Source organism: Streptomyces sp. NPDC055400 (assembly GCF_053644375.1).
Map to the genome: position 1 here is coordinate 508109 of NZ_JBSHLM010000002.1, position 57671 is coordinate 565779.

A 57671-nucleotide genomic window follows, 5' to 3' on the forward strand; every position below is an offset into this window, starting at 1 on the left:
CCGTCAGGCCACCGGGCCAGGCGAAGAGCGCGGTCTCTTTGGTGCGGAAGTAGTTGAAGAAGGTCCGCGGGGAGACGCCGGCCTCCTTGCTGATCATCTCGACCGTGACGTGCTCGAGGCCGTGTTCACGGGCCAGGCGGACCGTGGCGGCGTGCAGTTCGGCCCGGGTCTGGCGCCGTCGCCGCGCGCGCAGCCCCTCGGCCGGCGCCTGCTCGCGGACCGCCGACGTCGCGGTGCCTGATGTCGTCACGCCAAAGATTCTTGCACACACTGCAATCTTTGCGCGCAGTGCACCTAGGGCCGGTGAATCCCCCGGCACCCGTGGCCACCCCAGCGGCGCAGACACCGGCTCGGACACCGGCTCGGACACCGGCTCAGGCGCTGCCGCGGGCACTGACGTGGGCAGAGGCATTCATCCGAGATAGGCTCCTTAAGCATTGTTTCGGGTGAAATGTGAAAGCCACTGTTCGCCGGGAGACCAGACTGATGCCCACTCGCACTGTTCTTGCCGCCGCCGCGCTGCTCGTGTCCGCGACCGCCGTGTCAGCCACCGGCGCCTCCGCCTCCGCCGTGCCGGCCGACCCCCGCCCCGCTCACCCCGCCGCCGCACCGGCCGCCGCCCTCAAGCAGTGCGCGGAGAACGCGCTGACGGTGCGGGCGACCGCATCGGGCGAGGACCACGTCCTGCGCCTGAGCGTCAAGAACCACTCCTCGCACGCCTGCCTCGTGGGCCACGTCCCGCTGGTCACTTACGGCGATCTGGACGGGGCCGCCGTCCCGTTCCCGCTCTCCGGGAGCGCCACGTACAAGCTGGACGCGGGGAAGACGGCCCACGCCGCCGTGCGCTCCCTGTCCGCGAGCGGTGACAGCGATGCCCGGTCGGTCGGCTACATCGTGGTGGCGGCGAATCCGGCACACGATGGGCAGAAGTTCACCGCCGCCGCGCTCGCCGAGCCGGGCGGGCTGCGCGTCTGGTCGCCGGTGACGACGCTGTGGCAGCCGACGCGGGACCAGGCGGACGAGGTACTCGCCGAGTCTGTCGGCGCCGGGGTCCTGAAGGTCTGATCCCGCCCGCCTCGGACACGCGCCTAGGCCGCGGCCCGGACCGCGAGGAGTGAGGCGTCGTCCTGGAGCCGGCCCTCCGCGTGGCGGAGCAGGTCGGAGGCGAGGGTGTCGGTGAAGTCCTCGAGGGCCGCGCTCTCCAGGGCCGCGGCTCGCTCCGCCAGCGGGTAGAACGCCCCGCGCGCGTCCCTGGCCTCGCTCACCCCGTCCGTGTAGAGCAGCATGCACTCCCAGGCGGTGGCGGGCACCGGTCGGGCGGCGCACCAGCCGGAGTGCAGGTCGAGCAGGCCGAGCGGCGGCGCGGGCGCGGGGACCACCGCGTGGACGGCGGCGCCGTCGCGCAGCAGGACGGGCGGCGGGTGTCCGCAGCAGACCAGTTGGGCGGATCCGTCGGGTTCGACGCCGACCAGGGTGGCCGTGACGAAGCGGTCGGGTTCGTCCGAGCGCGCGACCAGCGAGTGCAGCCGTACGGCGATTCCTTCCAACCGCGCCTCGCAGACGGCGAGATCGCGCCAGGCACGTAAGACATTGTCCGCGGTACGGGCGAGCGCGCGGCCTTTGCCCATGACATCACCCATCAACAGGCGTGTGCCGTAAGGGGATTCAACGGCTCCGTACACATCGCCGCCCGCCCCCGCGGGGCCGCTCTCCACCGGTGCGACGGTGGCGTTCGCCAGGTGCCGGGCGCTGACGCGCAGCGTGCCGACCCGCTCGGGCAGAGGAGAGACCGGCTGGGAACGGGCAGTCATACAGGGACCTTCCGGGGTGCGGCCGGACGTGCTGCCCGACGTGACGCGCCGCGCGATTGTAGCCAGTCGGGCGCGCCCGGTAACCGATTGTCACCGAATCCGACCAACCGGATTCCGCCGCCCCGGAGTCGTCAACTTCGAGCTCGCACAAGCCAGTTCACGTATCCGCGCCGCGGGCCGCCGGCCTCGCCACGCCCACGCCGCGCCGGCATCCGCGCGCGGACGGCGCGCCTCAGTCGGTGACGTCCGTGAGATCGGCCCGCAGCGTCAGCAGGTTCGTGCCGAGGGCGCGCACGGCGGCGCTGTTGTACCGGGGGAGGCGCTTCAGTCGCGCGCGGGCGTCGTCGTCCGGCAGAAGGTGTGCCGTGCCCGTGTGCCAGCGTCCCTTGATCCGTACGCGGATCTTCGGGTCGGCCTGGATGTTGCGCACGTACTGCGACTTGTCACCGTACTCGGACACCCACCAGAACTCGCGGCCGACCAGGCGGCCGCCGACCGGGGTGCGCCGGGGCAGCCCGGACGTGCGGCCGGTGGTCTCCAGCAGGATCTGCCCGGGGAGCCGGGAGAGCAGCGGGTTGCCGAGGCGCCGCTGGAACCACGTCACGGACCTGAACTTGAACTCGCGATACCGCGACATGCGCGTCCCTCCGCCGTCCTGTGACTACCCGCACTGTGGCTACCCGCCGCACTCTAGGCGACCCGGCGGGACCGGTCAGGCACGCGCCTCCCCCGGGACCGCGGCGGCGGCTGCCGGGCGGGGCAGCGCGAGGGCCGCCGCCACCGCGAGCGCCCCGACGACCGCGGCGGTCAGCCAGCCGTGACGGAACACCGTGAGGGCCGCTTCCGCCGTACGGGGCTCGCCGATGAGGCCGACCATCACGGCCACTCCGACGACGGATCCCGTCTGGCGGGCCATCGTCGTGACCGCGGACCCGGTGGCGAACCGGCTGGGCGGCAGCGCCGTGGCGGCCGCTCCCACGAGGGTCGGCAGGGCGAACCCGACGCCGACGCCGGTGATGAGCATGCCGGGCAGGAATGCGGCGGCGTAGTGCGGCGCCGTGTCCAGGGCGAGGGCCCACCACACGAGGCCGCCTGCGAAGAGGAGGCAGCCGGCCGCGGCCGTGCGGCCGGCACCGAGGCGTCGCACGACGGGTCCTGACGCGACGGCGAGGACGGGGACGACCAGCGGGCCCGGCGCGATGGCCAGTCCGGTACGGATCGCCGAGTAGCTCCACACCTGCTGGCACCACAGGACGGAGGTGAGCAGCATCGCGGCGAACGCCACGGTGAACAGGAGTGCGGCGAGCGTCGCGAACGCGAAGGCCGGGATGCGCAGGAGCGGCAGTTCGACGACGGGGACCGGGTGCCGGGCCGAGCGCAGCCAGAACGCCGCCGCGAGGATCACCGCGGCGGCCAGCGACCCGAGCACGCGCCCTGAACTCCAGCCCCATGCCTCGGCCTTGACCAGACCGAGTGCAAGGGAGCCGATGGCGAGTGTGAGAAGGACGGCGCCCGCCAGGTCCGGCAGCGGGCCGCTGCGCTCGGGACGGTCGGCGGGCAGCAGCCGCATACCGGCCACGAGGCCGGCTGTCCCGACCGGCACATTGACGAGGAAGACCCAGCGCCAGTCGGCCTCCACGAGCAGCCCGCCCGCCACGGGGCCGAGGCCGGCGGCGATGCCCCCGATGGCCGCCCAGCTGCAAATGGCGCGCGGGCGGCGCTCCGCCGGGGTGGCGACGAGGAGCAGCGCGAGTGATGTCGGCATCAGGGCGGCGGCGCCCGCGGCCTGGAGCGCACGCGCCGCGACCAGCCAGCCGACGCCGGGTGCCACGGCGCACAGCGCGGAGGCGACGGTGAACACCGCGAGGCCGAGCAGGAATCCGAGGCGGTGTCCGTACCGGTCGGCGAGGCGTCCGGCGGCCACGAGCAGGGCCGCGAACACGATCGCGTAGGCATTGAGGACCCAGGAAAGGGAGGTGAGCGAGGCGTCGTCGAAGGAGGTGGCGAGGGCGGGTACGGCGACATTGACGATGAACAGGTCGAGGTTCACGACGAAGACGCCCGCGGAGACGATCCACGCGGTGGCGGACCCGGTCCTGCCGGAAGCCGGCCCGACTGCGCCCGAACCCGCCGCCGCCTTCGATGCCGAAGTGCCGGATTGCGCGTCCGAACTCGCCGTCGACGCGTCCGCCGCACCCATTGGGTTTGCTTTTCCAACCGTCATGCCCGGCAACCTAGCGTGAGCGAGTTTGATATGACAACCCTGCAGTTGGGCAGGGCAGGTGGATGCTCGTTCCCCTCCCCCCGATGCGCCGTGTCGTCGCCGCTCGCCACCGCACACCCCGCCATAACGTCCCTCTCGCCCACCCCGGAGACCCCCGAGCCCACCCCCGAGCGAAGGACCACACCTCCATGCGCACACCCCTCCGCGTCCGACTCGCCACCCTCGCCGTCGTGGCGCCGGCCGGCCTCGCAGGACCCGCCGCCACCCCGGCGCAGGCCACCGACAACGCGCCGTGCCGCAACCCCGCGAAGCGGGACCTGGTCGACCCGTCGTCCGGGCACACCTGGCCCGGGACCGCCGTCATGTACTGCAACCTCACGCGCGGTCACGTCCCGGTCCACGCGAGCCGCTCCCCCGGCTCCCCCGTGGTCGGCCATCTGGAACAGGGCGGCGCGGCCAACTGGTTCGTCACCGAGATGAAGGGCGAGACGTACCGGGACGGCGCCGCGGAGAACGACTGGTGGGCCAGCACCCAGGCGGACAACGGCCGTTGGGGCTGGCCGCCGGAGGTGTACTTCGCGGGCGGCGGCAACTACGAGGACGACGCGGGCCTTTTGACACCGGGCTCCTACACCTGCGCCAACACCTGTGCCCCCGTGCCCTTCTGGGCCCGCTGACCCTGCGACGCATCCGGGGCCGGACCCGGTCACGACCCCCGACGACCACCCCGGTCACCCACCCCGGTTCGACAACCCCGGTTCGACAACCCCGCCCATGATCATCAAGACTGCGGATCATGCGATTCGGCGTGAACCTTCTCAATTTCGGCTCCGGCACCACCCCGCGAACCCTCGAGCGCCAGGCGACGGACGCCCGCGCGCTGGGCTTCACATTCGCGATGATCTCCGACCACATAGCCGTCACCCCCGACGTGCACGAGGTGTATCCCGCCCCGTTCTACGACCAGTTCGTCCTGGCCGCACATCTCGCGGGCCGGGTCCCGGGGCTTCAGCTCGGCACGACCATCACCGTCATCCCGTACCGGCACCCGCTCCAGACGGCGCGGCTCGCGGCCAACATCGACCAGCTCAACGACGCCGGGTTCATCCTCGGCGCGGGCGTCGGCTGGTCGGCCGCCGAGTACCGCGCGCTGGGTGTCCCGTTCGAGGAGCGCGGCGCCATCACCGACGAGTACCTGGCCGCGATCCGCGCCGCCTGGGCACAGGACCCGTGCACCTTCGAGGGGCACTACGTCTCGTACGAGGGCATCCGTACGGCCCCCGCCCCCGCTGCCGCGCAGCTGCCGGTCTGGGTCGGCGGCGACTCGCCCGCCGCGCTGCGCAGGGCCGCGCGGCTCGGTGAGGGGTGGCACCCCTTCATGCCGACGCTCGAGGCCCTGCGCGCGAAGCTGCCGGCCGTGACCGCCGAGGCCGAGAAGGCCGGGCGGCCCGTACCGGCGCTTGTGCCGCGGCTGCAGATCGTGCTCGGGGAGCGGCCCGACACCGAGGACCGTCCGCTCGGCCAGGGCAGTGTCGACCAGGTCCGCGGGGACCTGCACGCGCTGGCCGGACTCGGCGCCACGCACGTGCTGTTCGACACCTACCCGGGCGGCCCTGCCGCTCGCGCCACGGCCGACGAGGACCGCCGGGTCCTGGAGGTCCTCGTGGAGAAGGTCGTCGACCCGGCCACGGGCGACGTGCGCTGACGCCACCGCCCTCTGAACGGATACGTTCCCTGCCCAGGGCACCTGGCAGCACCTCGCAGAACCCGCTGACCTCGCCCTGGGCGACCGTTCATCGAACTTACGCAAGCAGATTGCAATTCTTGCGCTAATCTTGCGTTCCATGACACGGAGACTTGCTCAGGTGGCACAGAAGGTCGGCGTCAGCGAGGCGACGGTCAGCCGGGTGCTCAACAACAAGCCCGGCGTCTCGGAGGCCACCCGGCAGGCCGTGCTGACGGCCCTGGACGTCCTGGGCTACGAGCGCCCGACCCAACTGCGCGGCGAGCGCGCCCGCCTGGTCGGGCTCGTCCTGCCGGAGCTGCAGAACCCGATCTTTCCCGCGTTCGCGGACGTGATCGGCGGCGCGCTCGCCCAGCAGGGCCTCACCCCCGTCCTGTGCACCCAGACCAACGGCGGCGTCTCCGAGGCGGACTACGTGGAACTGCTGCTCCAGCAGCAGGTGTCCGGCGTGGTGTTCGCGGGCGGCCAGTTCGCCCAGGCGGACGCCCGCCACGAGCACTACCGGCTGCTCTCGGAACGCAAGGTCCCCGTCGTCCTCGTGAACGCGGCGATCGAGGACCTCGGTTTCCCCTGTGTCGCGTGTGACGACGCCGTCGCGGTCGAGCAGGCCTGGCGGCATCTGTCCTCGCTCGGCCATGAACGCATCGGACTCGTGCTCGGCCCGGACGACCACGTGCCGTCGATGCGCAAGCTCGCCGCCGCACGGGGCGTGGTGCGGGCAGCCGGCGGGACGCTGCCCGAGGACGCCGTCGAGCGGGCCATGTTCTCGCTGGAGGGCGGCCACGCGGCGGCGGCTCGCCTCATGCGGCGCGGCATCACGGGCGTCATCTGCGCGAGCGACCCGCTCGCGCTCGGCGCGGTGCGGGCCGCGCGGCGTGAGGGCCTGCGCGTGCCCGACGAGATCTCGGTGGTCGGCTACGACGATTCGGCGTTCATGAATTGCACGGAACCGCCCCTCACCACCGTGCGCCAGCCGATCGAGGCGATGGGCCGGGCCGCCGTCGAGCTGCTCGTCACGCAGATCCAGGGCGGCTCGGTGACGCCCGGTGAGCTGCTGTTCGAGCCCGAACTGGTGGTGCGCGGCTCTACGGCACAGGCTCCGTCCCGCACAACCGGGGCATAGTCAATTTTTTGCGGAGTCTGCACAACATCTTGCGGACACCTGTTCGCGGTGGTTGAGTGTGCCGCGCCCGGCTGCTCGACAGCCGTAGGCCGTCCTGCGGTTGTCGTCAGCCGTGGGCCCTCCATGCTCAGGCCCGAAGGGGACCACCGATGAGAAGCTCCTGGTTCCGCCCTACCCGCCGTAGCTCCGCGGCCGCGGTCGCCGCCGTGCTCACCCTCACCTCCCTCGCCGCCTGCGGCACCAGCAGCAGCGACGACGACAGCGGGGCGGGCGGCGGCTCGAAGGCCGACATATCGGCTCCCCTGGATCCGAAGACCAAGGTCACGCTCACCATCGACTGCATGCCGCCGGCGGCGAAGGCGGCCGAGCTCAGGGAGTGGAAAGAGGACGTCAAGGAGTTCAACAAGAAGTACCCGAACGTCACGATCAGCGGGAAGTCGACGCCGGGCCAGTGCGAGGAGCCCACCCGCTTCACCGCCCAGCTCAAGGCGAAGTCCCAACCGGACGTCTTCTACACGTACTTCACCGATCTCCAGCAGGTGCTCGACAACAACGGCGCCGAGGACATCTCGGCCTACGTGACACCCAAGACCGTGCCTGCCCTGAACTCCATCGATCCGGACGTCCTCGGCGTCCTGAAGAAGGACGGCAAGCTCTACGGGCTGCCCACCAGCAACTACACGATGGGCCTGCTGATCAACCGCAAGCTCTTCGAGCGGGCCGGGCTCGACCCGGACAAGCCGCCGACGACCTGGGAAGAGGTCCGCACCGCGGCCAAGAAGATCGCCGGCCTCGGCAACGGCATCTCGGGCTACGGCGAGTACAGCGCGGAGAACACCGGCGGCTGGCACTTCACCGCCGCGATGTACGGCCTCGGAGCCGACGTCGTCACCGCCGACGGCAAGAAGGCCGCGTTCAACGACGCCACCGGCAAGCAGGTCGTCCAGCAGCTGCACGACATGCGCTGGAAGGACGACAGCATGGGCAGGACGCAGCTGCTGAAGTGGGGCGACCTCCAGAAGCAGATCGCCTCCGACAAGCTCGGCATGTTCCTCGCCGCGCCCGACGACATCACGTACATGGTCCAGCAACTGGGCGCCGACTACGAGAACTTCGGCATGGGACCGATCCCCGGCGGCAAGACCACGCTCTTCGGCGGCAACGACTACATGATCAAGAAGGGCTCGTCGCCCGACAAGATCAAGGCGGCCGTCGCCTGGCTCAACTTCAAGAACCTCACCCCGGGCAAGGGCCAGTTCCAGTGGGACCGCACCAAGGCCGACAAGCTGCCCGTGGGCCTGCCGCAGCCGAACTTCTTCACCGGTGACACCAAGGCCGAGGACCTCGCGTCCCGCACGGAGAACGCGACGATGCCCGTCGAGAACTTCAAGCCGTTCCTGGATAACCCGGTGCCCGGCAAGGCGGAGCCGCCGAAGGCGCAGGAAGTCTACAAGGTCCTCGACAACGTGATGTCGGGCGTCCTCACCAACCGCAACGCCGACATCGACAAGCTGCTCGCCACCGCGGAGCAGCAGGTCAACCAGGTGCTGGCCAACCAATAGCCCACGGCACCTGCACCCCGAGGAGCGACCATGTCGGCCCCCACGCTGTCCAAGAGCTCGCCGGCGCCCGCTCGAGCGTCGCATCAACTCCCCGAACCACACGGCTCGTTGGTGCGAGCGGTGAGGCGCAATCTCGCCGCCCACGGCTTCCTGATCGGCGCGGTGCTCTGCTTCTCCTTCTTCTCCTGGTATCCGATGGTCAGGGAGTTCTTCCTGGCCTTCCAGAAGAACAAGGACGGCAGGACCACCTGGGCCGGCTGGTCCAACCTCTCCTACGTCTTCAACGACCCGGCCTTCTGGCAGGCCTGGCGCAACACCCTCCTGTTCACGGGGCTCGCGCTCGTGCTGGGGTTCGCGGTGCCGTTCCTCGTGGCGGTCCTGCTCAATGAATTCCGGCACGGCCAGGGCTACTTGAGGATGCTCGTCTACCTGCCGGTGATGCTTCCGCCGGTCGCCTCGGTCCTGCTCTTCAAGTACTTCTACGACCCCGGCTACGGCCTGTTCAACCGGATCCTCGGCATCTTCGGGATACCCGGCCAGCAGTGGCTGCAGTCCACCGGTACTGCGATGATCTCCGTCGTCATCGCGGCGACCTGGATGAACATGGGAGGCGCGACCCTGATCTATCTCGCCGCACTCCAGGGCATCCCCGGCGAGCTGTACGAGGCGGCGGAGCTGGACGGCGCCGGACTCTGGCGCAAGATCTGGCATGTGACGATCCCTCAGACGAGGCTGATCCTCTCGCTGATGTTCCTCATGCAGATCATCGCCACGATGCAGGTCTTCACCGAGCCGTTCCTGCTCACCAACGGCGCGGGGCCCGAGGGCTCCACCATGACCGTCGTCTACCTCATCTACCAGTACGCCTTCAACTTCAACAACTACGGCGGCGCGGCGGCGCTCGGCCTGGTCCTGCTCGTCCTGCTCGCGGGGTTCTCCGCGGTGTACGTACGCCTCAGCCGCACCCAAGAAGACTGATCGGCACGGGAGTTCACATGGCTACCGACACGATGCGCCCCCGGACCCTGATCTCGCCCGCCCAGCTCGGCAGGCGGCGCGGCAAGGTCGTCTACTGGGTCGTCTTCGCCCTGGTGACGGTTCTCTTCACGCTGGTCTTCCTCGGGCCGATGTACTGGATGGTCAGCGGCGGCCTCAAGACCACGCAGGAGTTCGTCAAGTCCCCGCCGACGCTCGTACCCACCAGCGTGCACCCCGGCAACTACGGGGACGCGTGGCGGGTGATGGATCTGGCGAAGCTGCTCGGCAACACGCTGTACTACGCGTTCGGCGCGCTCGCCTTCCAGCTCGTCCTCGACGTCGCGGCGGCCTACTCGCTGTCCAAGCTGCGGCCTCTGTTCGGCAACGTCGTCCTCGGCATGATGCTGGCGACGCTGATGATCCCGGCGACGGTCCTGGTCGTGCCGCAGTACCTGACCGTCCTCGACGTGCCGGTTTTCGAGCGCAATCTGCTCAACAGCCCCTGGGTGATCTGGCTGCCGTCCGTCACCAACGCCTTCAACATCTTCCTGCTCAAGCGGTTCTTCGACTCGATCCCGCAGGAGCTGCTGGACGCGGCGTCCATCGACGGGGCGTCCGCGCTGCGGACCCTGCGGTCCGTGGTGCTGCCCATCTCGCGGCCCGTCCTCGGCGTCGTCTCCATCTTCGCGGTCGTCGGCGTGTGGAAGGACTTCCTCTGGCCGATGCTGACGCTGCCCGACCCCGGCAAGCAGACCCTGAACGTCGGCATCTACTCGCTGGCCAGCGGCGTTCCCGAGAACTGGCTGATCGCCGCCCTCACCATCGCCTCCCTGCCGACCCTGATCCTCTTCCTGCTGTTCCAGCGCAACATCATGAGCGGTCTCACGGCGGGCGGCCTCAAGGGCTGACGCCCGCCGCCCCTCCCCGTACGCCGCCTCCGTGACGGCGCGCCCCGGCACGCCCTCCTGCCCGAAAGGACCACTACGTGGCAGCCCCCCATACCCCGGACACCGGCGACTGGTGGCGTTCCGCCGCCATCTACCAGGTGTACGTACGCAGCTTCGCCGACGGCGACGGAGACGGGACGGGCGATCTCGCCGGGGTCAGAGCCCGGCTGGGCCACCTGGCGCGCCTGGGGATCGACGCGATCTGGTTCACCCCCTGGTACCGCTCCCCGATGGCGGACGGCGGTTACGACGTGGCCGACTACCGGGCGATCGACCCGTCGTTCGGCACGCTCGCCGAGGCGGAGAAGCTCATCGAGGAGGCACGTGACCTCGGCATCCGCGTCATCGTCGACGTCGTGCCCAACCATGTCTCCGACCGGCACGCCTGGTTCGAGGCCGCGCTCGCGGCGGGCCCGGGCAGCCCCGAGCGCGAGCTGTTCCACTTCCGGCCCGGCCGGGGCGCGCACGGCGAACTGCCGCCCAACAACTGGCCGTCCCAGTTCGCCGGCGGGACCTGGACCCGCGTCCCCGACGGCGAGTGGTACCTGCATCTGTTCACGCCCGAGCAGCCGGACCTCAACTGGGCGCACCCCACGGTGCGTCACGAGCACGAGGAGGTGCTGCGGTTCTGGTTCCAGCGGGGCGCCTCGGGCGTACGCGTCGACTCGGCGGCGCTCCTCGCCAAGGACCCGGCGCTCGCCGACGCCGCCGCGGACGACACGAGCGGCTATGTCGACCGGGACGAGCTGCACACCATCTACCGCTCCTGGCGGGCCGTCGCCGACGAGTACGACGGCGTGCTCATCGGCGAGCTGTGGGTCCCCGACCCCGAGCGCTTCTCCCGGTATCTACGCCCCGACGAGCTGCACACGGCCTTCAACTTCGACTTCCTGTCCCGCCCTTGGGACGCGTCGGAACTGCGTGAGTCCATCGACATGACGCTCGCCCACCACGCGCCGGTGGGGGCTCCCGCGACCTGGGTCCTGTGCAACCACGACGTGACGCGGACGGTGACCCGCTACGGCCGGTCGGACACCACGTTCGCCTTCGCGTCGAAGCGCTTCGGCACGCCCACGGACCTGGCGCTCGGCACCCGCAGGGCGCGCGCGGCGGCGCTGCTGTCGCTGGCCCTGCCGGGGGCCGTCTACCTCTACCAGGGAGAGGAACTGGGCCTGCCCGAGGCGGAGGTGCCGCCCGGCCGCATCGAGGACCCTATGCACTTCCGCTCCGGCGGCACCGACCCGGGCCGCGACGGCTGCCGCGTGCCCCTGCCCTGGACGCAGGACGGACCCTCGTACGGCTTCGGGTCAGCCGGGGAGCCCTGGCTGCCGCAGCCGGCGGGCTGGGGGACGTACGCGGCCCGCCGGCAGGACGCCGATCCGGGCTCGATGCTGTCGCTCTACCGCGAGGCGCTGCGCCTGCGCCGCACGGAGCCGGGCTTCGGCGACGGGCCGATGCGCTGGCTCCCAAGTGCCCCTGGTGTACTGGCTCTTGCCCGGGGCGAGGGCCTGGTCTGCGTCGTCAACTTCGCCGATCCGGCCGCACCGCTCCCGGCGCATTCACGTGTTCTGCTGGCCAGTGGCCCCTTGGACGACGAGGGGCGGCTCCCACGGGACACGGCGGTGTGGCTCCGCGTCTGAACCGGACGCCCGGAAGGACTCAGGTATATGCCAGAAGCATCACCGCACCGGGTGTTGCCAAACCCCTTACGGGGCCTGTCCGGCTGTGCGACAGTCATTAACGGTCCTTCCGTCAGTCTTGGTCGTGCCGCGCCTGTATCGGAGTACGTCATGCCTCCCCATGTCTTCGCGGACCGCCCCGCCGCCCAGCCGCCGGAGCACGGTTCGGTCGACGCGCTGATCACGCAGACGCGTCGGCTGCTCGGTGATGTCGACGCCGTGCGCCGCGAGGCCGTTTCGGACGACGGTGACCCCGAGCGACGCTGGCAGCGCGCCCTCTACGAGCTCGCCGTGCACCAACTCAGCGATCTCGACAAGCACTTGGCGCAGCTGCGCGACGGATCACCGCGCCCGAACGTGGATTCCCTGATCCCCGAGGCCCCCGGCTGCGCGCCGGCCGAGCCGCCGAGCGGTTCCCTGCTCAGCCGCGTGGGCAGCGCCGAGTGGAATCTCCTCACCGACGAGGCGAGCTGGTCCGGAGAGCTGTTCCAGATCCTCGGCCGCAGCCCCGACGCACCCCCGCTGACCCTCGACGAACTCCCGTCCGTCGTGCACACCGATGACCAGGCCATGCTCACCAGGATGGTGACGGACTGCCTCATCGAGGGAAAGCCGATCGACGGCGAGTTCCGCATCCTGCGCACCAACGGCACCGCCCGCACGGTGCACATGATGGGCGAGCCCGTGCTCGACGCCGACGGCTCCACCGCCTCGATGTGGGCGGTCCTGCGCGACGTCAGCGAGCTGCGCCGCACCCAGCGGACCGTACGCGAGACCCATGACTCGCTCCAGCGCCGGCGGCACATCGAGCAGACGGAACGCCGGCTCGCGGTCGAGCTCCAGGAGGCCGTACTGCCGCCGTGGCGTGGCTCCCTGCGGTTCTCCCAGGGGGCCCCGCACGACCTCGACCTCGCGGCCCGCCATCTGCCGTCGTCGACGGGCGAGCTCGTCGGCGGCGACTGGTACGACGCGCTCGAACTGCCGGACGGACAGACCCTGTTGAGTGTGGGCGGCCTGACCGGACACGGCGTGGCCGTGACCTCCGGCATGGCGATGCTCCTCGGCGCCCTGCGCGGCATGGCCGTCACGGGGACCCGCCCCGACGAGCTGATGGGCTGGCTCAACCAGCTGACCGACACGTCGGTTCAGCCGTCACTGGGCAGCGCGCTCTGCTGCCGCTACGATCCCCGGTCACGCACGCTGACCTGGGCGCAGGCGGGACACCCCGCCCCGCTGCTCTTCCGCGACGGGGTGGGGCGTGCGCTGACGCCGCCGGAGGGCGTGCTGCTCGGAGCGACACCTGGTGCCACGTACGGGCTGGCCGAGGAGCCGCTCCGCGCAGGCGATCTGCTGCTGCTGCACACCGATGGCCTGGTCCCCCACCGCAGCGGCGCCGCGGCGGCGAACAGGCTCCTCGATCTCGCGCCACGACTCGCCGAGACCGCCACCGCGCAGGACTGTGTGCGGACGGTCTTCGAGGAGTTCGCCGCGCACGAGCGCGCGGACGAGGCCTGTGTGCTGGTCGCCAGGATCGGCTCCTGACGCGGACAGCTGGTTGCAGACAGCTACTTGTCGAATTCGGGTACTTGTTGGATTCGGGCCACGTGCCCCCGAGGGTCACGCCTGGGCGCGCTTGCCTCCCGTGGGCTTTCCGGGGGTCTTCGGCAGCGCGAGCTTGATCTCCTCACGCAGGTCCACGATCTTCGGGTAGCCCGCGTACTGCCCGGTGAGCCGGTACATCTCGCGGAGCCGGTCCCAGGTGCGATGCGAGGAGTTGGCCCCCATCGACACCAGCGCCAGGCGCGCGTACCGGTCGGCCTGCTCCGGGTCGTCGGCGATGAACAGGGCCGACGCGAGCGAGATGTAGTCGAAGATCTGCGAACGCTGCCGCCCGTTCGCCCGCAGTTCGATGGCTTCCTTGGCGTGGCGCTGCGCCGTGCTCGCCGCGGCCGGCTCGTGGTCGGCGAGGGTGCGGTACGCCAGGGCCTGCATCCCGTGCAGGTCCGCCTCGTCGAACATCTGCATCCAGCTGGGCGGCGGGACGTCGCCCTTGTCGGAGACGAAGAGGTCCTCCGCCTGGCCGAGGGTGCGCCGCATGGCCTGGCCCTTGCCCATCGACGCCTGTGCCCAGGCCTCGATGGTGTAGAGCATCGCCCGGGTACGCGGCAGGGTCTGGTCGCCGGATCCGGACTTGGCGAGCTTCATGAGGTCGAGTGCGTCGTCGGGCCGGCCGAGGTGCACCATCTGACGGGCCGCCCTGGACAGGGCCTCCCCGGCGCGCGGCCGGTCGCCGCCCTCCCGCGCCGCGTGGGCGGCGATGACGAAGTACTTCTGGGCCGTGGGTTCGAGGCCGACGTCGTGCGACATCCAGCCCGCGAGGACGGCCAGGTTGGCGGCGACGCCCCACAGGCGCCGCTGGAGATGGTCGGGGTGCCGGTAGCTGAGCATGCCGCCCACTTCATTGAGCTGGCCCACCACCGCCTTGCGTTGCAGGCCGCCACCGCGGGCCGCGTCCCAGGCCCGGAACACCTCGACGGAGCGCTCCAGTTCCTCGATCTCCTGCGACCCGATGGGGGCGGCCTCATAGCGGTCGAACCCAGCGGGGTCGGCGTGCAGGGGGTCTTCGAAACGTGGGGCGTCGGCCGCGAGGGCCGGATCGGTGTGCAGCCAGTCATGCATGGCGCCGCTGAGTACAGATCCTGTGGCGAGCGCGGCACCCGCGCCCACCAAGCCGCGTCGGTTGAGCATGAGGTCCATTCCCGTGAATTCGGTGAGGACCGCAGCAGTCCGCTCGGGCGCCCATGGCATTCCGTCGGGGTGTTGCACAGCCCCGTCGTCCTGCCGTTTCCCGGTGCGCCCGTGCCGGACCAGACCGAGGTCCTCGATGGTCACGACACGGCCGAGCCGCTCGGTGAACAGCGCCGCCAGCACCCGTGGCACCGGATCGCGCGGGATCTCTCCCATGTCGATCCAACGCCGCACCCGTGAGGTGTCGGTCGCCAGCTGGGGGTGGCCCATGGCCGCCGCCTGCCGGTTGACCAGCCTCGCGAGCTCCCCCTTGGACCAGCCGGCGAGGCCGAACAGGTCGTTCAGGCGGGTGTTGGGTTGTCCGTTCACGTCAAGCCCCCAGGTTCTCGGCTGAGTTGACAGTAACCCTCTGTCAGTTGCAGAGCGACTATTCGCCAGGGTTCGCCAGGGTGCGCCAGATGGTGTGCCAGTGGGCACCGGGTGTCAGGTAGGAATGCGCCACCCCGACCCGGTTGCCGCGGCTCACTCCCCAGGGTGCACCACGGTTGCCCGGGGCGGGTGGCGCAGGCAACTCGCAGGCACACGAAGGGATCTGTTCGCCCATGTACGCAGCATCGTCCTCCGTGTCCGCCCCGCCCCGGCCGCTCTACGCCCGGCCCCCGGCCCGCGGCAACGGCCGCGCAGGTGAGGCCCCACCGGCGGGCAGCGGCCCGTATCTCGACCCCGCGCGACCTGCGGCCGCAGCGCTCGGCTCCGGTCGGACAAGGCGCGTCCCGGGGGTCGGCACCCAACCGCTCAGCGGGAGACTCGACTTGTCCGGTCCCCAGGGCGCTCAGCTGCGCACGGCGATCGCCTCGGTGCACCGGATCTGCCCGGAGTTCAATCCGGTGCAGGTGCTGCGCCGCAGTGGACGGTCCGTGCTGCTCGTCGGCACCACAGGGCGCAGCACCGCCGTCGCCAAGTGTTTAGTGGACCAGTCCCCTGTCTGGGCCGAGCGGATCCGCCATGAGATAGCGGCATACCGCTCGTTCGTCCGGCACCGGCCACCGGTCCGGGTGCCGCGGCTCATCGCCGCGGACCCCGACAACTGCACGCTGGTGATCGAGCGGATGCCCGGCCGGGTCGCCGCCCTGCAGCGGCACCCGGCCGAGGCACCGCCCCGGGCGGACGTGCGGGCCGCGCTCAGCGCGATCTGCCGGCTCAACCTCTGGCGTCCGCCGGCCGGCACGTTCAACGCGCCGCTCGACTACGCGGACCGGATCTCCCGCTACCACGATCTCGGGCTGCTCACCGACCGGGACATGGGCGATCTGCAGAAGCTGCTGCACGGCATCGCGCACTCGTCGGGCCGCCAGGGCATGGGCCAGTTCTGTCACGGTGACGCACTGCTGTCGAACATCCTGCTGTCCCCGGCGGGCCCCGTGCTCGTGGACTGGGAGCACGCGGGGTGGTACCTGCCGGGGTACGACCTGGCGACGCTGTGGTCGGTGCTCGGTGACGCGCCGGTGGCGCGCCGCCAGATCAGCCAGCTCGCGCAGTCCGGCGGGCCCGCGGCGCGGGACGCGTTCCTGGTGAACCTGATGCTCGTACTGACGCGGGAGATCCGGACGTACGAGACGGCCGTGCAGCGTTCGATGCACGACTCGACCCCGGCGGCATCGGGTACGGCCCCGCACGGTGCTGCGCCGTCCGGCGAGGAACAGCGGCTGCTGCTGAGGCGGCTGCACGACGACTGCCAGCTGGCCCGCAGGGCCGTGCGTGCGGCGGTCGGCACTCGCTGAGGGGACAGGAATCCGCGGTGCGCCAGGACAGCGGCGCACCGCGGATTCTCGTGTGCCCCTGTCCCCAGGGGCTACGGGTTACTGAACTGCACGGCGTCCACGTCGAACGAGTTGTTCTGCGGGGACTTGAACACGAGGTACAGCTTGTGCGTTCCGGTCAGCGCGTCGACCGGGACGGCGGGTGTGGCCTCGTAGTTGTCCCAGCCGCCGGTGTTCGGGACGGGTGTGGTGGCCAGGAGCTTGCCGTCGGGGGCGTCCGCACGCAGCTCGATGGAGCCGACGCCGTACGGCGATGACAGTTTGTAGCTCACCTGTCCGACGCCTTCGACGCTCATCGGGTCGAAGGCGACCCAGTCGCCGTCGCTGACGTCGCCGATGCGCTTGCCGTTCTCGGCGCCCTCCTGTGCGACGACGCGCGTGCCGGACTGGCCGTCGTAGTACTCCGCCTGCTTGTGCCTGGGCTGGAGCACGGACCGCCCGTAGCCGGTCAGGGCACTGACGCCGTCGCCTCCCTTGTCGGTGTACTTGGCGTTGAGTACGTAGGTGAGGTCCGCGCCCTCGGGGTGGCCGCCCAGGTCACCGGTGTCGACGGTGCCTTCGCAGCCGGGTATGTCGGTGGTGGGGTGCTCGTGGTCGTCGTGGCCGAGGGCCGGGTTGACGGTCACCTTGGAGCAGTCGACCGTGCCGTCCTCCGGGTCGGTGACGGTCACCTTGTACGGGATCTTGTCGCCGAAGTCGATGAGCTTGCCGTCGACGGGGAACTCGATCTTCACCTTGGGCGCGGTGTTGCCCGCGGTGACGGGGACGTTGGCGTAGCCGGACTTGCCGGTGGAGTCGGTGACCTTCAGCTGGGCGTTGAAATCACCCTTCGCCGTGTAGGTGTGGCTCGGGCTCGCCTCGGTGGAGTCGTAGGTGCCGTCGCCGTCGAAGTCCCAGGCGTAGGTGAGCGGGTCGCCGTCGGGGTCCTTGCTTCCCTCGCTGGAGAAGGAGACTTCGAGCGGAGTGGGGCCGTTGGTGACGGAGGCCTTCGCCTCGGCGACCGGTACGCGCTGTCCCTGCGCGTAGTCGATCCGGTAGAGCCCGGAGTCGTTGTTGCCGCCGCCGAACTGGCTGCCCCATTCGAGGACGTAGAGCGAGCCGTCGGGACCGAAGGTCATGTCCATCGGCTTGGCGAACTTCGCGGTCTTCAGGAAGTCGTTGATCTTGAGGAGCTTGCCTTCCTGGTCGAAGCGGATCTCCTTGACCTGGTCACGGGCCCACTCGTAGAAGAAGCTCGCGCCCTCGAAGTAGGCCGGGAACTTGGTCTTCGACGGGTTCTTCGCGTCGTAGTGGTAGACGGGCCCGCTCATGGGCGCGGAGCCGCCCTCACCCATCTCCGGGAACTCTTTCGACTTGCCGTAGCCGTACCAGATCACCGGCTGCTGGACGGGCGGCAGGTCCGTGAGGCCCGTGTTGTTCGGCGAGGGGTTGACCGGCTTGTCGCAGTCGAACTTGGCGCCGGCCTCCTTGGTGTCCGGGTTGTAGGGGGCGTACGGCTGGTTGTTGCCGTGGCAGAAGGGCCAGCCGTAGTTGCCGGGCTTCTTGATGACGTTGTACTCGACGAGGCCCTCGGGGCCGCGGTCGGTCGTCGGGCCGCCGCGGTCGGGGCCGTAGTCGGAGACGTGGACGGCGCCGTTCTTGGGGTCGACGTTGAAGCGGAACGGGTTGCGGAAGCCCATCGCGTAGATCTCGGGACGGGTCTTCGCGGTGCCCTTCGCGAAGAGGTTGCCCTTGGGGATGGTGTAGCCGCCCGCGTCGGTGGGCTTGATGCGCAGGATCTTGCCGCGCAGGTCGTTGGTGTTGCCGGCGGTGCGGGCGGCGTCCAGCATCTGCTTGCCGGGACGCCAGTCGATCGGCGCGTAGCCCTGCCAGTCGGGGTCGAGGTTGGGCGGGGTGTCGTCGCCGACACCGAGGTAGAGGGTGCGGTCCGGGCCGAACTCGACGGCGCCACCCGTGTGTCCGGGCTCGGGGAAGCTGCGGTCGCGGTAGGCGGGGACGTCGAGGAGCTTCTTCTCACTGCCCAGGTCAAGGGTGTTGTCGGCCTTGACCGTGAAGCGGGAGAGCCGGTTGACGTCGTCCTCGGCGTCCTTCGGCGCGTAGTACAGATAGATCCAGTGGTTGTCCTTGAACGACGGGTCGAGCTCCATGCCGACGAGGCCGTCCTCGCCGCCGGTGTAGACGTCGAGCTTGCCCGCGGTCGCGGTGGCGTGGGTGGCGGGGTCGTAGACCTTCACCTCGCCACTGCGCTGGATGTAGAAGACCTTGCCGTCCTTGGCGACGTCGAGTTCCATCGGGTCGGCGGTGTTGTCGTCGAGTGCGGTCTTCTCGTAGCCGGACCAGACGGTGCCGCCGCAGTCGCCGGGCTTGTTGCCGGCGGCCCACTGGATGCCGCCGAGCACATGGGCGCGGAAGGCGGGTTCACCGTAGGAGGCGCTGTCGTGGCCCATGGCGGTCGCCCAGACCTTGCCGCCCTCGGCGTTGCGGCACCAGGAGATGGGGTGGTCGGCGCCCATCGCGGAGCCGCCCGGGTTGTACGTGGTCTCGTCGGCGGTGACGAGGACGTGCACGTCGCCGCGGGGGTTCTTGTCGAAGTTGTACCACTCCTCGGGGCGCTCCCAGCGCTCGGGAAGTCCCTTGGTGGAGGGGTGCACGCGGTCGGCGACCTTGGCCGTGCCCTGGAGCACGCCGGGTGAGTGGGCGGGCATGTGGGCGCCGCCGTTGATGGTCTCGTCCCACCAGGGGAACTGCTCCTCGACGCCCATGTCGAGGGTGTTGTGGATGGCGACGACGCCCTTGCCGCCGCGGACGTACTTCTGCAGGGCCTCGCGCTGGCCGTCGGTGTCCCAGACCATGCCGGAGTTCTGCAGCATGATGATGACGTCGAAGTCCTTGAGCTTCGCGTCGTCGAAGACGGTGGAGTCGGCGGTCTGGACGACCTCGAAGTTGTTCGCCGCGGCCTCCTCCTCGACCATCTTGATGCCGTCCGGGATGGAGCCGTGGACGTAGCCGACGGCCTTGGTGAAGAGCAGCGCGCGGAAGGCGGGGGCCTTGCCCGCGGCCGTGGCGCCGGTGGGGAGGAAGCCGACGGCGAGCAGCAGTGCGGTCAGTAACGCGAGGGCAGCTCTTCGCATGCCTCCGATGTCACGAGCATGACATCCCATGAGAGGGTCCTTTCCGTGGAAACAGTGGACGGACTTGCGGGGTGCCGGAATTCGGAGAAACTCAGAGGTTCAGCGGGTTCGGCCGGTCGCGGCGCGCAGGAAGCGCAGACCGTCCGTGGCCAGGGCGTCCTGGCTGTCGGCGAGCGGGCGCCACACGGAGGCGGCGACGGCGATCGCGTCGTTGTGCGCGGTGAACGACTCGATGCACAGCGGACCTCGGTAGCCGCTCTCGCGCAGCGCGTCGAGGAAGCCGGTCCAGTCGAGGTGGTCGGCCCCGGGTGTGCCGCGGTCGTTCGCGCAGACCTGAACGTGCGCGATACGGTCCCCGGCCGCGCGGACGGCGGCGGGGAGCGAGTGTTCCTCGATGTTCTGGTGGTAGGTGTCGAGCGCGACGCCGATCCCGTCGTGCGGCAGCCCTTCGAGGGCGTCCAGGGTCTGGGCGACGGTGTTGAGCAGGCTGGTCTCGTAGCGGTTGAGGGGTTCCACCGCGAGGCGCACCCCGGCTGCGCGGGCGTGCGCGACGAGGGGGGTGAGGTGCGTGCGCAGTTCGTCGTACGCGGCCTCGCGTGCGGCGCGGTCCAGGCGCCAGGTCCGGCCGACGGAGGCGTACAGGGGTCCTGCGACGACGGGCGCCCCGATCGCGTGGGCGGCGTCCAGGCAGTGGCGCACGTAGTCCTGGGTGGTGCGCACCGTGGCGGCGTCCGTGTCGACCAGGTCGCGGCCGTGCGGCATGACGGCGATCACGGCTGCGGGGGCGAGACCGGTCGCGTCGAGGAGCTTCGCCGCATCGACCGGGTCCCAGTCGCCCACGCTCTCCATGGGGAGTTCCACGCAGTCGAACCCCCAGGCGGCGAGGCGGGGCAGCGTGTCGGCGAGGGCGCTGCCGGTGACCGGCGAGTGCCAGATCCAGGGGTTGGCGCCCAACTCCCAGGCGGGCGCGGTCACTTCTTGCCTCCCCAGTCCTTCGGGTAGCCGGGCAGGTCCTGGCAGCCGCACATGGCGTAGTGCAGAGGCGGCATGCCCTCCTGGAGGTACTCGTCGAGGTTGTCCTGGGTGACGGTGGGCTGTGGCAGCTTCCACTCCTTGGGGACCTGCTTGCCGTCGAGCACGCGCAGGGCGGCGATGACCGGCGTACGCCACTGGAAGGTGGGATACGTGGGCGCGATCGCGGTGAGCTTCTTGTCCTTCCAGGCCTGGAGGAAGTCCTGCTGGTCCTCGCCGGTGATGGGCGGGACGTCCACCCCGGCGTCCTCGAACGCCTCGACGGCGGCCACGGAGGTGGCGCCCGAGTCCATCCAGACGCCGTCGACCGAGCCGTGCCGGGAGATCGCGTCCGCCACGATCGACTTCGTCTTGGCGGGATCGCCATCGGTGAACTTGACGTCCACCACGTCGAGTTGACTCTTATCGAAGGCGAGCTTCGCGGCGGACCAGCGGGTCTCCAGGACGTCGACTCCGGGTGAGATGCGCAGGGCGAGGATCTTGCCCTTGGGCTTGACCTTGCCGACGAGGAAGTCCGCGGCGACGGCTCCGTAGCCGTAGCCGCCGATGGGGTTGATGAAGGTGACGGCGCAGTCCGTCTCGACACCCCGGTCGAAGACGATGACGGGCAGCTTGCCGCAGGCCTCCTTCACGGCCGGGGTGAGCGTCGCGGTGGTGTTCGGGGACACGATCAGGGCGTCGCAGCTCTTGTTCCCGGCGAGTTCCTGGATGTCTGAGATCTGCTTGTCGTCCTTGCCCTGGGCGTCGAGGACGGTGAAGGCGGTGATCTCCTTGTGGAGTTTCACCTCGGCCTTCATGTCCTTGAGGCCGACCTGGCGCCAGGGGTTGAAGACGCCGGCGTTGGAGAAGCAGAGGTGGGTGCCGCCGGAGCCCTTCTTCTTGTACTGGGCCGTCTCCGTCATCTCGGGTTCGAGCATCTGCTCCCAGGGCTTGTCGGCGGGCCCCTCGGGCGTGACTGCAGCGAGCGCCAACTGCCTTTCGTACTCGGCCTGTTGGAAGAACTTCGACGGCTTGTCGGCGCCCCCCTTCGCGGCACTTTCCGACGCCGTGCCCGCCGCGGAGTCGGCCGGCATGTCGCTGGAGCACGAGGTGAGCAGGGCGGCAGCGGCCGCAAGTGCGGCGGCGACGGCGAGTGGACGTCTGCGGGTCATGAGGGGGTCCCTCCCGAGGGGTGAGTACGACGGCGGCGCAGGCGGGAGAAGTCGGCGGCTCCGAGACCTACGGCGGCGATGACGATGATGCCTTGGACCGTGGATTCGAGGGCGCCCGAGACGCCCTGCAGATTGAGCAGCGTGAACAGGGCCTGGAGCGAGAAGGCCCCGGCCATCGCGGCGACGACGCTGCCGCGGCCCCCGCCGAGTGCGACACCGCCGAGCACGACGGCCGTGATGGCCTCGAACTCGTAGCCGCGGCCCGCTTGCGCGGACACTCCGGAGAATCCGCCGACGAGGACGGCGGCGAGCGCGGCCGCGACGCCCGACAGGACGAACGCGATGATGCGGACCCGGTGCACGCGGACGCCCGCGAGGGCGGCGGTGCGCTCGCTGTCGCCGGTCGCGATCAGCGTGCGGCCGAAGTCCGAGCGCATGAGGAGCACTGCGGCGGCGCCCGCGACGAGGCAGGCGAGGACCGCCCAGGGCAGCCAGCCGCCCGCCGTGCCGCGGCCGAGCCGGCGGAACTCCTCCGGGAGCGATCCGTGCGGGGAGCCCCCGGTCCAGAAGAAGACGGCGCCTTCGAGGATCAGCATCATGCCGAGCGTGGTGATGAACGACGGCACGCGCAGTTTCGTCGTGATCAGCCCGCTGACGAGACCGGTCAGCGCTCCGGCGAGCAGCAGCCCGCCCGTCACCACGATCCAGGAGGCGCCCGGGTACGAGCCGTAGAGCTCCGCCGCGACGACGACACCGGCGGTGACGACGGCCCCCACGGAGAGGTCGAACTCCCCGCAGACGATGACCAGATACTGGCCCGCCGCCAGGATGACCAGCGGCGCCGCGCGTTTGACGAAGGCGAGGAAGCGGTCGGGTTCGTAGAAGCCGGGGTCGGTGGCGGCCAGGGCCACGAGGAGCACGGCGAGGAGGACGTAGACGGGGGCGCCGGCGCCCAGGGAGCGGACAACTCGTTTGTAGGGGCCGGCCGTCGGGTTCGCGGTGGTCATGCGGGCCTCCGTGTGCCGCGCCGGGCGTAGAGGGCGACGGCGGCGATGATCACGACGCCGCGTACGACGTTCTTGAAGAACGGGTCGACGCCCAGCTGGTTGAAGACGGAGTCGAGCACGGCGAGGACCAGGACGCCGCCGAGCGTGCCCGCCACTCCCCCGCGGCCGCCCGCGAGCGCGGTGCCGCCGAGGACGACGGCGGCGATCGACTCGAGGTCGTAGCGGGCCTCGGTGCCGGCCCAAGGGGCGCCCGCGCCGAGCCGCGCGGCGAGGAAGAGCGCGGCGGCTCCCACGCACAGCGAGCACAGGACGTGGGCGGCGACGACGGTGCGCCGGGTGCGGACGCCGGAGAGACGGGCCGCGTGCTCGTCGCCGCCGGTCGCGTACAGGTGGTGGCCGAATCGGGTGCGACGGGTGACGAGCCACAGGGCGGCGGCGACCGCGGCGAGCAGGAACAGGGAGACGGGGACAGGCCCCATGCGGTCATAGCCGAGGTGCTGGAAGGACGCGGGGACCTTGCCGGCAGGGCCCGTGTAGTTGTCCTCGATCCAGCCGCGCAGGATGAAAGCCGTGCCCAGCGTCGCGATGAACGCGTTGACCTTGAGGCCGGTGACGACGAGGCCGTTGGCGAGGCCGACGGCCGCGGAGAGCGCGAGCACGGCGACGACGGCCGTGACGACGCTGCCGTCCTCCATCGTGGTGGCGGCGACGAGCGTGCCGAGGCTGATGAGGTACGCCACGGACAGGTCGAGGGAGCCGGTGAGGATCACGGCGGTCTGCCCGACGGCGACGAGTCCGAGTGCCACGCAGTTCTGGAGGATGCCGACGACGTTGGCGAGGGTGAGGAAGTCCCCGCCGCGCGCGGCCACCACGATCCACCCGGCGGCGGTGACGGCCACGGCGGCCAGCCAGACGCCGACGGCGGGGTCGGCGAGGCGGATTCCGCGCGGCGCGGCGGACTTCGCGACGGTCGGCGGGGCGACGGCGGTCCCGGTCATGCGCTTCCTTCCGGTGAGGCGGGGGCGGGCGGGCGCACTGCCAGGCCGCCGCGTGTGGCCAGGCGCATGACGTCCTCCTCGCTTGCGCCGGCGGGGAGTTCACCGGCCAGGCGCCCCTCCGCCATGACGAGGACGCGGTCGCTCATGCCGATGAGCTCGGGGAGTTCGGAGGAGACGATCAGGACGGCGATGCCCTCGCGGGCGAGGTCGCGGGCAAGGGTGTGAATGGCGGCCTTGGCGCCGACGTCGACGCCCCGGGTCGGCTCGTCGAAGAGCAGGATCTGCGGGCGGGCCGCGAGCCACTTCGCGATGACGACCTTCTGCTGGTTGCCGCCGGAGAGGAACTGGGCCTGCTGGTCCTCGCCGCGCGCGTGCAGCCGGACCCGCTCCAGAAGGGCGGTGAGGTCGCGGGCCGCGGGTGGCCGGCCGCGCGCGGGGACGGCCCGGGTGACGAGGAGCGCGTTGTCGCGCACGGACTGACGCAGGGCGAGGCCCTCGGCCTTGCGGTCCTCGGTGACCAGGGCGATCCCCGCGCGGATGGCCTGACGCGGGCTCGTGGGGCGCAGGTCGCGCCCGCCGACGGTCATGGCGCCGGTGGTGAAGGGCGCGGCCCCGAACAGGGCACGGGCCAGGGACGTACGTCCTGATCCCTGGAGGCCCGCGATGCCGGTGACCTCTCCCGAGCGCAGCGTCAGGTCGATGTCGTGCAGGCGTGCGTTGCCTCCACCGCGCACGGTCAGCCGGACGTCACCGGCCTCGCCGGGGCGGGCGCGCGGCGGGTAGTAGGCGCTGAGCTCCCGGCCGACCATGGCGCGGACGACCTGGTCGATGTCGGTGTCCTCGGTGCGTACGGTCGTGACGTGCCGGCCGTCCTTGAGGACGGTGATGCGCTGTGAGAGGTCGAAGACCTCGCGCAGGCGGTGCGAGATGTAGAGGATGCCGAGGCCGCGAGCCGCCAGTCGGCGTACGAGAGCGTGGAGTTGGGCCGCCTCTTGGTCGGCGAGCGGGGCGGTCGGCTCGTCCATGACGAGGACGCGGGCGGGCGCGTCGTCGGAGGCGAGCGCCTTGACGATCTCGACGGTCTGCTGGCGTGCGATCGGCAGATCGCGGACGTAGGTGCGCGGGGTGATGCCCGACTCGCCGAGTTCGGCGAGGAGTTCGGCGGTGCGCGCCTCCATGGCGCGGCGGTCGACGAGTCCGCGCCGGGTCGGTTCGCGGCCGAGGAACACGTTCTCGGCGACGGTGCGGTGGGGCAGGAGCGCGAACTCCTGGTGGATGATGCCGATTCCGGCGGCCTGGGCCTGCGCGGGATGGGTGAAGGACTGCTCGGCGCCGTCCAGGGTGATGGTGCCCTCGTCGGGGACGTGCTCGCCCGCGAGGACCTTCATCAGGGTGGACTTTCCCGCACCGTTCTCTCCGACGAGCGCGTGCACCTCGCCTGCGGCGAGGTCGAGGGAGACCCCGTGCAGCACCCGTACACCGAGAAAGCTCTTGGACACGCCGTGCATCGCCAACATCGTCTGTGTCGCCTGCATCGTTCAGCCTTTCCGGCCTCTTCGGCAGTCTTCCGCAGCGGTCTGCATTGCAATGTGCTGACCCTTCTTTGACCTGTCAAGGGCTCAACCATGGTCCGTACAAAGGAAATTGACAGGTACTTAGGTCGGTTGCCGAACACCATCGGGCTTGTGAGCAGCGGAACTCGTCCCTATCGTGACTGCCATGCCTGGAGCGCCGGATCACCCCAGTTCCGCGCCGCCGTCGTCGCCCGGCGAGGTCCTCGCCCTGCTGCGTACGGGGGCCGCCGCGACCCGCGCGGACATCGCCCGGATCACCGGCCTCGCGCGGTCGACGGTGTCGCAGCGCGTCGACGCGCTCATCGCGCACGGCTTCCTCACCGAGGGCGGGGCGGAGGCCGGGGACTCGACGGGGGGCCGGCCCCCGCGCCGCCTCCATCTGCGCACCCGCGAGCACGTGGTGGCGGGCGTCGACCTGGGCGCCTCGCACTGCCGGGTCGCGCTGCTCGACATCGGTGGGGATCAACTCGCCCTGCGTGAGGACCAGTTGTCGATCGCCGACGGTCCTGCGTCGGTTCTCGGCCACGTCGAGCGGACGCTCCACGCGCTCCTCGACGAGGCGGGACTCGACCCGGCCTCACTCCAGTCGATCGGCGTGGGTGTGCCGGGCCCTGTCGAGTTCACCACCGGCCGGCCCGTGGATCCGCCCATCATGCCCGGCTGGCACCAGTACCCGATCCCGGAGTTCTTCGCCGACCGCTTCGGCGTGCGGGCCCTCGTCGACAACGACGTGAACGTGATGGCGCTGGCCGAACAGCGCCGGGCGTTTCCGGGCACCCGCTATCTCCTCTACATCAAGGTCGGTACGGGCATCGGCTGCGGCATCGTCGCGGACGGCCGGCTGCACCGGGGCGCGCAGGGCAGCGCGGGCGACATCGGGCACATCCGGGTGGGCGACAGCCGTCAGGAGACGGCGCCGTGCCGGTGCGGGAACTCGGGGTGCCTGGAGGCGGTCGCGGGCGGCGCGGCGCTGGCCCGCGAGCTGTCGGACCTGGGGCTGGACGCCGCGTCGAGCCGCGATGTCGTGCGCCTGGTGAAGTCCGGCAACCGTGACGCCGTACGGATGGTGCGCGAGGCGGGGCGTGCGGTCGGCGAGGTCCTCGCGGGGCTGGTGAACTTCTTCAACCCGGACACGGTGGTGGTCGGCGGCGCGCTGGCCGCCGTCCACGACCAACTCCTCGCGGGCGTACGGGAGGCGGTGTACCGCCGCTCCCACCCGCTGGCCACTCATGTCCTGCGCATCGAGCCGAGCCGCACCGGAGCCGACGCGGCCGTGGTCGGCGCGGCCATCCTGGCGATCGAGCACGCCCTCTCGCCGGAGCAGGTGGACCGGGCCCTCGGGGGCACGTCGCCGCGCTAGGGGGTGTCTTCACATTCCCGTCGTCCGCCCGGAGGGCGGGCCCCGCGGCGTCTGGTGCGTGCGGCTGCAAGGCGGAGGAGGGCGTCGACGCGATGGGGGTCCCCTCTGCTCGAGCGAAGCCGAGAGCTTGGGGGAGTGCGTGCCGGACGCCGCGGGGCAGGCGGGAATGTGAAGACAGGCCCTAAGGGTGTCCGGCTGTGGGGGAACACCCGCGTGGCCGGTCCCCCCGATCAGGTGGAGTGCGCGGGTGAGCGCGCGGCGGCCTCCCGTATGCCGAGACGGCGCCCCCACTCTTTCCGCACGGTCATTGGTCCACTCCACTGACGCGCCGCAGGCGGTGAGGCCTCCCCGGCGAAAGCCCGCCGACCGGGCGCTGACATGGGAAATCCCTTGCCCTGAGCATGATTGACGGATCGTCGGCAAGCCGATACCACTGACCCACGATCGCCCCCGCACACCGTCGAGCTCATCTGTCCCAGGACCGTTCCCAGGAGGCCGCTTTGCCCTCGACCACCAGCGACCACTCCCCGGCCGCCCGCAGACGCACCCAACAGGCGGCCCGGGCGGCGGGGACGCTCGCGACGGCGGCCCTGCTGCTCCCCCTCCTCGGCGCCGCGCCCCCGGGCGAGGCCCGGGGGACGTCGGACGCGGGCCTCCAGCACGCGTTCGCGAGCGCGGCGGCCGAGTACCGCGTGCCCCAGAGCGTCCTGCTCGGCGTCTCCTACCTCCAGTCCCGGTGGGACACGCACGGCGGTGCGCCCAGCGTCACCGGCGGCTACGGCCCGATGCACCTCACGGACGCCCGCGTTGCGCTCGCCGGCGTGGCGGCGCACAGCGAGGCCGAGGGCGATCCGCGCGGCGACTCGTCACGGGCGGCGCTCACCCCCAAGGCGAAGGTGCCGCAGAACTCCCAACTCCCGGCCCGCCTCAAGTCGTTGCCGCGTGCCGCCGAGCTCAGCGGGATCCCCGCCGAGCAGCTGCGCTCCGACCCCGCGGCCAATGTGCGCGGAGGCGCCGCCCTGCTCGCCGCGGCCCAGAAGGCCCTCGGCAAGCCCCTCAGCTCCGACCCGGCCGACTGGTACGGCGCGATCGCGAAGTTCTCCGGCGCCGACGACACCGCCACGGCGGCGACGTACGCGAACGACGTGTTCGCCGTGATCCACGACGGCGAGCGGCGCACCACGGACGCCGGGCAGCGCGTGGAGCTCACGGCCGACCGCAGCCTGAAGCCCGACGCGGCGCAGGTACGGAGCATGGGTCTGCGCAAGTCCGACGAGAGCGGCACCGAGTGCCCGGCGACCGTGTCGTGCGAGTGGATCCCGGCGCCCTACGAGGAGTTCGGGGACGGCGACTACGGCAACCACGACCTCGCCGACCGGCCGAACGACCAGAGCATCGACTACATCGTCATCCACGACACCGAGGCGACGTGGGACACGACGCTTCAGCTGGTGCAGGACAAGACGTATCTGGCCTGGCACTACTCGCTGCGGTCCACGGACGGGCACATCGCCCAGCACGTCAAGGCCAAGGATGTCGGCTGGCACGCGGGCAACTGGTACGTCAACGCCAAGTCCCTGGGCCTGGAGCACGAGGGCTTCCTCGCCCAGCCGGACTCCTGGTACACGGAGGAGATGTACCGGGCGTCGTCGCGCCTGGTGAAGTACCTGGCGAAGAAGTACGACATCCCGCTGGACCGGCAGCACATCCTGGGGCATGACAACGTGCCCGGCACGACACCCGCCGGGATCAAGACGATGCACACGGACCCCGGTCCGTACTGGGACTGGGCCCACTACTTCGCGCTGATGGGCAAGCCGTTCGAGGCGACCGCGGGCACGAAGGGCGGCCTCGTCACCGTCGCCCCCGACTTCGCCGGCAACAAGCCGGTGTACACGGGCTGCGTCAAGGCGGGCGAGACCTGCGCGGCACACGGCTCCGGCGCCGTACGGGTGTACACCGCGCCCAGCGAGACCGCTCCCCTGATCAAGGACATCGGGCTGCGCCCCGGCGGCCAGGACTCCACGATCGACGTGAACGACACGGGCGCGCGCCTGTCGACCGGCCAGCAGTACGCCGTCGCGGAGCGTAAGGGCGACTGGACCGCGGTCTGGTACCTCGGCCAGAAGGCCTGGTTCAAGAACCCGAAGAAGCAGCCCACGGCCGTGAACGCGGCAGGCCTGGTCATCGCCCCGAAGGCCGGCCGCACCGACGTCCCGGTGTACGGGCGCGCCTACCCCGAGAAGGAGGCGTACCCCGCGGACATCACTCCGCAGGCGGTCACCCCGTTGCCGTACAAGCTGCTCGCGGGGCAGCGCTACGTCATGGGCGGCAGCACGACCGCTGAGTACTTCTTCTCGCCGACGTTCGACACGACGTCGCACCGGGTGGTGCGCGGCAATGACGTCTACTACGAGATCCAGTTCGGTCACCGGGTGGCGTACGTCCGGGCCGCCGACGTGCAGGTGCTCCCGTCGGGCGCCTAGAGCGCACATGACTCGGCCGGGTCCGGATCTGCCGTGGGGGCGGATCCGGGCCCGGCCGGCTTTCCTGGCTCAGGCCTGCTGGAAGAGCTCGGGGGGCAGCGGCTTCAGAAGCGCGTAGAGGTCGTCCGTGATGGGCCGGTCCCAGGCCGCGATGGTCACGAGGACGTTGTCGCTGCGGTCGAACTGCACGCAGGAGATACGGCTCTCGGAGAGCTTGAGGCGGCGCACGATGAGGAGGTTGTCGCCCTGCATCACCGGGACGTCCTCGGTGCCGACGACGGTGACCTCCTCGTCGTTCTCCAGCGCGAGAAGGAGCTGGGCGACCTCGAAGGGGATCTCGCCCTCGGCGGTCTCACGGGCCGATGAGCCCTCGGGCAGATTGCCGATGATCATCGCGGGGCCGCGGCCGCCGAACAGGTCGTAGCGCAGGAAAACGCCCTGGCAGCTGCCGTCAGGGGCGGGCAGCAGACCCGCGCCGAGATTGCCCGGCCAGTCGCCCGGGTCCATGGCGAGGACATCGAAGTCAGGACCCGCGGGTGTGGCGGAGCTGCGTCGGCGGAGGAAGGACATGCCGCAATGGTACGTGCACCGGGGCGCTCCGCGGCGCGGGGCTGCGGCCCCGACGGGGTCGTGACCGGGCGGACGCGGGCGAATCCAGGGGCGGCGGGGGTTCCCGCGGCGGCGCAACGGTCTGCTCATCGGTGTGCAGCCGGCCGGGGACGACGGCCCGGGCCCACGCCGGTGCCCCCACTCAACATCCCCTCCCCCGCGGCGAGTTCAGTCTCGTACCGCCTCCGCGCGGTGCCGCTCGTGGTGCCGGGCGACCCGTGCGCGGTTGCCGCAGGACGGCTTGCACCACTCCTGGCGGGGATGGTCCTTGAGGAAGTAGCGCACACAGCGCGGGGCGTGGCAGGCCCGCAGCCGCTCGCGGTCGTCGCTCGCGAGAAAGCCGACGGCGGCGCGGGCCAGGGCCGCGGTGAGCAGGTCGGAGGCGGGCGCGGGGGTGCACGCCTCGTGGCGTACGAGGGGGATGGCGCCGTCGTCCCAGGTGAGAACGGGAACGGTGGGGGCGAGCGCCGCCGCCTCGTTGAGCCGCCGCACGGCCTCGCTCACGGGGAGCAACCGGTGGGCGTCCGCCGGGCTGGGCTCGCCGGGGCGCACGGCGCGGGCGAACAGCGCGCGGACGGCGGCCCGCACCGCGCGCACCTCGGCGAGCGCGGTCGCGTCCGCTTCGAACCCGGTCGCGCCCGGCAGCACCTCGGCACGCTTCCGCACCCAGGCCGTCAGCGCCTCGGGCCGGTCGAGGTCATCGGCGACGCCGCCGTGCCCGTCGTGGCGGATGGTGAGGGCGAGGTCCAGGGCGAGCGGTGTGTTGTGCGGGCCGGTGCTGTTGTCACGCATGGGGCTAATGATAAGGTCCCGCGCATCCATTAGATCTCGGGGGAGGCCGACTGTGCTCTCGTACTGGCGGGCGGGCCTGAGCGACGTACCGGACGAGGTGTGGGACCACCCCCGCCTGGAGGTTCTCCTCCTGCCCGACAACGCACTCACCCGGCTCCCCGACCGCATCGGATCACTCCCCCACCTGCACACTCTCGATCTCGGGCACAACCGCCTCGCCTCGGTGCCGGACACGCTCGGCGACCTGACGGGCCTGACCCGTTTCCTCTACCTGCACGACAACGAGCTCACCGCGCTCCCGGACTCGCTCGGCAGGCTGTCGCGGCTGGCCTATCTCAACGTCGGCGAGAACACGCTCACCGGACTCCATGAATCGATCGGCTCGATGAAGGGCCTGGTGGAGCTGCGCGCCCAGCACGCCGCCCTCACCCGGCTCCCCGAATCGATCGGCGGCCTGACCGCGCTGCGCGAGCTGTGGCTGCGCGGCAACCACCTCACCGCCCTCCCCGATTCCGTACGGCACCTGCGTGAGCTGCGGGAACTCGAACTGCGCGAGAACGCCCTCACCGACGTGCCCGGATCCTTGCGCGGACTTCCCCTGCTGCGGCGGCTCGACCTGCGGTCCAACCGGCTGCGCGACCTGCCCGACTGGATCGGCTCGCTGCCCGCGCTGGAGAAGCTGGACCTCCGGTGGAACGGCATGCACATGCCGTCCGGGCAGCTCGAGGCCCTCACGGCGCGGGGGTGCGTGGTGCTGCACTGATCGCTGAAGGGTTTCTAGGGCGCGTCCTCCAGAACCGGCGGCACCACCGCGACCGGGCTCGCCGCGTGCAGCAGGACCGCCATCGTCACCGTGCCGAGCATCGGCGCGGGGCGCGTGAGGCGGCGGCGGTGGCGGCCCACGACCACGAGGTCCGCCTCGCGGGAGTTCTCGACGAGGTGCCCGGCCGCGTCGCCCGGCGCCACGTACAGGTCGACCTCGACATCCGGATGCGTCTTGCGGAAGGGCGCCACCGCCGCGTTCGCCAGTGTCAGCGTCTCGCGCTCGGCCGCTTCCTGGTCGACCGTCGTGGGCGTGAAGTCGCCGAACGTCGTCCAGGCGAGCACCGGCCACGGGAACGCGGCGATCACCTGAAGCCGCGCACCGCCCCGCGCGGCCTCCTCGAAGGCGAAGGCGAGGACGGTGTCATCGGGCTCGTCCACGTCTACGCCGACGACCACACGCGGTCCGGGCGGTACGTCGTTGTCACCGTGCACGGAGCGCCCGGGCCTGGGCACCACGACGACGGGGCAGGCGGCGTCCCGTGCCACGGCCACACCGTTCGAACCGAGCAGCAGGCTGGCGAAGCCGCCGCGTCCCCGCGAACCGAGGACCAGCAGCTGTGCCTCAGCGCCGAGTTCGGGCAGGACAGCCGCAGGAGCGCCCTCCAACGTCACGTACTCCACCGGCGGCAGACCGCCTCGGCCGGTGAGGGAGGCGCGTACCTCGTCGACGACCGGGTCGTCCGCGGGCTCCGGCGGGCCGGACACCAGTACTCCTGGCTGGGTCCAGGGGGCGTACTGGCGCACATGGACGATCCGCACGGGCGCCCCGCGCCTGCCCGCTTCCGTCAGCGCCCATTCGAGGGCGCGCAGGCTGTCTTCGGATCCGTCGACGGCGGCGGCGACGGGCAGGGGGCGCGGGGTACTCATGTCCAACCTCCGGCACCGGGGCGCGGTGTCGACGGGCCCCGGCAAGAGCGACTGTTCCTGCCCCCAGCCTCGCGCACACCGGGACCGAGGGGCAGGGCCGAACGTCACATCTCGCCGGAAAAGCCGGAAACATCACCTGACCGCGGCTCGGGTCAGACCCGCTCAGGTCAGATCGAACTCCCCCTCGCGTGCCCCCAGCACGAACGCCCCCCATTCCGCGGGCGTGAAGATCAGGGACGGGTTATGGGGACTGCCGCCATTGCGCATCGCGATGAAGCCTTCGACGAAGGCGATCTGGACGTCCCCCAGCCCCTTGCTGCTCGAATGCCAGTCCGCGGCACTCAGATCGAGGTCCGGCTTGTCCCAACCCGCGAGCGTGTGCTGCTCCATGGTGCTTTCGGCCACGTCCTGCTCCTCCCGGTTCGTCGTCCGCCCGCCAGCCTAGCGATCGGCCCGCGCGGCGGACAGGCCACGGCGGCGAGCCGTTCACGACGTGGGCGGGTGCGCCCCGACGAGCCACATCGAGAAGAACTGCGAGCCGCCCCCGTAGGCGTGCCCGAGCACCTTGCGGGCGCCGTCGACCTGGTGTTCTCCCGCCTGCCCCCGGACCTGGAGCGCGGCCTCCGCGAAGCGGATCATGCCGGAGGCGCCGATGGGATTGGTGGACAGCACGCCGCCCGACATGTTGACGGGGAGGTCGCCGTCGAGCTCCGTGACGCCCGATTCCGTGAGCTTCCAGCCCTCGCCCTCGTCGGCGAAGCCGAGGTTCTCCAGCCACATCGGCTCGTACCAGGAGAACGGCACGTACATCTCGACGGCGTCGATCTCCCGTCGGGGGTCGCCGATGCCCGCCTGCCGGTAGACGTCGGCGGCGCAGTCCTTGCCGGCCTGCGGCGACACGAAGTCCTTGCCCGCGAACATGGTCGGCTCGCTGCGCATCGCGCCACCGTGCATCCAGGCAGGCGGCTGCGGCGAACGGGCCGCGCCCGCACGGTCGGTGAGGATCATGGCGCAGGCGCCGTCGGAGGACGGGCAGGTCTCGGAGTAGCGGACCGGGTCCCACAGCATGGGCGACGACTGGACCTTCTCCAGAGTGATGCCGTGCTCGTGCAGATGCGCGTAGGGATTCTTCAGCGCGTTGCGCCGGTCCTTGTACGCGACCAGCGAGCCGACGTGGTCGGGCGCGCCGGTGCGCCGCATGTACGCGCGGACGTGCGGGGCGAAGAAGCCGCCGGCGCCGGCGAGCAGCGGCTGTGTGAAGGGGATCGGCAGGGACAGGCCCCACATCGCGTTCGACTCGGACTGCTTTTCGAAGGCGAGGGTGAGGACGGTCCTGTGGACGCGGGACGCCACGAGGTTGGTGGCGACGAGGGCGGTGGAACCGCCGACCGAGCCCGCCGTGTGCACGCGGAGCATGGGCTTGCCGACCGCGCCGAGCGCGTCCGCGAGATACAGCTCGGGCATCATGACGCCCTCGAAGAAGTCCGGCGCCTTGCCGATCACCACGGCGTCGATGTCCGCCCACGTCAACTGGGCGTCCTCCAGAGCACGTCGGGCCGCCTCACGGACCAGTCCGGCGATCGAGACGTCCTTGCGGGCCGCGACGTGCTTGGTCTGGCCGATACCGACGACGGCCACGGGTTCTTTGCTGACCCCGCCGCTCAACCCGCCGCTCACCGTGCTGCTCATCGGGCGTCTCCTTCCAGGACGGCGACCAGGTTCTGCTGCAGGCAGGGGCCGGACGTGGCGTGCGCGAGTGCCCGGTCGGACTCACCGCGGTGGATACGGGCGGCGGCCTCTCCGATACGCAGCAGTCCCGCGGCCATGACCGGGTTGGCGGCGAGCGCGCCGCCGGAGGGGTTCACGGCCACGTCGTCGCCCAGCTTCAGCGCGTTGCGCAGGACGACCTCCTGGGAGGTGAACGGTGCATGCAACTCGGCGGTGTCCACGGGCCGTTCGAAAGCGCCCGCCCGCTCGGCGGCGAGCCGTGAGGACGGGGAGTCGGTGAGGTCGCGGACGCCGAGGCTGTGCGCCTCGATGCGGTGGTCCATGCCGCGGATCCAGGCCGGCCGCTCGCACAACGCGCGGGCCTTGTCCCCGGCGGCCAGGATCACGGCGACGGCGCCGTCGCTGACGGGCGGGCAGTCGCCCTTGCGCAACGGCCGCACCTCGTAGTCGCCCTGCGGCACCGAACCCTTCACCTGCGCATGGGAGTTAGAAGACGCGGATTCCCGGCTCCGTGCGGCGATCCCGGCGAGCGCGGGCTCGTCGGTCTCGCCCACGTCGATCAGGGCCTGCGCCTGAAGTGCCGCCAGGGCGACGGAGTCCGGCCACAGCGGGGCCACGTAGTACGGGTCGAGCTGGCGGGTGAGCACATCGCGCACCGAGCCCGGCGAGGACTTGCCGTACGCGTAGACGAGCGCGGTGTCGACCTCGCCGGTCAGCAGCTTCACCCAGGCCTCGTACATCGCCCAGGCACCGTCCATCTCCACATGCGACTCGGAGATCGGCGGCCACGCGCCCACGCCGTCGAGGGTCATGGTGAAGGAGAAGGCGCGGCCCGCGAGATAGTCGGAGGAGCCGGAGCAGGTGAAGCCGATGTCGCTGGTCCTGAGGCCGGTCTGCGCCAGGACCTGGTGCAGGACCGGCATCACCATGTCGACCTCGGAGAGTTCGTCGGTCGTGCGCAGATGGTCGCTCTGCGCGAAGGCGACGATCGCCACCTCTCGCATCTACACCAGCTCCTTGTACGTGTCATAGTCGGCGTCCGGTTCGCCGGTGGGACGGTAGTGGTCGGGATAGCGCCCGCCCTCGGTCCACACCGGCTCGACCCTGAGGCCCATCCGCACCTGGTCGTACGGGATGCCGGCGATGCGGCCGTGGAGCGCGAGGTCGGCGCCGTCGAGCGCGATGTGGGCGTAGACGTAGGGCAGTTCGATGTCGAGGTTCCTGGCCTTGACGTTGACGATGCAGAAGGTGGTGACGGTGCCGGCCGGGCCGACCTCGACCCGGCCGGTCGTGGCGACGCCGCAGGTGGGGCAGGCGCCGCGCGGCGGGACGTAGACCTTGCGGCAGGACGGGCAGCGTTCGCCGACGGTGCGCCGGTGGGCGAGGGCGTTGATGTACGCGCTCTGGGCGCGGCCCGGGGAGTACACGTAGTCGAGACGGGCCTGGGCGACGATCCCGGTGACCGCGTCGTCGAACAGCCCGTCGTGCGCGGCGGGTTCGGTCTCCGCGGCCTCGCCTTCGTACGGCTCGAAGCAGGCGATGTCGGTGATGGCACCGGTGCGTTCGGCGGCCCAGCGGACGCGGACACGCATGCCGGTGGTCACGGCGTCGGGGCCCGGCGCGTCGAGTGCGTGCAGGAGGGCGGTGTCGGCGCCGTCGAGCTTGACCAGGACCCAGGCGAAGGGCGTGCCGAGGGGCTGGCCGCGGCGGGGTTCGGGATTCCAGGCCCAGGTGGTGACGGTGCCGGTGGACTCGACCTCCACGAGGTCGCGGAGCTCGTCGGCGGTGACGGGGTCGTACTCGACGGGCGGGACCATGACCTTGCCGTCGGTGGTCTTCACACCGAGGACGGCGCGTTCGCGCAGGCCGGTCAGGAACGCGCTCTGGACGGGGCCGAGCGAGCGGGTGAAGGGGAACTCGACGACGAGGGGGGCTTTGAGGACTTCGGGCACTTCATGACTCCTTGACGGTCGGAGGGCTTCACGCGCGCCGGTAGACGGCGGGACGCTTCTCGGCGAAGGCCCTGGGGCCCTCCTTCGCGTCCTCGGTGGCGAAGATCGGCCAACCGCGCTCCAGTTCGGACTTGAGGCCGTCGGTCTCGGTCATCTCGGCGGTCTCGTACACCGAGGCCTTCACCGCCTCCACCGCGAGCGGGCCGCAGGCGTTGACCTGCTCGGCGATCTCCAGGGCCTTGTCGAGCGCGGTGCCGGTCGGGACGACGCTGCCGATCAGCCCGATGGAGAGGGCCTCGGCCGCGCTGTAGTGCCTGCCGGTCAGCAGCATCTCCAGGGCGTGGGTGCGCGGGATCTGGCGCTGCAGTCGCACGGTGGAGCCGCCGATCGGGAAGAGGGCCCGCTTGACCTCGGAGAGTCCGAAGGTCGCGCTCTCGCCGGCGACGCGGATGTCGGTGCCCTGGAGGATCTCCGTGCCGCCGGCCACGCAGTAGCCCTCGACGGCGGCGATCACGGGCTTACGGGGCCGGTGGTGGCGCAGCATCGCCTTCCAGTGGAGGTCGGGGTCGGCCTTCAGGCGGTCCCGGTACTGCTCGCCCTCCATCCCCTTGCCGGCGAGGGCCTTGAGGTCCATGCCGGCGCAGAAGGTGCCGCCCGCGCCGGTCAGGACGACCGACCGGATCGAGTCGTCCTCGTCGGCGGCGACCCATCCGTCGTAGAGACCGACGAGCATCGGCAGGGAGAGCGCGTTCTTGGCCTCGGGCCTGTTGAGCGTGAGGACCAGGGTGGCACCTTCGCGCCGCATCGCCAGGTGTTCCGTCCCGCGCCCCGTCCCGTGTCCCGCGTCGTGTTCCGTGCCACCCATGGCCGTGCTCCCGTCTCGGATGCGTCTCGGATGCCGCGTACGTCTCGGATGCGAGAACAGGTTGCAGTAGGCGGGTGGCCAGTTCAAGAGTTTTCTGACAGTCAGTCAGATTTCTTGTGCGGAGGCCCTTCCCTGTTCCCTGCGGCTCTGCTGAGATGACGGCCACATCGAGATGGCGCCTGGGTCAGGAGGAGCGGTGGAGTACAACCTTGCCGACCTGTTCGAGTCGGTCGTCGACGTGGTCCCCGACCGCGAGGCGCTCGTGCACATCGACCATCCCGGCACGGGCGTGGAGCGCCGGCTCACGTACGCCGGGCTCGACGCGGCGGCCAATCGCCTCGCGCATCATCTGATCGACAGCGGGATCCGCCCCGGCGAACACCTGGGCCTGCACCTCTACAACGGCATCGAGTACCTCCAGACGGTGCTGGCCTGCCTCAAGGCGCGGATCGTGCCCGTCAACGTCAACTACCGTTACGTGGAAGAGGAGTTGGTCTACCTCTACCGTGACGCGGACCTCGCGGCGCTCGTCTTCGACGCCGAGTTCACCGAACGCGTCGCGGCCGCTCTCCCGCAGACGGAGAAGCTGCGCCACCTCGTACGCGTGGGAACCGCGCCGGCCGGCGCGCCGCCCGTCAAGGCCGTGGACTTCACGGAGGCGGAGGCCACGGGCTCGCCGGAGCGCGGCTTCGGGCCGCGCTCGGCCGACGACCTCTTCATCATCTACACGGGCGGCACGACCGGCATGCCCAAGGGCGTGATGTGGCGCCAGGAGGACCTGTTCTTCTCGGGGCTCGGCGGCGGCGCGCCGACGGGCGAGCCGGTGAGCAGGCCGGAGGAGCTGTCCGAGCGCGTCACGGCCGGCGGCGACGGGATCACCTTCTTCCCGACCCCTCCCCTGATGCACGGCACGTCCACGCTCACCGCCTTCATCGGCTTCAACTTCGGCCAACGCATCGTCATCCACACGAAGTTCGTGCCCGAAGAAGTGCTGCGTACGGTCGAGAAGGAGAAGGTGACGAGCATGTCGCTCGTCGGGGACGCGATGCTGCGCCCCCTGATCGACGCGCTGAACGGGCCGATGAAGGGCACGGACTGCTCGTCGATGTTCAGCGTCTCGTCGTCGGGCGCGATCATGTCGGAGACGGTGCGCGCGCAGTTCCAGGCGCTCGTCCCGAACGTGATGCTCCTGAACAACTTCGGCTCGTCCGAGTCCGGCTTCAACGGCACGGCGACGGACGACTCGGGCCCGGAGAAGGGCTTCCGCCTACGGGTCAACTCCCGTACACAGGTGGTCGATCCGGCGACGTACGAGCCGATCGCGCCCGGAGAGCCGGGCCGCATCGCCCAGCGCGGGCACGTCCCGCTCGGCTACTACAACGACCCCGCGAAGACGGCCGAGACGTTCTTCCAGAAGGGCGACGAGCGGTGGGTGCTGCTCGGGGACATGGCGACGGTCGACGAGGAGGGCATCGTCACCGTCCTCGGGCGCGGCTCGCAGTGCATCAACACGGGCGGCGAGAAGGTGTATCCGGAAGAGGTCGAGCAGGCCCTGAAGTCCCATCCGGACGTGTACGACGCGCTGGTGGCCGGAGTGCCCGACGCGAAGTGGGGCAACCATGTCGCCGCCGTGGTCCAGCTGCGCGACGGCGCGGAACCGCCCTCGCTCGACGACATCCAGACCCACTGCCGCACCCGCCTCGCGGGCTACAAGATCCCCCGCCAGCTGGTCCTGACCGACCGTATCCAGCGCTCACCCAGCGGCAAGGCGGACTACCGGTGGGCGCGGGCGGTGGCGGCGGACGGGGCGTAGCGGGACCCGACGCCGGTCGCAACGGACACGGCAGGTGCTCCTGGCGCGACGCACCCGCGTACCGCGGCACAATCCGTTTGCCGCCCGGGCGCGCCGGTGCTGGAGTGGCCGGATGGATCCTCAAGCGGTGTTGTCCCGGTTCGACCGGCAGATGAGGCGGGACGCCAGGCCCGACGGCCCCGGCGCGCGGGTCGAGCGGGTGGACGGCGTGGTGCGGCAGACCGGCGCCGAGGGCAGCTCCTGGAACGGCGTCGTGTGGTCGGACCTCGACGAGAGCTCGGCGGACGCGGCGATCGCCGCGCAGGTACGCCATTTCACCGGCCTCGGACGGGAATTCGAGTGGAAGGTGTACGGGCACGACCTGCCGCACGACCTTCCGCAGCGGCTCACGGCCGCCGGATTCGTCCCCGAGCCCGTGGAAACGCTCCTGGTCGCCGAGGTCGCGGACCTGCCGGCAGACGTCCCGCCTCCCGAGGGGATCCGACTGCTCCCGGTCACCGACGAGGCCGGCGTCGACCTCATGTCGCAGGTGCACGACAAGGCCTTCGGCAGGAGTCTCGGCCTCACCCGGCACCAGCTCCTCGCCCAGCTCGCCGAGGACCCGGACGCCGTGCCCGCGGTGGTCGCGCTGGCCGGGGACGTGCCGGTGAGCGCGGCCCGCATGGAGACGCACCCGGGGACGGACTTCGCGAGCCTGTGGGGCGGCGGCACGGTCGCCGAGTGGCGCGGGCGCGGGATCTACCGCAGCCTCGTCGCGTTCCGTAGCCGCATCGCCGCCGAGCGTGGCTACCGCTACCTCCAGGTCGACGCCTCCAGCATGAGCCGCCCGATCCTGGAGCGCCTCGGCTTCACGGCTCTGAGCACCACGACTCCCTACCTCCACGGGGCCGCCGAAGGCGCCTGAGGCCACCCGGCGGCGATTGATTCCGTCCCGCCTCTTGACGCCTGCCTCCGTCCCTTGAATTACTGACCCTGAACGGATCAACCGAATGATCGGTCGGCCGATTCGCCCATTATGTGAATCCGGGTGGACGGCCGGCCCTCAGGGCTCGGGAGTGCGGTCGACGATGACAGAACTGCTGGACGCGGGGGAACAGCTCGGCCCCGAGGAGCTGCACGCACAGCAGCTGGAGCGGCTGCGGGCGACACTGCGCCGCGTGTACGAGCGGGTGCCGTTCTACCGCGCGTCCTTCGACAAGGCGGGCGTGCACCCCGACGACTGCCGCTCGCTCGCCGACCTGGCCCGCTTCCCGTTCACCACGAAGACCGACCTGCGGGACAACTACCCGTTCGGGATGTTCGCCGTCCCGGAGACGGATGTGCGCCGGCTGCACGCGTCCAGCGGGACCACGGGCCTGCCCACCGTCGTCGGCTACACGGAGGACGACCTCTCCATGTGGGCCGACATGGTGGCGCGCTCCCTGCGCGCGGCGGGCGCCCGGCCTGGCCACAAGGTCCATGTGGCGTACGGATACGGCCTGTTCACGGGCGGACTCGGCGCGCACTACGGTGCCGAGCGGCTCGGCTGCACGGTCATTCCCGCGTCCGGCGGCATGACCGCCCGCCAGGTGCGCCTGATCCAGGACTTCCGCCCCGAGATCATCATGGTCACCCCCTCGTACATGCTGACGATCCTCGACGAGTTCGAGCGCCAGGGCGTCGACCCGCGCAGCACGTCCCTCAAGGTCGGCGTCTTCGGCGCCGAGCCGTGGACCGAGGAGATGCGCCGCGAGATCGAGGAGCGCTTCGCCATCGACGCCGTCGACATCTACGGCCTCTCCGAGGTGATGGGCCCTGGCGTCGCCCAGGAGTGCGTCGAGACGAAGGACGGGCTGCACATCTGGGAGGACCAGTTCTATCCGGAGGTCGTCGACCCGATCACCGGCGAGGTCCTGCCGGACGGTGAGCAGGGCGAGCTGGTGTTCACCTCGCTCACCAAGGAGGCCATGCCCGTGATCCGCTACCGGACACGGGACCTGACCCGGCTCCTGCCCGGCACGGCCCGCCCCTCCTTCCGCCGCATGGAGAAGGTGACGGGCCGCAGCGACGACATGGTGATCCTGCGCGGGGTGAACCTCTTCCCGACCCAGGTCGAGGAGATCGTCCTGCGCACGCCGGGCGTCGCCCCGCACTTCCAGCTCCGGCTGACCCGCGCGGGCCGCATGGACGCCCTGACGGTACGCGCGGAGGCCCGCGCCGACGCGACCTCCGCCGAACGCGACGCGGCGGCCCGCTCCATCGCGACCGGAGTGAAGGACGGCATCGGTGTCTCGGTGACCGTGGAGGTCGTGGACCCGGAGACACTGGAGCGGTCGGTGGGCAAGATCAAGCGCATCGTGGACCTGCGGGGGCGGGAGGGTTAACCGCCCCCATCGGTCCCGTTTCCGTCAGCTCGCGTCGTCCCACAGGTCGTGCGCGTACCCGTCGACGACCGCCCCGATCCTGGCGAGCGCCTCCTCGGCGGGCAGCGGGGCGGGGCGGCGGCCGTCGCGCAGGCGCAGCGCGACCCGGCCGTCCGCCGCCTCTCTCGCGCCGATGACCGCCTGGTACGGCACGAGCCTGGCCTCCCGGACGCGGGCGCCCAGGGTGCCGCGTTCCGGGCCCGCGACCTCCGCCCGCAGCCCCAGCTCGGCGCACCGCCGCGCGAGGACATCGGCGTGCGGAAACTCTGCGTCCGAGATCGGCAGGATCGCCACCTGGGTGGGCGCGAGCCACGCCGGGAAGGCGCCGCCGTGCCGCTCGATGAGGTGCGCCACGGCCCGTTCCACGCTGCCGATGATGCTGCGGTGGACCATCACCGGACGGTGTTTCGCACCGTCCGGGCCGATGTAGTGCAGGTCGAAACGCTCGGGCTGGTGGAAGTCGACCTGGACGGTGGAGAGGGTGGACTCGCGTCCCGCGCCGTCGGCGACCTGGACGTCGATCTTGGGCCCGTAGAACGCGGCCTCGCCCTCGGCCGCCTCGTAGGAAAGACCCGACCGGTCGAGGACTTCGGTGAGCAGCGCGGCGGAGCGCTGCCACATCTGCGGGGCGGCGACGTACTTCCCGCCCGGCCCCGGCAGCGAGAGCCGGTAGCGCGCCGCGGTGATACCCAGCACCTCGTAGGCGCTGCGGATCATCTCCAGGGCCGCCTGTGCCTCGTCGGCCACTTGGTCGAGGGTGCAGAAGATGTGCGCGTCGTTGAGCTGGATGGCCCGCACGCGGGTCAGGCCGCCGAGCACTCCCGACAGCTCGGAGCGGTACATGCCTCCCAACTCCGCCATGCGCAAAGGCAGTTCACGGTAGCTGTGGGAGCGGGAACGGTAGATCACGGCGTGGTGGGGACAGAGGCTGGGCCGCAGGACGACCTGCTCGCCGCCCAGGTCCATCGGGGGAAACATGTCGTCGCTGTAGTGCGACCAGTGCCCCGAGATCTCGTACAGCTCGCGCTTGCCGAGGACCGGGGAGTACACGTGCCGGTAGCCGGCCCGCCGCTCGGCGGTGCGGATGTACTCCTCGAGGGTGTGCCGTACGGCCGCGCCGTCGGGCAGCCAGTAGGGCAGTCCCGCGCCGATGAGCGGGTCGGTGTCGAAGAGACCGAGCTCACGACCGAGCTTGCGGTGGTCGTGCTTCGGCCGCTCGTGCTGCGGGTGTTCCTGGTTGCGCCGCTCGTGCTTCTTCCGGTCCTGCTTCTGCTGATTCTGGTTCTGCTGATCCTGCTTCTGCTTCTGCTCGTTCATGTGGGGATCCCTCGCGGTCGTCGGGCGAGTGGTCCCATGGCGAAGCCCCGGGGCACTCGCCCCGGGGCTTCGGACAAACACAGCTGTCAGCGCGCCGGGACATTCTCCGGCGTCGTCGTCATGGCAGCTGCGCGTCGCTTCATGGCCGGACCGTAACAGGGCCCCGGCCGCCTCCGCTCGTCATTTTCGGCGGGCTCAGTCCGCAGTACTGAACCGGTCCCGCAGCTCGCGCTTGAGGATCTTGCCGCTGGCGTTGCGCGGGAGTTCGTCCACGAAGACGACGCGCTTGGGCGCCTTGAAGTGGGCGAGCTTCTCGCGCGCGTGGGCGATGAGCTCCGCCTCGGTCACCTCGCCGCCGCGGACCACGACGGCCGTGACGGCCTCGATCCAGCGGTCGTCGGGCAGTCCGATGACGGCGGTCTCAGCCACCTGCGGGTGGGTGTAGAGCGCGTCCTCGACCTGGCGTGAGGCGACGAGCACTCCCCCGGAATTGATGACGTCCTTCACGCGGTCGACGACGGTGAAGTAGCCCTCGCGGTCACGCACCGCGAGGTCCCCCGAACGGAACCAGCCGTCACGGAAGGCCGCCTCGGTCTCCTGCGGCTTGTCCCAGTAGCCGTCGCACAACTGCGGTGATCGGTAGACCACTTCACCGGCGGTGCCGTCGGGCACCTCCTTGCCGTCCTCGTCGACGACGCGCGCCTCGACGAACAGGACGGGCCGCCCGCAGGAGTCCATGCGGCCGTCGTGCTCGTCGGGTCCGAGGACGGTGGCGAGCGGTCCGATCTCGCTCTGGCCGAAGCAGTTGTAGAAGGCGAGTCCGGGCAGGCGCGCGCGGAGCCGTTCCAGGACCGGTACCGGCATGATCGAGGCGCCGTAGAAGGCCTTGCGCAGGCCGCTCAGGTCCCGTGTGGCGAAGTCCGGATGCTGCGACAGGCCGATCCAGACGGTGGGCGGCGCGAAGAGGCTGTCGGCGTCACCCGCCTCCACCAGGTCGAAGATCTTCGCGGCGTCCGGCGCGTCGAGAATCGTGTTCTGCGCGCCCACGGCGAGGTACGGCAGCAGGAACACGTGCATCTGCGCCGAGTGGTAGAGCGGCAGGGAGTGGACGGGCCGGTCCGTCTCCGTGAGGCCGAGGGCGTGGATCGCGCTGACGTACTCGTGGACGAGAGCGCGGTGCGACATCATCGCGCCCTTGGGCAGCGCCGTCGTGCCGGAGGTGTACAGGAGCTGCACCAGGTCGTCGGCGTCCGGCTGCGGTCCGTCGTACGGCTCGGCGGACGGGATCCGGGCGAGCAGGGAGTCGTCCGCGTCGCGCAGCGCCAGGGTGCGCGCCCCGGCGGGGAGCCGGTCCGCCAGGTCGGGATCCGTCAGCACGAGCGCGCAGCCCGACTGGCCGACGATGTAGGCGAGGTCGTCTCCGGTGAGGTTCTGGTTGACCGGCACGTGCACGAGCCCGGCGCGCGAACAGGCCAGGAAGCCGATCAGGTACGCGTCCGAGTTGTGCCCGTAGGCGCCGACGCGGTCCCCCGGTCCGAGGCCGAGGCCGCTCAGCACGCCGGCCGCGCGCGAGACGGCCGCGTCGAGTTCGGCATACGTCCACGCGCGCGGGCCGTAGCGGACGGCGACGCGTTCGGGGGCGCGTCGCGCGCTGCGGCGCAGCGTCCCGTCGACCGTGCTGGCGCGTACGTCTTGTTCATCCCGGACACCCGTCATGGCGCGATCCTGTGCCCCGGCCGACACGAAATCAAGGCCGGTGACGCGCGTCGCGCGAAGGCCGCACCGGACGCCGCCCTTCCGGGCATACCCGTTGGTACGCTCAACCGCCCCTTCCCTCACTCCAGTTGGGAGGCACGATGCGCACCCGCCCGAGACGTCTCGCGGTCATCGGTTTCGCCCTGTTGACCGCGCTGAGCACCACGGCCTCGCTCCCGTCGGCAGCCGCCGGCGGCCACGGCCGGCCCGAGCACCACCCGCACGGCGGCGGCCTGTCCGCCACGATCCGCTACACCGAGTACGGCATTCCGCATATCGTCGCCCAGGACTACGCGGGGCTCGGCTTCGGCACCGGGTGGGCGCAGGCCGCCGACCAGGTGTGCGCGCTCGCCGACGGGTTCGTCACCGTGCGCGGCGAGCGCTCCCGCTACTTCGGGCCCGACGCGGCCCCCGACGGCTCCCTTTCCTCGGCCACGAAGAACGTCTCCAGCGACCTCTACTTCCGGGGAGTCCGTGAGGCGGGCACCGTGGAGAAGCTCCTCGCCGAGCCGGCACCCGCGGGCCCGAGCCGCGAGGTGAAGGAGACGATGCGGGGCTTCGCCGCCGGATACAACGCGTGGCTGAAGCAGAACAGGATCACCGACCCCGCCTGCAAGGGAGCGGACTGGGTGCGCCCGGTGACGACCGCCGACGTCGCGGCGCACGGCTTCGCACTCGCCGTGCTCGGCGGTCAGGGCCGCGGCGTGGACGGCATCACGGCCGCGCAGCCGCCCACCGCGGGGGCGCCCGCCCCGTCCCGTACGCCGGACAAGGCCGAAGCGGCCGCGGCGGCAAAGGAGTTGTTCTCCTCCGAGGACGCCGACATGGGGTCCAACGCTGTCGCGTTCAGCGGTGCCACCACGGCGAACGGCCGCGGTCTGCTCCTCGGCAACCCGCACTACCCGTGGCAGGGCGGCCGTCGCTTCTGGCAGTCGCAGCAGACGATCCCCGGTGAGCTGAACGTCTCCGGCGGCTCGCTCATCGGCTCGACGACGATCTCGATCGGCCACAACTCCCGTATCGCCTGGAGCCACACCGTCGCGACGGGGGTCACGCTCAATCTCCACCAGTTGACACTGGACTCGGCCGACCCGACCGCGTACCTCGTGGACGGCAAGCCGGAGCGGATGACGAAGCGGACCGTGAGCGTCGCGGTGAAGGACGGCGCGCCGGTCACCCGCACCCAGTGGTGGACGCGGTACGGGCCGGTCGTGAACTCGCTCGGCGCGTCGCTGCCGCTGCCCTGGACGACCACGACGGCGTACGCGCTGAACGACCCGAACGCCCTGAACCTGCGCGCCTCCGACACGGGACTCGGGTTCAGCAAGGCGCGCTCCACGGACGACGTGCTGAGCTCGCTGAAGCGCAGTCAGGGGCTTCCCTGGGTGAACACGATCGCCGCCGACGCCTCTGGGCACTCGCTTTTCGCGCAGGCGCAGGTGCTGCCGCGGATCACCGACGATCTGGCCGCGCGCTGCTCGACGCCGCTCGGCAAGGTGACGTATCCGGCGTCCGGCGTCGCGGTCCTGGACGGCTCGCGCGGCGACTGCGCGATCGGCTCCGACAAGGACGCCGTACAGCCGGGCATCTTCGGACCGTCCAGGATGCCGGTCCTCAAGGACGCGCCCTACGTGGAGAACTCGAACGACAGCGCGTGGCTGGCCAACGCCGACCGGCCGCTGACGGGGTACGAGCGGGTCTTCGGGACGGTCGGCACGCAGCGGTCGATGCGGACGCGCGGTGGCGTCGAGGACGTGTCGGCGATGGCGAGTCGCGGCGCTCTCGCCGTTCCCGACCTCCAGCGGCAGCAGTTCGCCGACCGGGTGCCCGCGGCGGATCTGGCGGCGGCGGACACGGCGCGCGCGTGCGCAGTGCTGCCTGGCGGCACGGCAACAGCAAGCGACGGCAAGGCTGTTGACGTGAGCCAGGCCTGCGATGTGCTCAGGAAGTGGGATCACACCATGCGCACGTCGAGCCGGGGAGCGCTGCTCTTCGACCGGTTCTGGCGCAAGCTCACCGCGGCCGTGCCGAACGACAAGCTGTGGAAGGTGCCGTTCTCGGCCGCCGACCCGGTGCTCACGCCGAACACGCTGAACACGGATGCGCCGGGCTTCGCGACCGCGCTCGCCGACGCGGCGGGTGAGCTGCGGTCGGCCGGGATCGCCCTGGACGACCCGCTCGGCGCTCACCAGTTCGTCGTACGCGGCGGCAAGCACATCCCCGTCCACGGCGGCACGGAGTCCCTCGGCGTGTGGAACAAGGTCGAGACGGTGTGGGACGCGAAGGCGGGCGGCTACTCGGAGATCGTGCACGGTTCGAGCTACATCCAGGCCGTCGGCTGGAACGGCGGCGGTTGCCCGGTGGCGCGGACCCTGCTGACGTACTCCCAGTCCTCGAACCCGAACTCGCCGCACTACAGCGACCAGACGCACCTGTTCTCGGACGGACAGTGGGTGACCCCGCGCTTCTGCGAGAAGGACATCCTCAAGTCACCGGCGCTGAAGGTGGTGTGGGTTCACGACTGAACAACGGGCGCGGCCCGGGGATCTCTCCCCCCGGGCCGCGCCTCCGTCAGACCTCCGCGCGGGTCATCACATCGCGCGGGCGCGGCCTTCCCAATAGGGTTCACGCAGGCGGCGCTTGTAGAGCTTGCCGTTCGGGTCGCGCGGCATCGTCTCGATGAAGTCGACACTCTTCGGCCGTTTGTAGCCCGCGAGTTGGCGCTCGCAGTGGGCGAGGATCTCGGCGGCGAGCGCGTCTGTGGCCGTGTGCCCCTCCGCGGGTTCGACGACCGCCTTGACCTCCTCGCCCCAGTCATCGTTGGGGATCCCGAAGGCCGCGGCGTCGGCGACGGCCGGGTGGGTGAGGAGCGCGGACTCGATCTCGGCGGGGTAGATGTTGACGCCGCCCGAGATGATCATGTCGATCTTGCGGTCGCGGAGGAAGAGATACCCGTCCTCGTCAAGAATGCCGAGGTCGCCGACGGTGAAGAAGTCGCCGATGCGGTTCTTCTTCGTCTTGGTCTCGTCCTTGTGGTACGAGAATCCTCCGGTGCTCATCTTCATGTAGACGGTGCCGAGTTCGCCGGCCGGCAGCCGGTTGCCGTCGTCGTCGAACACGGCGAGTTCGCTGATGGGCCACGCCTTGCCGACCGTGCCGGGCTTCTTCAGCCAGTCCTCGGCGGTCGCGAAGGCGCCGCCGCCCTCACTGGCCGCGTAGTACTCCTCGACGCTGTGGCCCCACCAGTCGATCATCGCGCGCTTGACGTGGTCGGGGCAGGGCGCGGCGCCGTGGATGGCGTGCCGCATCGCCGACACGTCGTACGCGCTCCTGACGCTGTCGGGCAGGGCGAGCAGGCGGTGGAACTGGGTCGGCACCATGTGCGTGTGGGTGCACTTGAAGGTGTCCATGAGGCGCAGCATGTCCTCGGGGGTCCACTTGTCCATCAGGACGAGAGTGTGCCCGATGTGCAGGGACGCGCCCGCGAACTGGAGTACGGCGGTGTGGTAGAGCGGCGAGCAGACGAGGTGGACGTTGTCGTCGAACGGCTTGATGCCGAAGATGCCGAGGAAGCCGCCGAGGTAGGTCTCCTCGGGGAGTTTGCCGGGCAGGGGGCGGCGGATGCCGCGGGGGCGGCCCGTGGTGCCCGAGGTGTAGTTCATGACCCAGCCGAGAGTGCGGTCGCCCGGCACCGACTCGGGCTGCCCGTCGAGGAGTTGGGCGTACGGGCTGAAGCCGTCGATGGCTCCGACCGCGTACCGCTGCCCTGCCGGGAGTGCCGCCTCGTCGGCGGCGGCCACGGCCTGTTCGGCGAACCGCTCGTGGGCGATGAGGACCTTCGCTCCGGAGTCGGCGACGATCCAGGCGATCTCGGGGCCGACCAGATGGTGGTTGACCGGGACGAGGTAGAAGCCGGCCTGGGATGCGGCGAGGAACGCGGTGAAGAACTCGACTCCGTTGGGCAGGACGACGGCGAACGCGTCACCTCGTTCGAGCCCGGCGGCCCGCAGGCCGTGCACGAGCCTGTTGACGTCGGCGTGCAGCCGGCCCGCGGTCCACTTCTCCCCGTCGGGGGCGACGAGAACGGTACGGCCGGGATCCGCGGTGGCCTGGGCCCAGAATCCGTTGGGGGGCGCGCTGTTGGGGGTGGGGCCGGTGCTCACGACTGACCGCTCCTTCCTGCGATGCGGTTGATGCGGTCGACGGCGCGCTCGAAGCCGCGCGTGAGGTCGTCGAACACGGCCTGGACGGGGCGTTCGCTCGTCATCCGGCCGACGATCTGCCCGACGGGCGTGCCGAGCAGCGGATCGACCTCGTACTTCTGGATACGGGAGACGGCCTCGGCGACGAGCAGCCCCTGGAGCGGCATGGGCAGGGTGCCGGGGCCCGACGGGTCGTCCCAGGCGTCGGTCCACTCCGTGCGGAGCTGGCGCGCGGGCTTGCCGGTCAGGGCGCGGGAGCGGACGGTGTCGCCGGAGCCGGCCGCGAGGAGTTTGGCGGTGAGCGCGCGGGAGTGGAGGTCGGCCTCGGTGGTGGTGAGCCAGAGGGAGCCGAGCCAGACGCCCTGGGCGCCGAGCGCGAGGGCCGCCGCGATCTGTTCCCCGCCGCCGATGCCGCCGGCCGCGAGGACGGGCAACGGGGCCACGGCGTCGACCGCTTCGGGCGTGAGCACCATGGACGCGATCTCGCCGGTGTGTCCGCCTGCCTCGTAGCCCTGCGCGACGACGATGTCGATGCCGGCGTCCGCGTGTTTACGGGCGTGCCGGGCGCTGCCCGCGAGAGCGGCCACGAGGACGTCGTGGTCGTGGGCGCGCTGGATGACGTCGGCGGGCGGCGAACCGAGCGCGTTGGCAAGGAGTTTGATCGGGTAGTCGAAGGCGATGTCCAGCTGGCTGCGGGCGACCTGCTCCATCCAGCCGGTGATGCGCCAGCCCGACGCCTCGCCCTCGGCGAGCTCGGGCACCCCGTGCTTGGCGAGGGTGTCTCTGACGAACTGGCGGTGTCCTTCGGGGATCATCGCCTCGACGTCGGCCTCGGTGAGTTTCTGGCGGTTGGGGCCCTCGACCTTCTTCGCGGGCATCACGACATCGAGCCCGTAGGGCGCGCCGTCGACGTGCTCCTGCATCCAGTCGAGATCGCGGGCCAGGTCGTCGGGTGCGGTGTAGCGGACCGCGCCGAGCACGCCGAACCCCCCGGCCCTACTGATGGCGGCGGCCACCGCCGGGAAGGGCGTGAAGCCGAAGATGGCGTGCTCGATCCCCAGTTTCTTGCTCAGCTCCGTCTGCATGGGCGCAGAATGCCGCACTCCGTCGTACGAGGGAAGACACTTTCTGATGCTGCGTCAGATTTCCGTGACGCATTTCCGAGGCTTGACACGACCGGAGCCTGACATGAAAGTTTCATGCGTCGAGCTAGATCCCGAAAGATTCTTTCAGAAGGGGTTCGTTCATGACCGACGGCGCGGCGGACAGATCGCACGACACGGACGACGGGCTGTCCCGTCGCCAACTGGGCACGGGTGTGCTGGCGCTGGGCGGGGCGCTGGCCATCGCCCCGTTCCCGGCAGGGCCCGCCTCGGCGGCGGACACACACATGGGAGGGCACGCCGACGGGCACGGGACCACCCTGCGCCGCGGGTCCCCCGAGCGGGCCGGCCTGATCGCCGGGCATCTGCGCCAACTCGTCGCCGACGCCGAGAAGTTCCTCGCCCCCTCCCCCAAGCACCCCTGGTACGCGGGCGCCGTACTGCTCGCCGGCCGCGGCGGCACGGTCGCACTCCACCAGCCGATCGGCAAGGCCGTGCGCTACTCGTCCTACGACGACAGGACCGACACGGGTGTGGAGTTCCCGGCCGACCAGCAGATCGCGGCGGCCGAGGACACGGTCTACGACCTGGCCTCCGTGTCGAAGCTGTTCACCTCGCTCATCGCGGTACAGGAGATCGAGCGCGGCAAGCTGGAGCTGGAGGCCACGGTCGCCTCGTACATCCCCGACTTCGCGGGCGCCGGCAAGCAGGGCATCACGATCCGTCAGCTCCTCACACACACCTCGGGATTCCGCGCCTGGATCCCCCTCTACAAGGAGACGACGCGCGAGGGCCAGCTCCGCCTCATCTGGAACGAGGCGCCCCTCAACCCGCCCGGCACCGTGTACCTCTACTCCGACCTCAATCTGATCTCGCTCCAGCTGGTCCTGGAGAAGCTCACGGGCCAGACCCTGGACGTGCTCCTGCGCGAGCGGATCACGGGCCCCCTCGGCATGCGCCGCACCCGCTACAACCCGCCCGCCTCGTGGAAGCCGAAGATCGCCGCGACGGAGGACGCGCGCCTGCCCTGGTCCGGCCTCGACCGCGGACTCCTCTGGGGCGAGGTGCACGACGAGAACGCGTTCGGGCTGGGCGGTGTGGCGGGCCACGCCGGTGTCTTCTCCTGCGCGTGGGACCTCGCGATCCTCGGCCGCACGCTCCTCAACGGTGGTTCGTACGGCGAGGCGCGCATCCTGTCCGAGGACTCGGTACGGCTGCTGTTCACCGACTTCAACCAGGCGTTCCCCGGCGACGAGCACGGCCTCGGCTTCGAGCTCTACCAGCACTGGTACATGGGCGCGATGGCGACACCGCGCACGGCCGGGCACACCGGCTTCACGGGCACGTCCATCGTCCTCGACCCGACGACGGACTCGTTCCTCATCGTGCTCGGCAACTCGGTGCACCCCGTTCGTACGTGGCGATCCGGCTCCGCTCCCCGGGTCGCCACCGCGAACAACCTGGCCCGCGCCGTCGCCGTACGCCCCGCGCACGGGCGCACCGCCTGGTTCTCCGGCATGACGAGCGCCACGTCGGCGACGCTCACACTGCCCGGCCTGGACATCACCTCCGACACGGCGGGCCTCGCCTGCGACCTGTGGTGGGACACGGAGCCGCACTCCGACTTCCTGTACCTGGAGGCGTCGGCCGACGCCGGGACGACCTGGCAGGCCCTGCCCTTCACGACCACCCGCAAGGGAGAGGACGCCGAGGACCACCCCAAGGGCACGGCCGACGGCTGGTCGGGCCGCGCCTGGCACCGCCTGACCGCCGCCCTCGGCGCCTTCAAGGGGAGCCAGGTCCGGCTGCGCTGGCGCTACGCGACCGACCAGTTGTACGTGGGGCGCGGGGTGTACGTGGACGGGGTGCGCGTCACCGACGGCCGCCGGACCGTGTTCGACGAGGCACGCCCGTCCGACGCGGCGCGGATCGAGGCGGTGGGGTGGTCACCCTCGCAGGACTGAGCCAGGCGCGGGCCCCGTTCGGGGGCCTGGGCCGGGCCTGAGCCGCCGGCTCGAGTCGGAGGGCCGGGGCCGGCGGCTCACTTCCCGAGTAGGGCCATCGCCGCGTTGTGCCCGGGGATCCCGCTGACCCCGCCGCCGCGCACGGCGCCCGCGCCGCACAGCAGGACGTTGGCGTGGGCGGTCTCGACGCCCCAACGGCCCGTCCCTTCCTGGGAGTACGGGAAGGACAGGTCGCGGTGGAAGATGTTGCCGCCCGGCAGGCGCAGGTCCCGCTCCAGATCGAGCGGGGTCTTCGCCTCGATGCAGGGCCGACCGTCGGCGTCCGGGGCGAGGCAGTCCTCGATCGGCTCGGCGAGCTGCGCGTCGAGTTGGGCGAGGGTGGCTTTCAGGAGCTCGGCGCGGGCGGCGTCGTTGTCGCCCGCGAAGAGCCGGGCGGGCGTGTGCAGGCCGAACAGGGTGAGGGTCTGGTAGCCGCGCGCGACGAGATCCGGGGCGAGGATGCTCGGGTCGGTCAGCGAGTGGCAGTAGATCTCCGACGGGGGCGCCGCGGGCAGTGACCCGGCCGCCGCCTGGTCGTACGCGGTCGCAAGCTGCTCGTAGCCCTCGGCGATATGGAACGTTCCGGCGAACGCCTCGCGCGGGTCGACGGACGTGTCGCGCAGCTTCGGCAGCCGGGTCAGGAGCATGTTGACCTTGAGCTGCGCGCCCTCGGCCGGCGCGGGCGGCTCGTCGCCGACGAGGGCGGCGAGGGCCTGCGGCGACGCGTTGACGAGCACGTGCCCGGCGCCGACGCGGCCCGCGCCGCGCTCCGACTCGTATGTCACCTCGGCGCGGCGCCCGTCGGTCTCGACGCGGGTCACCTCGTGCCCGGTGACGAGCTCGGCGCCGGCCGCGCGGGCGGCGTCGGCGAGGGCATCGGTGAGGGCGCCCATGCCGCCGACGGGCACGTCCCAGTCGCCGGTGCCGTTGCCGATCACGTGGTAGAGGAAACAGCGGTTCTGCTGGAGGGACGCGTCGTGGGCGTCGGCGAACGTACCGATGAGGGCATCGGTGAGGACCACGCCGCGCACCAGGTCGTCCCTGAAGCGCTCCTCGACGGCCGCGCCGATCGGCTCCTCGAAGAGCATCCGCCAGGCGGCCTCGTCGTCGACGCGCTGCCGGAGTGCGTCCCTGGTCGGCAGCGGCTCGGTGAGCGTGGGGAAGACCCGCTCGGCGACGCGGCGGGTCGTCTCGTAGAAGTCGGTCCAGGCCGCGTACTCGCGCCCGCCGCCGGTGAGGCGCTCGAAGGAGGCGCGGGTGCGCTCCTCACCACCGCCGACGAGCAGCCCGGTCGCCCGACCGTCGCGCTCGGTCGGCGTGTACGAGGACACGGTGCGGCCGCGTACGGCGAAGTCGAGCCCGAGATCGTCGACGATCTTGTGGGGCAGCAGGCTGACCAGGTACGAGTAGCGCGACAGGCGCGCGTCGACCCCGGCGAAGGGCCGCGTCGACACGGCGGCACCGCCGGTGGCGCCGAGCCGCTCGAGAACCAGGACGGAACGTCCGGCCCGGGCGAGGTAGGCGGCGGCGACGAGGCCGTTGTGGCCTCCGCCGACAATGACGACGTCGTAGCGCTCGTGTGCTGGCATCCCTCTTGGTAACACGAGCGGATCATGCCGGGCCAGACCCTGGCTCGGGAGATCGCGGAGCGGAGGGGTAGGGGCGGACGGGCGTGTGGGCGGACGCGCGCGTGGGCGAGCGCGCGCGTGGGCGAGCGCGCGCGTGGGTGGGCGCGCGGGCGCAGGCAGCCCGTCCCAGGCGGACGATCGCGGGCAGGTGCCGCAGGCCCGCGACCGCGGGAGGGCGACCGCAGGCAGAGGAGCCTGGACGTCACTCGCGGGGGAACCGACCGCAGGCAGACACTCAGCCGTCCTTCACGGGCCGATGACCACGGGGAGCCGAACCCAGACAGACGACCGCAGGCAGGCGACCCGAGGCGGGCGACCGCAGACGCCACTCCCAGGCAGACACCCCGCGTAGCCGACCGCACGCAGCCCCTCAGTGGCCCCCCGACGCCCGCTGCTGGCGCAGCGCCGCCACCCGGCGGTACAGCTCGACCGCCTCCGTGCCGCGGCCGAGTTGTTCCAGGCAGTGTGCCTCGTCGTTGCGGCTGGCGAGGGTGTCGGGGTGGTCGGCGCCGAGGACCTGTTCGCGGGCCGCGGCGACCAGGCGGTACTCGGCGAGCGCGTCGGACCACCTGCCGAGCCAGCCGAGACCGACGGCCACCTCGCGCCGGCTGACCAGCGTGTCCGGGTGATCGGCACCGAGGACCCGGGCGCGGATCGCGCAGACGTCGCGGGCCTCGGCGAGCGCTTCCTCCCAGCGGCCCATCCGCCCCAGGTTGACGCCGAGGCCGTGGCGGGTGCGCAGGGTCTCGGGATGGGCCGGGCCGCTGACGCGCGTACGGTCGTCGATGAGGTCGCGGTAGAGGCCCAGGGCCTCGGCGCTGCGGCCGAGCCGGCCGAGGCTGATGCCTACCTCGTAGCGCGCGGCGAGCGTGTCCTGATGGTCGGGGCCGAGCGCCTGTCCGCGGGCCTCCGCCACCTCCCGGTAGGTGCGCAGGGCCTCGGCCCAGCGCCCCAACTGGCCCAGTGCGTAAGCGACTTCGTAGCGCGTGACGAGCGTGTCCGGATGGCCGGCGCCGAGGACGCGGGCGCGCGCCGAGGCGACCTCGCGCGCCATGCGGTACGAGTCCTCGAGTCGCCCGAGACGGCTGAGGTTGTACGCGAGGTTGTGGCGGCAGCGCAGGGTGTCCGGGTGGTCGGCGCCCATGGCCCGCTCACGCGCCGCGAGCACCGACGTGTACACCTGGTGCGCGTCGAAGTGGCGTCCCAACTGGCCCAGGACGTACGCCATTTCCTGCCGGGAACCGAGCGTTTCGGGGTGGTCGGGGCCGAGGACCCGCTCGCACCCCTCGGTGACGCGGCGGTACTCGCGCAGGGCGTCGGCGGGGCGGCCGGTGCGGCTGAGCGTGAAGGCGACCTCGTAGCGGCTGGCGAGCGTCTCGGGGTGGTCGGGGCCGAGCGCGTGCTCGCGCTCCGCCGCGACGGCGCGGTGGACCTCACCGGCCTCCTCCCAGCGCCCGAGCCGGCCGAGGCTCAGGCCCGCGTTGTGCCGGGCGGCGAGATGGGCGACCAACTCCGGTGCCGGCGTGGGGCGTTCCGTACGGACGGGCTGCTCCCCGCGTCGCGACTCGGGGCGCGCGATCCACTCCCCGGCCAGGCCCGCGGCCGCGTCGGGCGGCGTGCCGCGCAGCAGGGGTGGGCCGGCCGCCTTGTGGCCCGTCGTCATGCCGCGCGTCCAGGACGGCAGCCGCGGTTCACGGGACAGCGGCTGCTGCGGCTCGGCCGCCGTCTGCCGTACCGGGGCGGTGGCCACCGTCGGCGCATATCCGGACGCGGAATGGCCGTCACCGATCCGCCGGGCCAGTTCGCGGGCGTCCCGGGGCCGTTCGTCCGGGTCCTTCGCGAGGAGGTCGACGATGATCCGGTCCAGGAAGCCGGGGAGCCCGGCCCGGTGCGTGCGGGGCGGTTCGGGCACGGTGTCGCGGTGCCCGACGAGGACGGCCCAGGCGTCCTCCAGGTCGAACGGCGGCGCTCCGGTCGCGATCTCGTAGAGCACGCAGCCGAACGAGTACAGGTCACTGCGCTGGTCGACAGGGTCGCCGCCGATCTGCTCGGGCGACATGTAGTGCGGGGTGCCCATCGCGATGCCGGTGCCGGTGAGGCGTGAGGTGAAGCCGATGTCGTGGCCGAGGCGCGCGATGCCGAAGTCGCAGATCTTCACCGTGCCGTCGGCGAGCCGCATGATGTTCGCGGGCTTCAAGTCACGGTGGACGATGCCCTGTTCATGCGTGTAGGCGAGCGCGGCCGAGACCTGCCCGGCGATCTCGACGATGTCGGCGACGGGTAACGGGTGCTGCTTGTTGTCCTCCAGGAGCTGGCTGAGGTTCTTGCCCTCGAGCAGCTCCATCACGAGGTACAGCACGCCTTCGTGCTCGCCGAAGTCGTGGACGACGGTCACCCCGCGATGCTGAAGGGCGGCCGCCACCCGGGCCTCCCTGCGGAAGCGCTCCCGCAGGACCCGGGTGAAGGACTGGTCGTGCTGCGGCCCCATCGGCTTGAGGCACTTGACCGCGACTCTGCGCCCGAGCGACTCGTCCCTGGCGCGCCACACTTCGCCCATACCGCCCCGCCCGATGAGATCGAGCAGCCGGTACCGGCCCTGGATCAGCCTGGTCTCCCCCGACTCCGGCATCTCGCGCTGTCGCCCCCGTCGCCTCGCTGCGCCCTCCCCGGCCTGTCCAGTATGGCCGTCCGACTCCCGATTTTGTACGGGGCCGGGCGGCTGCCGGGGCCGAGTCGTGACATGGCGCGCAGGATGTGTTTCGGCGGGAGTTGCCAGCGCACACGTGCGGGAACGCAGCGCAGGACGGTGCCGGTGAACCGCAGGCCTCGGGTCACGGCGGCCGGTTCCGGGGCCGGCCTGCCGTACAACTCGTGGGCGTACGGCGGCAGAGAGGCGTACGCCAGATGCGACACGCGCCTCCAGAGCGTCGCGCGCGCCGGGACCAGCAGCGGGTGGACGGGCGGCCTGCGCAGGAAGTCGTCCACGTCCTGGGCCTCCGGCCCGGCGGCGAGCAGGGGTCTCATCCACTCGAAGTACGCGGCGAGTTGTGCTTGGTCGCCGGGCACGTCGGCGGGGTCGAGGCCCACCAGCCGGGCGCTGGTGCGGTGTTCGCTGATGTACTGGTCGGCCTGCGCGTCCGTGAGCCGGAACCCGGAGCGGCGCGCGACATGGAGGTAGGAGTCGATCTCGGCGCAGTGCACCCACAGGAGCAGCTCCGGCTCGTCGACGCCGTACCGTTCACCGCTATCGGGGTCGGTGACCTTGAGATGACTGTGGATCTTCCGCACGCGGGCACCGGCACGCTCGGCGGCCTCAGTGGTCCCGTACGTGGTCGTACCGACGAACCCGGCCGTCCGCATCAGCCGCCCCCAGGCGTCCTTGCGGAAGTCCGAGTTCTGCATGACGCCCCGCACGGCACGCGGAAGGAGCGCCTGGAAGTAGAGCGCGCGCACACCGGCGACCCACATCATCGGATCTGCGTGCACCTGCCAGGTAACCGACCCGGGCCCGAAGAGCCCGGGATCACCCCGCCCCTCTTCCGTCGTGCCCACCACGTCGCCGCCTCTCCCTCGCATCAGCGGTCCCAGCGCGATCAAGGATCTCCACTCGGCGCTTCAGCACAACGCTACCGGTGAGTTGACACGGCCGCCCCAGAGGTTCAGGCCCTGACCGCCGCCGACCCGGACCAGCTCCGTACCTCCGCGTCCGCGTCGAAGCCGATCGGCTCCCAGCGCTTCGCCAGCAGGGCCGTCAGGCCGAGGACGGGGGCGGCGAGGATGACCCAGTAGACGTGGGTGCCGAGGCCGGTGCTGAGGATGGGGAAGAAGAAGAGGGTCAAGGTCGAACCCAGGCGCAGCACGGCCTGGTTGAAGCCGATGCTGACGCCGCGCATCGACGTCGGGAAGCCCAGCGAGGCGTAGCTCATGATGTGCGCGCCGGGGCCGAAGCCCTGCGCGAACATGAACGCGCCGAGCATCAGGATGCCCGCCGTCACGACGGCCGTCCCGGACGGATCCCCGATGAGGCCGAGCACCGTGACGGCGGCGAACTGGATCGCGAAGCCCAGCGTCATCATCGGCCAGGCGCCGCGGGTCGACGCCCAGCGGATGCCGAGCAGCCCACCGGTCAGGGCGAAGACGAGGTTCAGGGCGAAGGAGGACGCGATCGTGGTGAGCGGGCCCTGGGTCATCAGCGTGGCGATGATGACCGGCAGTCCGAACGCGACCGCGTTGTAGCCGAAGGTCTCCGCAAGACCGACCGCCACCGACTGGATCGTGCGCGTGCGGTACGGCGGGGCGAAGAGCCGCTTGTACGCGCCGAGGCCGGTGCGGGGCGGGCGGGGCGCCGTCCTGGGCGCGTCGTCGGCGACGCGCGCGTCCACGCCGTACGACTGCCGCAGGATCTTCGCAGCGCCCTCCAGGTCACCCTGGTCGG

General features: G+C 71.2%; 45 protein-coding genes (2 of these 45 running past the window's edge). 18 read left to right on the forward strand and 27 right to left on the reverse strand.

Translation table 11 applies throughout. The annotated features are described in order from the left end of the window. Positions 1-250, reverse strand: partial view of a TetR/AcrR family transcriptional regulator gene (locus ACWIGU_RS06740; protein ID WP_454398133.1) — the beginning only. The gene continues 428 nt to the left of window position 1, outside the view; 250 of the gene's 678 nt are visible here — the first part of the coding sequence; it begins with the start codon at positions 248-250; the stop codon falls past the left edge of the window. 236 nt (positions 251-486) lie between these two features. Between ACWIGU_RS06740 and ACWIGU_RS06745 the strand changes: the two genes are divergently transcribed. After that, positions 487-1065: a DUF4232 domain-containing protein gene (locus tag ACWIGU_RS06745; RefSeq protein WP_454398135.1), complete on the forward strand. Its 579-nt coding sequence runs from the start codon at positions 487-489 to the stop codon at positions 1063-1065. Between the two features lie 23 nt (positions 1066-1088). Here ACWIGU_RS06745 and ACWIGU_RS06750 read toward each other — a convergent pair whose 3' ends face one another. The 3 genes from ACWIGU_RS06750 to ACWIGU_RS06760 all read right to left on the reverse strand — a co-directional run bounded on the left by ACWIGU_RS06750 (position 1089) and on the right by ACWIGU_RS06760 (position 4011). After that, positions 1089-1811 carry a PP2C family protein-serine/threonine phosphatase gene (locus ACWIGU_RS06750; RefSeq protein ID WP_454398137.1) on the reverse strand — a complete coding sequence of 241 codons (723 nt, stop codon included), beginning with the start codon at positions 1809-1811 and terminating at the stop codon, positions 1089-1091. Positions 1812-2043: 232 nt separating this feature from the next. Next, positions 2044-2448, reverse strand: a complete 405-nt coding sequence (locus ACWIGU_RS06755) for a nitroreductase/quinone reductase family protein (protein WP_454398139.1) — start codon at positions 2446-2448, stop codon at positions 2044-2046. A 75-nt stretch (positions 2449-2523) separates the two neighbouring features. Further along, entirely contained in the window at positions 2524-4011 is a 1488-nt protein-coding gene (locus ACWIGU_RS06760) for an MFS transporter (protein WP_454398141.1), read from the reverse strand. A 212-nt stretch (positions 4012-4223) separates the two neighbouring features. Here ACWIGU_RS06760 and ACWIGU_RS06765 point away from each other — a divergent pair, with 212 nt between their 5' ends. The 8 genes from ACWIGU_RS06765 (at position 4224) to ACWIGU_RS06800 (ending at position 13610) form a co-directional block, all read left to right on the forward strand. Then, the gene (locus tag ACWIGU_RS06765) at positions 4224-4712 is read left to right on the forward strand and encodes a hypothetical protein (protein WP_454398143.1); all 489 of its coding nucleotides are present in this window, start codon (positions 4224-4226) and stop codon (positions 4710-4712) included. A 131-nt stretch (positions 4713-4843) separates the two neighbouring features. Next, positions 4844-5740: a TIGR03619 family F420-dependent LLM class oxidoreductase gene (locus ACWIGU_RS06770; RefSeq protein WP_454398145.1), complete on the forward strand. Its 897-nt coding sequence runs from the start codon at positions 4844-4846 to the stop codon at positions 5738-5740. Positions 5741-5879: 139 nt separating this feature from the next. Then, positions 5880-6902 (forward strand): LacI family DNA-binding transcriptional regulator, encoded by a 1023-nt coding sequence (locus ACWIGU_RS06775; RefSeq protein ID WP_454398147.1) that lies wholly within the window; start codon positions 5880-5882, stop codon positions 6900-6902. Between the two features lie 149 nt (positions 6903-7051). After that, positions 7052-8464, forward strand: coding sequence for an extracellular solute-binding protein (locus ACWIGU_RS06780; RefSeq protein ID WP_454398149.1), 1413 nt, complete (start codon positions 7052-7054; stop codon positions 8462-8464). 30 nt (positions 8465-8494) lie between these two features. Beyond that, positions 8495-9442, forward strand: a complete 948-nt coding sequence (locus ACWIGU_RS06785) for a carbohydrate ABC transporter permease (RefSeq protein WP_454398151.1) — start codon at positions 8495-8497, stop codon at positions 9440-9442. A 32-nt stretch (positions 9443-9474) separates the two neighbouring features. Further along, the gene (locus ACWIGU_RS06790; protein ID WP_454398620.1) at positions 9475-10350 is read left to right on the forward strand and encodes a carbohydrate ABC transporter permease; all 876 of its coding nucleotides are present in this window, start codon (positions 9475-9477) and stop codon (positions 10348-10350) included. Between the two features lie 77 nt (positions 10351-10427). Next, positions 10428-12029 (forward strand): glycoside hydrolase family 13 protein, encoded by a 1602-nt coding sequence (locus tag ACWIGU_RS06795; RefSeq protein ID WP_454398153.1) that lies wholly within the window; start codon positions 10428-10430, stop codon positions 12027-12029. A gap of 150 nt (positions 12030-12179) precedes the next feature. Next, complete coding sequence (locus tag ACWIGU_RS06800) at positions 12180-13610, forward strand: PP2C family protein-serine/threonine phosphatase (RefSeq protein WP_454398155.1); 1431 nt, start codon at positions 12180-12182, stop codon at positions 13608-13610. Between the two features lie 75 nt (positions 13611-13685). Here ACWIGU_RS06800 and ACWIGU_RS06805 read toward each other — a convergent pair whose 3' ends face one another. After that, complete coding sequence (locus tag ACWIGU_RS06805; RefSeq protein ID WP_454398157.1) at positions 13686-15185, reverse strand: DNA-binding protein NsdB; 1500 nt, start codon at positions 15183-15185, stop codon at positions 13686-13688. Positions 15186-15418: 233 nt separating this feature from the next. Between ACWIGU_RS06805 and ACWIGU_RS06810 the strand changes: the two genes are divergently transcribed. Further along, positions 15419-16597 (forward strand): aminoglycoside phosphotransferase family protein, encoded by a 1179-nt coding sequence (locus ACWIGU_RS06810; RefSeq protein ID WP_356291031.1) that lies wholly within the window; start codon positions 15419-15421, stop codon positions 16595-16597. A 71-nt stretch (positions 16598-16668) separates the two neighbouring features. Here ACWIGU_RS06810 and ACWIGU_RS06815 read toward each other — a convergent pair whose 3' ends face one another. The 6 genes from ACWIGU_RS06815 to ACWIGU_RS06840 form a co-directional block, all read right to left on the reverse strand. After that, positions 16669-19767, reverse strand: coding sequence for a ThuA domain-containing protein (locus ACWIGU_RS06815; protein WP_454398160.1), 3099 nt, complete (start codon positions 19765-19767; stop codon positions 16669-16671). A 99-nt stretch (positions 19768-19866) separates the two neighbouring features. Continuing rightward, the gene (locus tag ACWIGU_RS06820) at positions 19867-20742 is read right to left on the reverse strand and encodes a sugar phosphate isomerase/epimerase family protein (protein WP_454398162.1); all 876 of its coding nucleotides are present in this window, start codon (positions 20740-20742) and stop codon (positions 19867-19869) included. Then, the gene (locus ACWIGU_RS06825) at positions 20739-21950 is read right to left on the reverse strand and encodes a substrate-binding domain-containing protein (protein ID WP_454398164.1); all 1212 of its coding nucleotides are present in this window, start codon (positions 21948-21950) and stop codon (positions 20739-20741) included. Before ACWIGU_RS06825 ends, ACWIGU_RS06820 begins: the two co-directional genes overlap by 4 nt. Next, complete coding sequence (locus ACWIGU_RS06830) at positions 21947-22957, reverse strand: ABC transporter permease (RefSeq protein ID WP_454398166.1); 1011 nt, start codon at positions 22955-22957, stop codon at positions 21947-21949. Before ACWIGU_RS06830 ends, ACWIGU_RS06825 begins: the two co-directional genes overlap by 4 nt. After that, on the reverse strand, positions 22954-23955 hold the full coding sequence (locus tag ACWIGU_RS06835) for an ABC transporter permease (RefSeq protein WP_454398168.1): 1002 nt from the start codon (positions 23953-23955) through the stop codon (positions 22954-22956). The genes ACWIGU_RS06830 and ACWIGU_RS06835 overlap by 4 nt, the downstream gene beginning before the upstream one ends. Further along, positions 23952-25472 (reverse strand): sugar ABC transporter ATP-binding protein, encoded by a 1521-nt coding sequence (locus ACWIGU_RS06840; RefSeq protein WP_454398622.1) that lies wholly within the window; start codon positions 25470-25472, stop codon positions 23952-23954. The genes ACWIGU_RS06835 and ACWIGU_RS06840 overlap by 4 nt, the downstream gene beginning before the upstream one ends. Before the next feature lie 202 nt (positions 25473-25674). Between ACWIGU_RS06840 and ACWIGU_RS06845 the strand changes: the two genes are divergently transcribed. Together ACWIGU_RS06845 and ACWIGU_RS06850 are read left to right on the forward strand one after the other, a co-directional pair. Then, positions 25675-26889: an ROK family protein gene (locus tag ACWIGU_RS06845; RefSeq protein WP_454398170.1), complete on the forward strand. Its 1215-nt coding sequence runs from the start codon at positions 25675-25677 to the stop codon at positions 26887-26889. Positions 26890-27389: 500 nt separating this feature from the next. Beyond that, a complete protein-coding gene (locus ACWIGU_RS06850) occupies positions 27390-29375 on the forward strand; it encodes an N-acetylmuramoyl-L-alanine amidase (RefSeq protein ID WP_454398172.1) in 1986 nt (661 codons plus the stop codon). 69 nt (positions 29376-29444) lie between these two features. Here the strand turns inward: ACWIGU_RS06850 and ACWIGU_RS06855 are convergent, their stop codons facing one another. Beyond that, complete coding sequence (locus tag ACWIGU_RS06855) at positions 29445-29945, reverse strand: hypothetical protein (protein WP_100594650.1); 501 nt, start codon at positions 29943-29945, stop codon at positions 29445-29447. 207 nt (positions 29946-30152) lie between these two features. After that, on the reverse strand, positions 30153-30776 hold the full coding sequence (locus ACWIGU_RS06860; protein ID WP_454398174.1) for a CGNR zinc finger domain-containing protein: 624 nt from the start codon (positions 30774-30776) through the stop codon (positions 30153-30155). 7 nt (positions 30777-30783) lie between these two features. Between ACWIGU_RS06860 and ACWIGU_RS06865 the strand changes: the two genes are divergently transcribed. After that, positions 30784-31539, forward strand: coding sequence for a leucine-rich repeat domain-containing protein (locus tag ACWIGU_RS06865; RefSeq protein ID WP_454398176.1), 756 nt, complete (start codon positions 30784-30786; stop codon positions 31537-31539). Positions 31540-31553: 14 nt separating this feature from the next. On the opposite strand, the gene ACWIGU_RS06870 is transcribed toward ACWIGU_RS06865, so the two are convergent. From ACWIGU_RS06870 to ACWIGU_RS06895, 6 genes are all read right to left on the reverse strand, one after another. Continuing rightward, positions 31554-32468 carry a universal stress protein gene (locus ACWIGU_RS06870; RefSeq protein WP_454398178.1) on the reverse strand — a complete coding sequence of 305 codons (915 nt, stop codon included), beginning with the start codon at positions 32466-32468 and terminating at the stop codon, positions 31554-31556. A gap of 162 nt (positions 32469-32630) precedes the next feature. Continuing rightward, positions 32631-32858 carry a DUF397 domain-containing protein gene (locus ACWIGU_RS06875; RefSeq protein WP_383085598.1) on the reverse strand — a complete coding sequence of 76 codons (228 nt, stop codon included), beginning with the start codon at positions 32856-32858 and terminating at the stop codon, positions 32631-32633. Between the two features lie 96 nt (positions 32859-32954). After that, positions 32955-34157: a thiolase domain-containing protein gene (locus ACWIGU_RS06880; protein ID WP_454398180.1), complete on the reverse strand. Its 1203-nt coding sequence runs from the start codon at positions 34155-34157 to the stop codon at positions 32955-32957. Beyond that, on the reverse strand, positions 34154-35200 hold the full coding sequence (locus tag ACWIGU_RS06885; protein ID WP_454398182.1) for a thiolase domain-containing protein: 1047 nt from the start codon (positions 35198-35200) through the stop codon (positions 34154-34156). Before ACWIGU_RS06885 ends, ACWIGU_RS06880 begins: the two co-directional genes overlap by 4 nt. After that, positions 35201-36148, reverse strand: a complete 948-nt coding sequence (locus ACWIGU_RS06890; RefSeq protein ID WP_454398184.1) for a Zn-ribbon domain-containing OB-fold protein — start codon at positions 36146-36148, stop codon at positions 35201-35203. A 28-nt stretch (positions 36149-36176) separates the two neighbouring features. Next, complete coding sequence (locus ACWIGU_RS06895) at positions 36177-37013, reverse strand: crotonase/enoyl-CoA hydratase family protein (protein WP_454398186.1); 837 nt, start codon at positions 37011-37013, stop codon at positions 36177-36179. Between the two features lie 196 nt (positions 37014-37209). Here ACWIGU_RS06895 and ACWIGU_RS06900 point away from each other — a divergent pair, with 196 nt between their 5' ends. The 3 genes from ACWIGU_RS06900 to paaK all read left to right on the forward strand — a co-directional run bounded on the left by ACWIGU_RS06900 (position 37210) and on the right by paaK (position 41189). Further along, complete coding sequence (locus ACWIGU_RS06900; protein ID WP_454398188.1) at positions 37210-38826, forward strand: acyl-CoA synthetase; 1617 nt, start codon at positions 37210-37212, stop codon at positions 38824-38826. Between the two features lie 112 nt (positions 38827-38938). Beyond that, positions 38939-39730, forward strand: a complete 792-nt coding sequence (locus ACWIGU_RS06905) for a GNAT family N-acetyltransferase (protein ID WP_454398190.1) — start codon at positions 38939-38941, stop codon at positions 39728-39730. Positions 39731-39893: 163 nt separating this feature from the next. Continuing rightward, positions 39894-41189, forward strand: coding sequence for a phenylacetate--CoA ligase PaaK (gene paaK, locus ACWIGU_RS06910; protein WP_454398192.1), 1296 nt, complete (start codon positions 39894-39896; stop codon positions 41187-41189). A 24-nt stretch (positions 41190-41213) separates the two neighbouring features. Here paaK and thrS read toward each other — a convergent pair whose 3' ends face one another. After that, on the reverse strand, positions 41214-42545 hold the full coding sequence (thrS, locus tag ACWIGU_RS06915; RefSeq protein ID WP_454398194.1) for a threonine--tRNA ligase: 1332 nt from the start codon (positions 42543-42545) through the stop codon (positions 41214-41216). A 195-nt stretch (positions 42546-42740) separates the two neighbouring features. Continuing rightward, positions 42741-44261, reverse strand: a complete 1521-nt coding sequence (locus ACWIGU_RS06920) for an acyl-CoA synthetase (protein ID WP_454398196.1) — start codon at positions 44259-44261, stop codon at positions 42741-42743. A gap of 140 nt (positions 44262-44401) precedes the next feature. Here ACWIGU_RS06920 and ACWIGU_RS06925 point away from each other — a divergent pair, with 140 nt between their 5' ends. Then, complete coding sequence (locus ACWIGU_RS06925) at positions 44402-46825, forward strand: penicillin acylase family protein (protein ID WP_454398198.1); 2424 nt, start codon at positions 44402-44404, stop codon at positions 46823-46825. A 66-nt stretch (positions 46826-46891) separates the two neighbouring features. Here ACWIGU_RS06925 and ACWIGU_RS06930 read toward each other — a convergent pair whose 3' ends face one another. Both ACWIGU_RS06930 and ACWIGU_RS06935 read right to left on the reverse strand, forming a co-directional pair. Then, entirely contained in the window at positions 46892-48463 is a 1572-nt protein-coding gene (locus ACWIGU_RS06930; protein ID WP_454398200.1) for an acyl-CoA synthetase, read from the reverse strand. Next, on the reverse strand, positions 48460-49587 hold the full coding sequence (locus ACWIGU_RS06935; RefSeq protein WP_454398202.1) for an NAD(P)H-dependent flavin oxidoreductase: 1128 nt from the start codon (positions 49585-49587) through the stop codon (positions 48460-48462). The genes ACWIGU_RS06930 and ACWIGU_RS06935 overlap by 4 nt, the downstream gene beginning before the upstream one ends. Positions 49588-49748: 161 nt before the next feature. Between ACWIGU_RS06935 and ACWIGU_RS06940 the strand changes: the two genes are divergently transcribed. Continuing rightward, entirely contained in the window at positions 49749-51569 is a 1821-nt protein-coding gene (locus ACWIGU_RS06940; protein WP_454398204.1) for a serine hydrolase, read from the forward strand. Positions 51570-51646: 77 nt separating this feature from the next. Here the strand turns inward: ACWIGU_RS06940 and ACWIGU_RS06945 are convergent, their stop codons facing one another. The 4 genes from ACWIGU_RS06945 to ACWIGU_RS06960 form a co-directional block, all read right to left on the reverse strand. Further along, positions 51647-53197 (reverse strand): phytoene desaturase family protein, encoded by a 1551-nt coding sequence (locus tag ACWIGU_RS06945; RefSeq protein WP_454398206.1) that lies wholly within the window; start codon positions 53195-53197, stop codon positions 51647-51649. Positions 53198-53606: 409 nt separating this feature from the next. After that, positions 53607-55865: a tetratricopeptide repeat protein gene (locus ACWIGU_RS06950; protein ID WP_454398208.1), complete on the reverse strand. Its 2259-nt coding sequence runs from the start codon at positions 55863-55865 to the stop codon at positions 53607-53609. Further along, positions 55838-56791, reverse strand: a complete 954-nt coding sequence (locus tag ACWIGU_RS06955) for an oxygenase MpaB family protein (RefSeq protein WP_454398209.1) — start codon at positions 56789-56791, stop codon at positions 55838-55840. Before ACWIGU_RS06955 ends, ACWIGU_RS06950 begins: the two co-directional genes overlap by 28 nt. A 104-nt stretch (positions 56792-56895) precedes the next feature. Beyond that, positions 56896-57671, reverse strand: the 3' portion of a protein-coding gene (locus tag ACWIGU_RS06960; protein ID WP_454398211.1) for an MFS transporter. 709 nt of this gene lie beyond the right edge of the window; the window shows 776 of its 1485 coding nt (coding positions 710-1485); the start codon falls outside the window, past its right edge — the gene reads right to left on this strand; the stop codon is at positions 56896-56898.

Excerpts from the sequence above, each read along its gene's own strand:
- ACWIGU_RS06815 (WP_454398160.1), bottom strand. The coding sequence starts at position 19,767 with ATGCGAAGAGCTGCCCTCGCGTTACTGACCGCACTGCTGCTCGCCGTC.
- ACWIGU_RS06935 (WP_454398202.1), bottom strand. The coding sequence starts at position 49,587 with ATGCAGACGGAGCTGAGCAAGAAACTGGGGATCGAGCACGCCATCTTC.
- ACWIGU_RS06765 (WP_454398143.1), top strand. The coding sequence starts at position 4,224 with ATGCGCACACCCCTCCGCGTCCGACTCGCCACCCTCGCCGTCGTGGCG.
- ACWIGU_RS06825 (WP_454398164.1), bottom strand. The coding sequence starts at position 21,950 with ATGACCCGCAGACGTCCACTCGCCGTCGCCGCCGCACTTGCGGCCGCT.
- ACWIGU_RS06945 (WP_454398206.1), bottom strand. The coding sequence starts at position 53,197 with ATGCCAGCACACGAGCGCTACGACGTCGTCATTGTCGGCGGAGGCCAC.
- ACWIGU_RS06920 (WP_454398196.1), bottom strand. The coding sequence starts at position 44,261 with ATGACGGGTGTCCGGGATGAACAAGACGTACGCGCCAGCACGGTCGAC.
- ACWIGU_RS06880 (WP_454398180.1), bottom strand. The coding sequence starts at position 34,157 with ATGAGCAGCACGGTGAGCGGCGGGTTGAGCGGCGGGGTCAGCAAAGAA.
- ACWIGU_RS06950 (WP_454398208.1), bottom strand. The coding sequence starts at position 55,865 with ATGCCGGAGTCGGGGGAGACCAGGCTGATCCAGGGCCGGTACCGGCTG.
- ACWIGU_RS06845 (WP_454398170.1), top strand. The coding sequence starts at position 25,675 with ATGCCTGGAGCGCCGGATCACCCCAGTTCCGCGCCGCCGTCGTCGCCC.
- paaK (WP_454398192.1), top strand. The coding sequence starts at position 39,894 with ATGACAGAACTGCTGGACGCGGGGGAACAGCTCGGCCCCGAGGAGCTG.
- ACWIGU_RS06860 (WP_454398174.1), bottom strand. The coding sequence starts at position 30,776 with ATGCGTGACAACAGCACCGGCCCGCACAACACACCGCTCGCCCTGGAC.
- ACWIGU_RS06940 (WP_454398204.1), top strand. The coding sequence starts at position 49,749 with ATGACCGACGGCGCGGCGGACAGATCGCACGACACGGACGACGGGCTG.
- ACWIGU_RS06875 (WP_383085598.1), bottom strand. The coding sequence starts at position 32,858 with ATGGAGCAGCACACGCTCGCGGGTTGGGACAAGCCGGACCTCGATCTG.
- ACWIGU_RS06885 (WP_454398182.1), bottom strand. The coding sequence starts at position 35,200 with ATGCGAGAGGTGGCGATCGTCGCCTTCGCGCAGAGCGACCATCTGCGC.
- ACWIGU_RS06790 (WP_454398620.1), top strand. The coding sequence starts at position 9,475 with ATGCGCCCCCGGACCCTGATCTCGCCCGCCCAGCTCGGCAGGCGGCGC.
- ACWIGU_RS06855 (WP_100594650.1), bottom strand. The coding sequence starts at position 29,945 with ATGTCCTTCCTCCGCCGACGCAGCTCCGCCACACCCGCGGGTCCTGAC.
- ACWIGU_RS06750 (WP_454398137.1), bottom strand. The coding sequence starts at position 1,811 with ATGACTGCCCGTTCCCAGCCGGTCTCTCCTCTGCCCGAGCGGGTCGGC.
- ACWIGU_RS06760 (WP_454398141.1), bottom strand. The coding sequence starts at position 4,011 with ATGGGTGCGGCGGACGCGTCGACGGCGAGTTCGGACGCGCAATCCGGC.
- ACWIGU_RS06785 (WP_454398151.1), top strand. The coding sequence starts at position 8,495 with ATGTCGGCCCCCACGCTGTCCAAGAGCTCGCCGGCGCCCGCTCGAGCG.
- ACWIGU_RS06755 (WP_454398139.1), bottom strand. The coding sequence starts at position 2,448 with ATGTCGCGGTATCGCGAGTTCAAGTTCAGGTCCGTGACGTGGTTCCAG.
- ACWIGU_RS06865 (WP_454398176.1), top strand. The coding sequence starts at position 30,784 with ATGATAAGGTCCCGCGCATCCATTAGATCTCGGGGGAGGCCGACTGTG.
- ACWIGU_RS06835 (WP_454398168.1), bottom strand. The coding sequence starts at position 23,955 with ATGACCGGGACCGCCGTCGCCCCGCCGACCGTCGCGAAGTCCGCCGCG.
- ACWIGU_RS06810 (WP_356291031.1), top strand. The coding sequence starts at position 15,419 with ATGTACGCAGCATCGTCCTCCGTGTCCGCCCCGCCCCGGCCGCTCTAC.
- ACWIGU_RS06830 (WP_454398166.1), bottom strand. The coding sequence starts at position 22,957 with ATGACCACCGCGAACCCGACGGCCGGCCCCTACAAACGAGTTGTCCGC.
- ACWIGU_RS06870 (WP_454398178.1), bottom strand. The coding sequence starts at position 32,468 with ATGAGTACCCCGCGCCCCCTGCCCGTCGCCGCCGCCGTCGACGGATCC.
- ACWIGU_RS06775 (WP_454398147.1), top strand. The coding sequence starts at position 5,880 with ATGACACGGAGACTTGCTCAGGTGGCACAGAAGGTCGGCGTCAGCGAG.
- ACWIGU_RS06780 (WP_454398149.1), top strand. The coding sequence starts at position 7,052 with ATGAGAAGCTCCTGGTTCCGCCCTACCCGCCGTAGCTCCGCGGCCGCG.
- ACWIGU_RS06905 (WP_454398190.1), top strand. The coding sequence starts at position 38,939 with ATGGATCCTCAAGCGGTGTTGTCCCGGTTCGACCGGCAGATGAGGCGG.
- ACWIGU_RS06925 (WP_454398198.1), top strand. The coding sequence starts at position 44,402 with ATGCGCACCCGCCCGAGACGTCTCGCGGTCATCGGTTTCGCCCTGTTG.
- ACWIGU_RS06840 (WP_454398622.1), bottom strand. The coding sequence starts at position 25,472 with ATGTTGGCGATGCACGGCGTGTCCAAGAGCTTTCTCGGTGTACGGGTG.
- thrS (WP_454398194.1), bottom strand. The coding sequence starts at position 42,545 with ATGAACGAGCAGAAGCAGAAGCAGGATCAGCAGAACCAGAATCAGCAG.
- ACWIGU_RS06745 (WP_454398135.1), top strand. The coding sequence starts at position 487 with ATGCCCACTCGCACTGTTCTTGCCGCCGCCGCGCTGCTCGTGTCCGCG.
- ACWIGU_RS06895 (WP_454398186.1), bottom strand. The coding sequence starts at position 37,013 with ATGGGTGGCACGGAACACGACGCGGGACACGGGACGGGGCGCGGGACG.
- ACWIGU_RS06800 (WP_454398155.1), top strand. The coding sequence starts at position 12,180 with ATGCCTCCCCATGTCTTCGCGGACCGCCCCGCCGCCCAGCCGCCGGAG.